Origin of the sequence: Kitasatospora sp. NPDC059327, from assembly GCF_042752535.1 — a bacterium.
Classification (GTDB): Bacteria; Actinomycetota; Actinomycetes; order Streptomycetales; family Streptomycetaceae; genus Kitasatospora.
Genome location: NZ_JBHYYB010000022.1, coordinates 84202 through 127104, shown reverse-complemented (window position 1 = coordinate 127104; position 42903 = coordinate 84202). Strand labels below are relative to the sequence as shown.

The window sequence follows — 42903 nt, the reverse complement described above, 5'->3', positions numbered from 1 at the left end:
GGTGTGTTGGGTGGCTGAGCAGGCAGGATCGGTGCATGCGGCTTTTGGTTCTGGGTGGTACGTGGTTTCTCGGCAGGGCTGTGGTGGATGGGGCGTTGGCCAGGGGATGGTCGGTGAGCACGTTCAGTCGTGGCCGGTCCGGTTCGCCGGCGCCCGGGGCCGAGCATGTCCGTGGGGACCGCACGGTGGCTGCTGACTTGCGTGATCTCGCCAGCCGCGGGCCCTGGGACGCGGTGATCGACACCAGCTCCACCGAACTCTCGCCGCGCGGCGTGCTGTTGAGCGCGCAGGTGCTTCGGCCGCAGGTCCGGCACTGGGTCCATGTGTCGACGGTGTCGGTCTACCAGGGCTGGCCGCACGAGGAGCTGACCGAGGACTGCCCGGTGTTGGAGTGCCCGGTGGACGCCGACGAGACCTTCGGCTACACCGGGCCTGACGGCTCGCCGACCATCTACGGCTTCCAGAAGGCGGGTGGCGAGCGGGCTGTCACTCGCGAGTTCGGCGAGGACGTGACGTTCTTGCGTCCTGGGGTGATCCTCGGGCCCGGGGAGTACGTCGGCCGGCTGCCGTGGTGGCTGGGCAGAGCAGCCCGCGGCGGTCCGATCGTGGCGCCGACGCCGGCTACCCGGCGCATCCAGCCCGTGGACGTGCGAGACGTTGCCCGTTTCGCGCTCGACCGGGCGGCCGCGGCCGCGGGCGGTGCCTTCAACGTCACCCACCCGGTCGGGGTGTCGTTCGCGGACTTCCTGGCGGAGTGCCTGCGGGTAACCGGTGGGACAGGCGTGCCGGTGTGGGTCGACAGCGCGGTGCTCGCCGACCACGGAGTCGCGGAGTGGACCGAGCTGCCGCTGTGGCGCACCCACACGGGGGTGTGGAGCGTCCGGTCGGACAGGGCTGTCGCCGCAGGTGCGCGGTTCCGGCCGATAGAGCAGACGGTCCGGGAGACGTGGGCGTGGCTCCAGGGCGGCGGCCAGTTGGTCAGCCACCCTCGGCGCCACGCCCACGGCATCTCAGAGGAGAAGGAGAGCCTGCTCCTCGCCGCTGTGGGCGCGCTCTGACCTGGGCCCTTCAGGCTATGGCGGGCGGAGTGCCGAGCTGGGCCCGGGCCGGCAGGGCGAGGAACTCCTCGACCCGCTCCGTGAGGTCGGCGCGGGGCCGGTCCGGGGCCTCGATTCCGGGCCGGGCCAGATCCGCGCGCAGACCCTGGGCCCGGGTCGTGATGCCCTCCACCCGCCAGGGGGACGGGATGTCGAGAATCGGGCGGACGGCCTCGTCGGCGCCCTCGAACTCGCCGGCGAGGAGGCGAGCCCGGCCGAGGTCGATGGAGGCCTGCGCGATGTCGGTGTCCTCCTGCGGCGCGAAGCGCGCGCTGTCACGTCCCGCACGCATCAGCTCGATCGCCTCGACAGCGGCCTGGCCCGCGGCTTCGCCGTCGCCCAGGAGGAGGGAGGACGTCGCGTTGCTCATGACGGCCCGACGGCGGGAGAAATCGAAGGCGCCAGCCACGTCGTCGTGGAGATGGTCACGTGCTCCCGTGCCCTCGGCCAACGCCGCGGCGGCCAGCCGGCGGGAGGCCTGCGCATTGCCGACATGGGCGTAGGCCCGGGCCCCGATGGCGGACAGGCGCCGTACCGCCGTGTCGCCCAGGCCGGTCAGCGCCAGTGCTTCCTCGACGAGCCGAACCGCCTGGCCGGGCCGGCCGGACCAGTAGGCGAGGACCGCGAGGTGCCCCAGGGCGTAGGCCCGCAGCGGACCGTCCTCGATCGGCTCGGCGTACATCGCGGCGGACCGGGCGAAGCCAGTGGCCGCGGCGACCGACCCCAGGTCGAACGAGGCGATGGCCAGGACGGCGGATGTCCGTCCGGCCGCGTGGTAGAGGCGGGCCCGCTGGCTGAGGATCTGTGTGCGGTCCAGCATGCCCTGGATCTCGGCGAGCAGCTGGTTTCCCTGGCCGTAGATCAGGAAGGGGGGTTGGTCCTGGTAGGCCCGCGCGAGGGCGGCGAAGTCGTCCTCGATTTGGTCGATCGTCATCGTGGGCATAGTGCTCGATGCGGCCTGGGCCGCGTGTTCGGCGGCCTGTCGTGCGCTCATTACAAGATCGCTTTCGTCGATCGGGGGTGTGCTCGTGGGTAGTGGGATACCGGCCTCGCCGACGGGCGATAACAGCTGCTGCACGGTGAGGGGTTGGAACATCCGTTCCAGGATCTTGGACGCGGGTTCGCGGGGGAGGCTCTTCAGCTTGCCGGTGCGCCACCGGTTGACGGTCATCTCGGCCAGGTAACTCACCTCGAACGCGTAGCGGTCCTCCTTCTTCGCCAGCCTCGCCAGCTCGGCGCTGGTTTCCAGGTAGCGCTTGATGAAGTGCGCCGTGGTCTCTTTGGTGTCGACAAGGATCTGGCCCAAAACCGTTCGCCCGCGCACGTCCGCTCCTTGAAGTCGCGCCCCGCTGTTCGCCCTGGTCTCTAACACCAGTCTCACCGGGAAGGCCTGCGCGCGCGACAAGTGTTAGGGAAGTGTTGATGGAGTGTCATTTCACGGCCTGAGACCAACATCGAGTGATGGTCGTCGTGTTCTGGCCAGCCGTTCGCGCTGTCGGCAGAGTTGATGTCCGCAGCCGACCGGCACCCAGCCTCCCCGCCGGTAGCCGGTCGGCGAATCCCCCCAGCACAGCTCTGAGGTGTGACATGTCCTCTGTACCCGGCAACGCGCGCCGGAACGGCGCGCTCGGCAGATCGGGAACCGAAAGCACGTCGGTTGCCCTCTTCGCCGTCTCTCCCGGCTCCGGCCGGCCCGCCCTGCAGTTCTCGGACTGCAGGGCGGCCGCTGAACGGCACGGTTGGACCGTCGCGCGGGAGTACACGGACTTCCGCCCCGCCGGCTTCGAGCGCCTGGACATGGGCGAGCAGTGGGCGCACATGCTGCGGCTGGTCGAGACCGGCCTGCTCAACGGGATCGTCGTCCACGACCTCGCCACGGTCGCGAGCGACGAGCAGGACTACCTCACCCTGGTGAACTGGGCCACGGACCACGGCGCCTTCGTGCTGTTCCTCGACGGGGCGCGGTACGGCCGGGACCATCTGATCGGCCGCCGGCCCGCGACGCCTACCAGGGCGGCGTGATGCCCACCGAGGCCGAGCGGGCCGCCGCCCGGTTCAAGGCGGCTCTGCTGCTCATCGGCTGCTCCTTGCCGACGGTGGCCGCGTCCGCCTGGCCGGCCGGCCCGGACCAGGTGCCGCTGGTCGATCTCGGGCACGTGCCGGCGACCCTGATCGACCAGCTGTCCGTCTGGATCGAGCGGCACGCCGATCCGGCCCACCGATAGGGACGGGCGCGGTGGTGCAGGTGCAGCTGCTTGTCGTCGCCCACGCCTCCCAGGCGCGGGGCCTGCGCAGGCGAGTCCTTCGTCAGCTGGCCGGCTGGGGCATCGTGCTCGACGCGGAGACGGCGAACAGCACGAGCGTGGTCGTGAGCAACCTCTTCGCGGCCGCGCTGCTGCACGGGGTCCGGGGTCAGACCGTCACGGTGCGGCTGTCCGCGGTCCGTGGGGAGCTCACGGTGGAGGTGATGACCGGCGTCACTGCTTGCCCGCGCGGACGCGCGCCCCACACGGCCCGTTCCGGCCGGCTGCCGGCCGTCCTGGCCGTCTACGCCACGGACAGCGGCGTGGACGACCGCCCGCGCGGCTGCTCCCCGGGCCGCTCGTTCTGGGCCACGGTCCCGGTGCCCGAGCCGTGTGGTGGCCGTAGGGCCGCACGGCTGCGCTGCCGGCTTGGGCTGCCCGCCCGGGTGCCCGTCCGCGGCCGGGCCTGATCCGAACACCCGTTGACCACCCCTGGAAGGACCCTCGTGCACGCCGCTTCGTCCGCCGTCCCGCCCGCCAACGTTCATGGGCTGCGCTGGCTCGCCGGGTTCCACCGCGACCCGCTCGCCTGCCTGGACACCTGGGCAGCCGGGGGTCTGGCGGAGATCCCGCTGGTCCACCTCGCGGCCGTGCAGGTGAGCGCCACGATCGGGATACGGGCGCTGCGGCGGCTGGATCCGATCGGGCCCGTGCTGCACAGCGTCGGCCGCGGCACGGTCGAGTTCCTGGTCGCGCCGACCACGATGCCTGCTGATCGGCCCGGGGTGCGGGTGCTCACGCAGGGGTCGCTGCTGTGCCCGCCGCCCGGGCGGGCCGTGGAGCGGCGCAGGGCGCCGAAGTGGGTGGTCCCGCCGGACGGCGTCGGGCGATTGATGGACGTCCGCCGGGTCCTGGACGCGGTGACCGCGGAGTACGGCTACTTCGCGACGCTCCCGCCGGACGACGGTGCGCCGGCGCCGTCCACCGCCGTTGGCGCGTGGTCGACGACCGCGGCCGCCGCGTTCGTCACCGCCGGTCGAAGAGCCGCCGGCCGGGCGTCCTGAACTCCTGGGGGCCGGGCAGCGGCTCTGCCCGGCCCCCAGGTTCGAGTCCCGCCCGTCACCGGGCGGGCCGCGGAAGAAGCGGTGCGCCCCGCGGGCGCGCCCTCGCTCACCGCGGGCGCCGTCGTCGTCGGGACGACGAGCGCCGGTTCGCCGCCACGCCCGGAGGGTGGGCGCGGCGGCGAACCAGGGTGGCCGGCCGGTGCCGGCCGGCACATCAGGTGGGGCCCGGACACAGGGACGGGCCGGGCCCCGCCACGCGACAGCACACGTATCGAGATCGAGAGGAAGCGCGGGTGGCAGTGGGCGACGAGGCGGCGGTGCCGGTACTCCCGGAGGCCGGGCTGGTACCGGCGGTCGCGGCCGGGCTTCTGCCGCGGGTGAGCGCCGACGAGGCGCGCCGGCTCATCGCCGCGGACCTGCGCCGCTGGGGCGGGGCGGACCTCCTGCACCCGACGACCGACCTGCTCGCCCAGGCCTGCGCCGACCTCGCGCTCACCGGCGTCCACCTGGGCCTGGCCCGCGACGCGCTCACCCTGCTGACCGAGTGCCGGGACTGGCTGGACCACGCCGCCGACCTCGAACTGGCCGGCGCGCACCCCGACGAGCCGCTGGACGCGCTGCGTCGGGTTTGCGGGGCGCTGCGCGCGACGTCGGCACGGCTGGCGACGCGCCCCTGACCGCCGTGCGCGTCCCACCGCGCACGGCACCGGGTGGGGTCCTGCCGGAAGCCGGGACCCCATCCACCCACCCACGTCCGATCGTTTCGGGGCCGTGCCGGCCCCTTCCCTTCCTGCTGGAGACCACGTGACCGAGGCCCGCAGCGCGGCCTACGCCGGCGCCGACCAGGGCGCGGCGCGCCTGTACCGGATCCTGGGCCTGCTCCCGTCCGCCACCACCGCCATCCACCCGGCGATGGCCGGCGCCGCCGCCGGCCTGGACCCCGCCGCGACGACCGCGGCGCTGGACGTCCTCGTCGCCCGCGGGCTGCTCAACCACGACGACGGCGGGCACCGCTTCGCCAGTCTGCCCGCGCGCCGCCACGCCGCTGCCCTCGCCGAGAGCACCGACACCCCTGCCACCCGCGCCCGCGCCATCCGCCGGGCCCTGGACTGGCTCCTGACCGAGGCCACCGCCGCCTCCCGCCGGATCGACCCGACCCGCCGCACGGTCGACCCCCCGGTCTCCTTCCCCCCGGCCCACCGCCTGAGCCTGTTCACCACTACCCAGGCCAGGGCCTTCCTCACCGACCGCGGCCCCCACCTCACCACCACCCTCACCCTCGCCACCACCCACCACCGCGCGGCCGTGCCCTACCTCGTCCACGCCTGCTGGCCCTACTACCTGCGCGCCGGCGACCACAAGGTCACCGTCGCCCACCACACCAAGGCACTCAGCACCGACACCGCCCTACCCCCGCTGGTGCGCCGCGAGCTCCTCGGGGCCCGCGCGACCGCGCTGCGCGCGCGGCACCTCTTCCCCGCCGCGCTGGAGGACGCCCACGAGGCCCTCGCCCTGGCCCGACGTGACCAGGATCAGGTCGGCATCGCGCAGCACCAGCACGACATCGGCGCGACCCTGCACGAGGCCGACGCGTTCGACCTCGCGAACACCTACCTCGCCCGCGCCTACCAGGGCCGCGCCGCCCTCGGGCGCCACCGCGACGCCGCGATCACCCTCCTGACCCAGGGCGTCGTCAACCTCGATCTCGGACTCCACGCCGACGCCGTGAAGCGCCTGCGTACCGCGGAGGAGGTTCTGGCGGCCCACGGCGACCACTACAACGCGGCCCGGGCCCGGGCCTGGCAGGGCCGCGCGGCCGCGCTCGCCGGCGACCACGACCGCGCCACCGCGTTGCTCGCCGGGGCGATGGTCACGTTCCGGACCGAGGGCGGCCGGCTGTGGCAGGCCCGGGTCCTGGCCTGGCAGGCGGAGATCGCCACGGCCCGGGAACACGTCGGCCGGGCCGCCGGCCTCTACCGCCAGTCCGCCGACCTCTACCAGGGCTACAGCCTCACCGACTACGACCAGGTGACCGACGCGCTGAACTCGCTCACGGTGGTGGCTCCGTGAGCGTCCCCACCGCCCGACGGGCGCACGCGCCGGCCGGCAGAAAGGTCACCGGCAACCAGGACCCGCCGGTCCTGTCCGCCGAACACACCGAACCGGACCGGGTGGCGGGCCTGCCATGTCCCACGTGCGGTAACCCCGTGACGCTGTCCGCCGACCAACACGCCATCCTGCTCTACGCCGCCGCCGGGCTGACCTACAGCCACATCGCCTACCACCTCGACTGGACCGATGCCCGGGTCCTGCACCACTACACCGCGCTGCGCAAGACCCTCGGGGCCCAGTCGCTGCCGCACGCCGTCAGCATCGGATGCCGCGCCGGTCTCATCCCGCCGATCCTGCCCGAACGCCCCCTGTCCGTACTCAACGCCGCGCAGCTTCGAGTCTTCACGCTGATCGCGCAGGGCCTCGGCAACGCCGCCATCGCCACCGCCATCGGCAGTTCGGTCACCGCTGTACGCCGCGTGCGCACGCAGGTGTACCAGATCACCGGGCAGCGCGAGGCCACCGCCGTGGTCGCTGTCCTGCACGGCCTCAACGCCCTGCCCGCCAGCCATCCATGCCCCCGCGCGTCCTGCACGGCGGCCAACGACCTGTCGGCCCGTACCGCGGGAGCCGACCACGCCACCATCGCGCGCCGGTGGGCTCAGCGCATGTTCCAGCAGGCCGAGCTCCGGATGCGCCACGCCGCCGCTCACCGGCGCCTCGCCGACCTCACGATGGACCTCGCCCGCAGCACCCGCGACCTGAACGTCGCGCTCCGCGCCACCGACGAGGCTCACCAACAGGTCCTCCAGGCCCTCCACATCACCACGGCGACCCGCGACACCCGGGAGACCGCGGCCGCCGCACTCCGGGCCGCCCAGGCCGCCGACCAGGTGGCGCAGGACGCCCACCGCACCGCCCTCAGGGCGTGGCAGACGGCCGACGCCGCCAACGAGAGGGCTACCCGCGGAGCCGGCCAGGCCATGCGCCTGCGCGCCCTGGTCGCCGGCGCCCAACGGACCTGGACCAGCGCCGAACCGGATCTGCGGCACGCCGCCGAGCAACGGTCCGCCGAACTCGGCCCGGCCCGGGAACCCCTGCCGGCCGACCACCGACCCTGGCGCCGGCCACCGGCCGCCGCCACACCACCAGAACGGACACCATGACTCCGACCTTGATTCCGGCCTTCGCCCTCCACAACCACGCCGACGCCTCCGACGCGCTCGTCGAACGCGTCGAACGCCTCCTGCGCGCGGCCGCGCCCCTCGCCGAACGCCACAGCGGCCTGCCCCTGCCCGACGACATCACCGTGTCCCTGGTCCACCCGGACGCCTTCGTCGACCTGATGGCCGAACACGCCGAAGCCGGCGGCCACCGCGCGGCCGCCGCCTTCGTCGACGACTCCCCCGAACGCGCCGCGCTCCTCACGGGGATCGAGGGCGGCCGCACCGTCATGGGGACCGGCGCCGCCCGGTCGTGGCCAGGCGTCAGGGCAGCGACCGCGCTGCGCTTGGACGGCAGTCTGGAGCTGGTCGTCATGCCCGCCGCGCTCTCCGCAACGCGCGCCACCGACCGCAACCTGACCGGCGCTTTCACCCACGAACTCACCCACCTCGCCCAGCTGCAGGGCTGGCCGACCATGCCGTGGGAGCACCTGATATCCGGCGCCCGCGTCCAGGCCGCCGGCCTGCCGCAGGACCAGACGGCGGCCTCCCAGTACGTCTTCGAGGGCCACGCCCAGTGGGTCCAGCGCAACGCCATGGTCGAGTACTGCGGCCAGGCCGAGGTCGACCGGATCGACGGCGAACCCGAACCGAGCAACCTGCTGCTCCTGGGCCAGGAGCAGCTGCGAGACCGGCGCGGCCCCTACGGCATCGGCGAGGCCTTCGTGGCCGCGCTCCACGACCTCGGCGGCCACGACCTGGTCCTGCGACTGCTGACCCACCCCGACCAGCTGCCGACGATCGCCCAGATCACCGGCACCGACCCGGCGGTCCTCGCCAAGGCCTACGCCGACACCGCGGCCGGCTGACCCGATCCTCTGCCGTCCGGGGAAGAAATGTGCGGCGGCAGACGGCGGCGCGCACCCGGGTCCCGGGTCCTGGGGAGGGCCCGGCCCGGGTGCGCACCGCCACACCGGTAGCGGCCACCCGGCCGTGATCCGGAACGCCTGCTCGGCGGGTGCCCAAGGTCACCGCAACCGCGGGGGCACCGGAGCAGGGGCCCGGGGAGAGCGATCCTCTCCCCGGGCCACCCCCTTCACCGTCCAGCACGCGGCCGCCGGCCGGCCCCGGGTCACGCCCCGGCCGGCCCGCCGGCCGGAGAACGAAAGGAGCGCTCGTTGTTCACCGACCATTCCGACATCGACCCGCGGTTTCCGCCGCGTCGGCTCGTCTACGCCCAGCTCCTGGTCCGCAACGAGTACGGCGACGTCCTGTTGTCGACCGACGACCCGCGCGACGAAAAGGCGTGGGACCTGCTCACCTGTCGGGCCCTCAAGGACGAGGTTCCGCACGAGGTCGCGCGCCGAGCGGGTTTCTGCGAGGTCAGCCTTGATGTCGACACCCTGACGCTCCTGGTCGTCGACGCCGTGAGCGCCGGCGACGACCGCGTCGAAGCGTTGTGGTTCGTCTTCGACGGCAGGACCCGTACCGGGGACGATCTCGACAGCCTGCCCCGGCCGGGCGAGATCGAGGACAACCTGCGGTTCGAACAGCCCGAGGGCATCGAGGTGTGCTGTCCGGACAGTCACCTGCGCATCGCCCGGGCCCTGGACCGCCTCATCGACCCGTTCGCGCCGGTGTACCTGACCAACGGCCACCCACCTGCCTGACCCGGCCCCACCGCCCCTGACCTTCCACGGAGTCCCCTGATGTTCCCCGCCCCGCCGAAGACCGGCCGGCCCTGCCCGCGCTGTGGCGCCGTACCGGCCCTGGACGCCCAGTGTCATCGGGTGCTCGCGCTCCAGGCCCGGGGCCTGACCCACCGGGCGATCGCCGGCCGCCTTGGATGGACGATCGAGACGGTCGGCGCGCTGGCGGGCCAGGCCCGTCGTGAGCTCGGCGCGACGACGGCCGCGCACGCCGTCGACGTCGCCTGCCGCAACGGCCTGCTCGTCCCGCCGCCCGGCGACCTGGCCGTCGCGGCCCGGGTCACCGGCGACCAGCTGACCGCGTTCGAGCCCATCACCCGCGGCCTGAGCGCCGCCGAGGCCGCCCAGGCGCTCCGCATCGGCCGCCAGACCGTGACCGGGCACCTGCGGGTGCTCTACGACCGCGTCGGCGCCCGCACCGCCGCCCACGCCACCTACCTGCTGCACGGACTGCACCGCCTGCCGTCCGGCCACCCGTGCCTGTGCCAGGGCGAGCGCGCCGGCGCCGAACCGCTCGCGACGGTCGGCCGATGACCGCGCCACGGGCGGTGTCCGCCCCGACCCGGTGCCGTGCCAAGGGTGAGCGGACCGGCGTGCGGTCAGGCGGTGGCGAGGACCTTCCCGGCGCGCCGCAGGAAGTCGTCGACCTGGTCCTGCCCGCGCCAGGGGCGCAGCGCGGTGGTGACGTCGCGCAGGTAGCCGTGGGCGCGGGCGGAGCGGACCGGGCCGAGGATCGCCGCCGCTCGTTCGCCGGCGGCCAGGGCGGAGGGCAGGTCGTCGTGCTGCAGGTGGGCGACGGCCAGGACGGTGCACCGGATGCCGGTGGCGCGGGCGAAGTCGGTCGCGGACATGGGGCCGGCCTGTCGTCCCCAGCGCAGGGCGGCCTCGGGCTGGCCGAGGTCCTTGTGGATCTCGGCGGCGTCGGTGCTGATCCGCTGGTGGGTGAGGTAGGCGAGGTGGGCCGGGTCGCGGGTGCCGGGGTGGATGGAGTCGAGGAGGTTCTCGCACGCGACCAGTGCCCGGCCGGCGGCCCGGGAGTCGCCGGCGCGGCCGTGCGCGCGGGCCTCCGCGAGTTTGACGAAGGCCAGCACGCGGGGCGCCGCGGTGCGGTGGGCGCGGTCGTAGGCGCCCTGGGCCATGTCGATCGCCTCCTCGGGGTATCCGCGGAGCATCGCCTGCAGACTCATCGTGGCCAGGGTGTAGGCGCCGGCCTCGGTGTCGCCGGCGGCGCGTGCCAGGCGCAGGGACTGGACGAAGTCGCGCTGGGCTGCGCCGTGGTCGCCCATGTCGAAGGCGGACCAGGCGGAGACGCGGGCGAGTTCGGACACGGCGGTGAGCAGCTCCCGGCCGAGGCGCTCGGTGAACTGGCCCTGGAGCAGGGGAACGGCGCGTTCGCTCAGCAGGCGCGAGACGGCCGGTGCCTTGGCGTTGCCGCCGCCGAAGCGGGAGTCCCAGCGGCGGGCTTCCTCGGAGGCCTCCCACAGCTGGTCCAGGTCGGTGCGTCCGACCCGGCGCCCGTACGGGTCGGGTGTGACGGCCTCGGTGTCGGCGGGGCGGCCGAGCCACCGCACGGTGGGCACCGTGTACGCGCCGATCGCGAAGGTGTTGAGGAGGGCGCGTCGGTTCAACATCGGGGTGCTCCAGTGCTGGATGGCGCCGCGCAGGGCGGTATCGGGGTCGCGGGGGAAATCCAACCCGATGTCGGGGGCCGCCTCGCGCGCCTCGCCCATCCCGATCTCCGCCAGGGTGACCGGGCGCCCGAGGCGTTCTCCCAGCGCAACGGCCACACAGGCGGGCGTGGGGTCGCGCGGCACCATGCCCTTGGTCGTCCACCGGGATACGCCCGTATGGGTGTAGGCGGTGGTGACGCCGCGTTCGGCGGCCAGCTCGTTGACCCTCTTGGCGAGCCATTTGTGGCTGGCGCCGGCGGCTTCGACGAGTTCGGCGAGCGCGGTGTTCGGGCCCTTGGCCCGGGTGGTGGCCACGATGTGATCCCCCTGTTCGTCCGGGCCCGGACCCGTGGTGCGTGGGCCGGTGGTTCGAGCGTAGGGCCGCAGGTCCTCGGTCGGCCCGGGGCCGGGTCGTTTCGTTGTTGTGTGCCCCCCGCGTGTGCCTCCCCAGAGGGTGGGGGCGGGGTGTTCCCTGGACTCCCGGCATGCTCGCGAGGGCCGCCGCTGCACTCATATCACCGTACAGGAACGTTAGTTGACGGTGCGTCAGATTCATTTGATGGGAGGATGGCGGCATGACGAACTCTCCGACTCAGGCGATCATCCTCGCCGGTGGCCAGGCCACCCGGATGCGCCCCTACACCGACGACGCGCCGAAGGCGATGGTGCCGGTCGCGGACGTGCCGATCATCGGTTACCAGCTCGCCTGGCTCTCCCGCCAGGGCGTCACCGACGTCGTGGTCTCGGGCGGCTACAAGCACGAGATGATCCGCGCCTACGCCGGCGACGGCGCGCGCTTCGGCCTGAACCTGACCTACGCCATCGAAGGCGAGCCACTGGGGCGCGGTGGCGCGCTGAAGTTCGCCACCGCCTTTCTGCGCGACCCGGCGGACTGGGCACCTGTCGCCGTCCTCAACGGTGACGTGCTCACCGGCTTCTCCCTGGTCGAGATGGCCGAGCAGCACGAGCACCGGCAGGCGGCGGTGACGATCGCGCTCAGCCAGTACCGCTCGAACTGGGGCGTCGCCGATCTCGACGAGAAGACCGGCCGGGTCTTCGGCTTCACCCAGAGCCCGGTGCTCCCGTACTGGATCAACGCCGGGATCTACCTTCTCGACACCCACACCTTCGCGCTCTTCCCCGACAAGGGAGACCACGAGGACACGACCTTCCCCGACCTCGCCAAGGACGGCCGGCTGTTCGCCTACCGGATCGACGGCTACTGGCGAGGCATCGACACCGTGAAGGACGTCCTCGTGGCCACCGGCGAAGCCGATCGGCTCGGCTTCGCCCTCGGGGAGGAGTTCCGCATCACCTCCTGACCGAAAGGGGATCCGACCGGTGGAACCGCTCAACGCCAACGAGCTCATCGGCAGCCACAACGTCCTGCTCATGACGATCGACTCACTGCGCTACGACGTGGCCCGCGCCACGATGCACGCCGGTCGGACCCCCAACCTGGAGAAGATCCTGCCCGACGGGCTCTGGGAGGAGCGCCGCACCCAGGGCACGTTCACTTACCCGGCACACCAAGCGTTCTTCGCCGGCTTCCTGCCGGTGCCCTCGGGGCCCGTACGGCCGCCGCGGTTGCTGGCCTGCCAGGCGGTGCCCGGCAAGGGACGCACCATCGCGCCGACCACCTACGTGTTCGACGCCCCGAACATCGTGCAGGGCTTCGCCGGCATCGGCTACCGCACGGTGTGCATCGGCGGCGTCGGCTACTTCAACGGCCGCACCAAGCTGGGACGGGTCCTGCCCGGCCTGTTCCAGGAGTCCTACTGGGCGGAGGAGACCAGCCCGGACTGCTACGACTCCACCCGCCACCAGGTCGACCGCGCCCTGGATGTCCTGGCCCAGCAGCCCGCCGACCAGCCGCTGTTCCTGTTCGTGAATGTCGCGGCCACCCACGAGCCGACGGCCGGCTACCTGCCCGGCGAGAACCGCGACAGCTGGGAGTCCCAGTGCGCGGCCCTGTCCTACGCCGACGGCGAGCTGGGCCGGCTCTTCGAGGAGATGCCCCACCACGGTCCGTGGCTGGTGATCGCCTGCGCCGACCACGGCGACGCCTTCGGCGAGGACGGCCACACCGGCCACGGCATCGCCCACCCGTGCGTGTCCTCCGTGCCCTACGCCCAGGCCCTCGTCCCGGCCGCCTGACCCCGCCTTTCCATGCCCCTCGGGGCCGGCCGCGCGCTGGCCCCGAGGCCCCCCTTGCCCGCGCACCCACGCAGGAAGGTCCCCCGTGCCCATCTACACCCCGACCGCGCAGTCCGTGCAGGACCGCATCACCCGCCACGCCGACGCCTTCGAGGCCCGTTTCACCCAGTACTTCGAGCGCCTGCGCCAGGGCTTCGACCACCCCGCGGAAAGCCTGTTCACCCCCCGCGCCCTCGACCTCGTCCAGGACCTGGCACTGGCCGGCGGCAAGCGCCAGCGGGCCACGTTCGTCTACGAGGCCGCCCGCCTCACCGGCTCCGCCACCGAGCCCGCCGCCCACGTCGGCGCCCTCGCCATCGAACTGCTCCAGACCAGCCTCCTCATCCACGACGACCTGGTCGACAACTCCCACACCCGCCGCGGAATCCGCTCCACCCACGGCACCTACCGCGCCGAGCTGCCCCACCACCCCCAGCACGCCATGGGCCTGACCGTCATGGCCGGCGACCTCGCCGGCTACCTCGCCATCGACGTCATCCTGACCTCCGGCCTGCCCGACGCCCTGATCACCCTGCTGGCCCGCACCCTCTCCCTGGCCGCCACCGCCACCTTCTGCGGCCAGATCATCGACCTCGAACGCGACTTCTCCAAGCTCCCCGGACTGGCCTTCCTGGACACCGTCTCCGACTACAAGTCCGGCCGCTACAGCGCCATCGCCCCCATGCGCCTGGGCCTGCTCGCCGCCGGCACCGACCCGATCACCCACCAGGACACGCTGCAGGCCTACTCCCGGGCCATCGGCATCTCCGGCCAGATGCGCGACGACTACATCTCCTTCTTCGGCGACCCGAAGATCACCGGCAAACCCGACAGCGTCGACGTACGCGCCGGACGCATCTCCTACCCCCTGCGCCAGACCCTGGCCGCCGCCACCGCACGCGAACGCGACTTCGTGCGCACCGTCCTGGGCCGCGCCGACGCCACCGACGCCGACGTCGACATGGTCCGCGAGATCGCCACCCACCACCGGGTCGACCAGGCGCTGCGCAAGATGATGCAGGACTGGGGCGAGAAGGCCTGCGCCGAGGCCGCCACCTGGCGCACCCTCGGCTGGGCCGACGACGCCGTCACCTTCTTCGAGCAGATGCCCGTGTGGGGAGTGGAGCGGGTCCTGTGAGACTCCTGCCCCGCCGCCCGGCCCCGCCACCACCGCGCCACGTGGGCCTGATCCTCGACGGCAACCGCCGCTGGGCCCGCCGCCGAGGGCTGCGCCGCGTCACCGACGGCCACCACGTCGGCTTCGCCCGCACCCCCGAGGTCCTCACCTGGTGCGAACACGCCGGCGTCCACCACGTCACCCTGTGGATGCTCTCCACCGAGAACCTCAACCGCGACGCCGCCGAGATCACCGAGGTGATGGACGTCCTGTGCGCCACCGTACGCCGCCTCGCCTTCCAGGACCGCTGGACGATCCGCCACCTCGGCACCACCGACGGCCTGAGCGCCGGCGTACGCGCCATGCTCGAACTCGCCGAACGCGAGACCGCGACCGGCGAACGCACCATGACCGTCGACCTCGCGATCGGCTACGGCGGCCGCCGCGAGATCACCGACGCCGTCCGGACCGTCCTCACCCACGCCGTCCGCGACCACGGACTCAGCCCCCGTCAGGCCGTCGCCGACCTCACCCCCGAACAGATCACCGAACACATCACCGCCGACCACCCCCCACCAGACCTGATCATCCGCACCAGCGGGGAACTGCGCTCCTCCGGCTTCCTGCTCTGGAGCGGCACCGACGCCCACTGGTGGACCACCCCCACCCTGTGGCCCGACTTCCGGCGCCGCGACCTCCACCACGCCCTCACCCACTACCGAAAGGCACAACGCCGATGACCACCACCCCGTCCCCCGCACCCACCCCGCCCCCGGGCCGCGTCGTCACCTTCCTGGGCATCGACGGCTCCGGCAAGGACACCCTCGCCGCCCACCTCGCCACCCGCCTCAACCAGGCCGGCACCCCCACCGACACCCTCAGCCGCCGCGACTACCTCCTCACCAACCCCACCGGCCCCGACGCCACCCTCAACCGCACCCTCTACGACGCCGCCCTGCGCACCTTCTACATCAACGCCCGCACCTGCGAGGGCGACCGCATCGCCGACGACATGCCCGACACCGCCGACCTGCGCGACCCCACGCTCGAACGCCACCTCGCCGGCGCCGAGATCGGCTCCAACAACCCGCGCACCATCCTCGCCGCCGCGCTCACCGAGACCGCCGGCGCCATGACCTACTGGAACACCGTCCTGCTGCCCCGAGCCGCCACCACCGGCCACACCCTCATCGACCCCTGCCACCTGCTGCGCTCGGTCATCAAGAACTGCGTCCTGGTCCAACAGGCCGCAGGCGACGGCACACTCCAACACCGCCAGGCCGAGCAGGCCCTCACCGCGGCCATCACCCTGCTGCGCCCCAACACCAGCACGGTGGTGCCGGTACTGCTGAAGGTCCACCCCGCAACGGCCTACGAACGGCGCATCAAGCAGCACGGCCGGCTCGGCCCGTTCGAGCACTACGGCACCCTGGGCGGCCACACCACCCGCGCCGCCTTCCTCGACCTCCAGCGACGCGTCCAGCAGGTCCTGGAACGCGCGGCCGCCGACTGGCGCGCCGTGGTGGTGGACATGAACCCCGACGGCGACGTGGCGTGGCCGGCCGCGATCGAGACGATCACGGCCGACGACCGGATGCTCAGGTGACCGCGCCCGGCCCCGCGCCGCTACTTGCCGTAGCGGCGCTCACGACCAGCGAAACTGCGCAGCGCCCGCAAGAAGTCCACCCGCCGAAAGTCCGGCCAGCACACGTCCACGAAGTGCATCTCCGCGTACGGGCTCTGCCACAGCAAGAACCCGGACAGGCGCTGCTCCCCGCTGGTGCGGATGATCAGGTCGGTACGGTCGGCGCCGAGCGCGTTGTACAAGTTCGCGCTGATGTGCTCGATGTCGATCGTCTCGCCGAACGCGGCGGGATCGCCGCCGGCGTCGACGTGCTGGTGGAACGCCGAACGCACCGCGTCCACGATCTCCCGGCGCCCGCCGTAGCCCACCGCGACGTCCACCCGCATCCCGCCGCGCTCCAGGGTCTCGGCCGCGGCCTCCTTGAGCGCGGCCGCGTGCTCACCGGGCATCAGGTCCAGGTTGCCGATGATCCGCACCCGCCACGCCCGGCCGGGCGCCGCGAGGCCGGTGACGGTGTCCTGGATGATGCCCAGCAGCGGCACCAGCTCGTGCTCCGGCCGGCCGGTCAGGTTGTCGTCGCTGAGCATGTACAGGCTCACGTGCTCCACGCCCGCGTCCGCGCACCAGCCCAGGAACTGCTCCACCCTCGCGCCACCGACCCGGTAGCCCTCGGCGACGTCGTCGTGCCCGTTCGCCCGCGCCCACCGCCGGTTGCCGTCGAGCATGATCCCGACGTGCCGCGGCCGGGGCAGCCCCTCCAGCCCCCGCACCACCCGACTCTCGTACACCGGCAGTACCAGATCACGCACCCACTGCGGAAGTCGCATTCCTCGCCCTCCAGACAAACCCGGAACAACTGGGACGAAAACCGTACCAGGAATCCATCAACTCCCCTACCACAAGCGGAACTTCAGGGAGAACCATGCAGCCCCTCAACGACGTCCGCGACGTCGACACCGCCCTCGACCACATCGACTGGAACGACCTCCACCACGCCGCACCCACCCTGCGCCACATCCTGCGCGCCATCGCCGACAACCGCCGACTCCTGACCGACCTCGTCGAAGGCTCCCGCACCACCCCCCGCCTCTTCCACCGCGGCGAGCACCACCCCGTGATGTCCCGACTCGTCCTCGCCGAACCGGACGATCGCGCCTGGGCCCTGCGCCTGCACGTCTTCCACGGCGCCGAACGCGACCTGATCCCCCACACCCACAAACGCCCCTTCGGCGCGCACATCCTCGCCGGCGGCTACCTCCACGCCTGGCAGCGCCGCACCGACGGCCAGGACGCCGGCCCCTTCACCTCCCACACCCTCACCCCCGGCATCGTCGCCCTCGAGACCCCCGGCAGCGACTACCTCCTCGGCGACCCCCTCATCCACCAAACGATCATGGAAGCGGGCACCGTCACCCTCTTCGCCTCCGGCCCCGACCGCCAACCCACCTGGTGGGCCGCCACCGACATGGGCGGCGAAGTCGCCCAGATGAAGCAGGACGACATCGCCGGCCGCGACTACTCCATGACCCACGCCGCCCACGCCGCCATCGCCACCACCCTCACCGACCTCGGCCTCATCGAAAGGACCAAGCCGTGAACACCACCCCCGCCCTCCAGCTCCCCGAGCCCGTACGCACGCTCCTCGCCCGCACCGGACACCCCACCGACATCCCCGACACCGGCGCCCCCCTCACCCCCGGCTGGCTGCCCACCCTCACCAACGCGATCCTCGCGCTGCTCACCGACGCGAACCCCGCCGACGCCGCCCGCTCCTACACCGGCCACGGCCACACCGACCTCTACCTCGCCCAGCACGGCGAAGACACCCTCTACCTGCGCACCGGCGCCGACAACCACAGCGCGCCGCGCCAGGCTCCCGACAAGAGCGCCCACCTCACCCTCACCGGCACCGCCACCCTGACCGCCTACACCACCACCGAGCGCGCCGACGCCGACCACCCCCAGTACCTGCGCGAGTTCCGCCCCGAGAGCGCCTACTTCTGCTACCCGGGCACCCTGCACACCACCGAGCTCGCTGACAGCACCGTCCAACTGGTCGTCACCCGCGGACCCCTCACCCCCTACGGCACGGCCCTCACCAGCGACCAGTACCTCGACACCCTCAAGACCGCCAGCGACCTGCTCACCCACACCCTTCAGCCGGCACCCACCACCCACGCACTCGACAACGCACGCTCACACCTACCGACCGGACAGCAACTCACAGAGCGTTGACCTGCCGATTCCCAGCTCCGCTCGGGCGGCGGCCTGCGACCCGAGGTGATCGACGAGCAGCTGGGCGGCGATGCCTCGCTGTGCCCGGACGTGCGCCCCGACGGTGTGGCGCAGCAGTTCGGTGACGGTCGCTGCCGCCCGGGCTCCGGCCCGGGCTCGCTCGGCGTCGGCGGTTCCCGGGGTGGCCAGGGACTCGACCAGTCGGCGGGCGTGGCGGGCGGCGAGCAGCACCGGGGGAAGGCCGTCCTCGCACAGCTGGGGGAGGCGGTAGACGAGTTCGGCGGACGCGAGCTCGGTGAGTTCGGTGAGCTCACCGGACGGGTCCGCGGCCAGGTACCGCCGGCACCGGGTGATGATCAAATCCAGGCCTGGGCCGATCACACGCTGCGCGCCGGCGATGTCGACCACGCGAGCCTGCTGCCAGGCGTGGTGGGGGCCGGTGACGACCTGCAGCTGCCCGCCGGTGGCCGGGCCGGCCAGCCGCCACGAGTCGTTGGCGGCGAGCAGCTCGACGAAGCTGTCGCCGGCGGCGAGTCGCTCGTGAAGGGCCTCCGCGTCGATCGCCACCAGGGCGGTCCGTCGGCCGTCCGGATCACGCACACCAAGCGTCCAGCCCCCGCGTCCCAGGCGCAGGCAGGTGACGGCGGCGAGTTCTGCGGGGGTGTGGGCGAGCTGCCGGAGGTCTGCGGAGGTGAGGGCGAGTCGCACGGGGAAGTCCTGCCGTTGGTACGGTCCGGGGCGCCCCGAACCTAGGCGCGCCCTGCCCCTACGGTCACGCCGGCAGGAGCACCGTCCTCAAGATCGGCCGCCCTGCGAGCGTAGTCGGCGGCGGTGGCCCACAGCTCGCGGCCGCGGCGGCTGACCGTGTCGTCGCCGGCCGCTTCGACGGCCGCGGCCGCGAACCCCCACAGGTCGCGGATGCGGCCGGTGGTGGCGGCCTCGGCGCGGCGCAGTGCGGCGGTCGGGTTGGTGGGGGACGGTTCGGTCGCACGCGGACCGAGAGCGACCGCGATCGTCACGAATGCGGCGGTGGTATGCATGACGGCAGGATGGCACCCGCCACCCACAAGGTCCCGTCGACGCACGGTGGGGCACGGTACTATCGAGGAGTCAGCCGGGAACCTGCTTGGTCTGCTGCCAGACCCCTCCGCCATGTGCGGTCGACGCACCCGGGGACGTGAGCGTGAAAGTCCGGCCACCTTCGGTGGTCGGACTCTTCGCGTCGTGGGGTGGGGCGTAGCGCTCAGCTCTGCAGCTGGGCTTCGACGGACTGGATGAAACCTGCTGTGTCGATGTCGCCCGTCCAGCGGGCGTAGACGAAGTTCTTGCTGCCGCGTTGGGCGAAGTCGCGGGCTTCACTGAGGTCGTGGAGGCCGGGCTCCAGCATGTTGCTGACGATCACGATGGCGTCCGCACGATCGGTGCTGAGGAAGGACGGGTTGAGCATCCGAAGCAGCTTGGTTCCGTCCATCATGCGGTTCGGGTTGCCGAAGGCGATCTCGATGATGGCGGACTTGTCGCCGTTCGTGACCGTGAAGTCGGCCCGGGTGGAGCCGACCGGCGTTTCCGACCTCACACGGTTGCCGAAGTGGCCGATGAGGCGGTCCCTGATCAGGTTGCGGTAGGCGCGGTCCGAGGCGCTCGCGATGTCGGGGTCGTTCTGGACCCTGGGCTGCTCGGCGACCGCCGTACTGACGATCTGTACGACTTCAGCGTCGCTCTCGGCTTGGAGTAGGTCGCTCTTGATCTGCTCGAACGCGAGGGAGCCGTCGGTGAGGCCGATGGAGCTGATCGGCCGCCCCATGACGGCGAGGACCAGTAGGAGGCCGCCGATGGTGACGAGGGCGGTCGGGCCGGCTTCGACCTCCGTCACGAAGATGGCCCGCGCTCCGGTGCCTGCCATGGCGACGCCCGCGATACCGAGGATCGAGCGGGCTGCCAGGGTGAGCCTGCCGGTCTCGGTCAGGCGGGCGGCGCGGGCCGCTCGTCGGGCCCGCCAGCCGGCTATACGGCCGGGTTGGGTGGTGGTCATGGCGTGCAGGGTACGGGATGGGAGTTGAGGAACATCCGCACGAAGACCGGCGCCTGTACGCTCCGTAACGGTCCGCTGCGGATGTTCCTCAGCCCCCGGCAGGGAAGAGGCGGTTCTGCCGTAAGCCGGTCAGGTCTGCTCGGCGAACTTCCGGGCCTGACTGAGGGCGTAAGAGCGGACGGCGGCGGACGACTCGCTCAGGTGCCGGACGGTGCGGAACCGCTCCTCGTCGAAGCCGTCCCGGCCCTTCCAGGGCTCGACACAGCACATCAGCTCGTTCCACTCCTCCTTGAGCTGGTACAGGCCGCCGTGGTCCAGCTCACCGAGGGCGGCCAGGTGCGTCCCTACGTCGAGGCGCCGACCGAGGGAATCGGCGATCCGGACCAGGGCGGCGGCGAGGTCCGCCGAGCGGCTGCCGGGTTCCTCGGATGGTGTCTGCCGGGATACGAAGGCGACGGCGCTCCGCACGTCGTCGCCGGTGATGTCGCAGGCGTACTCAAGCTCGGACATGGCACTCCCCGTAGGTCGGTTGGCGGTGGAACCATGGTTGGACAGGACTGCGCCGGGCCGCGAGCGCCACGCCGGTCGGGGTCGATGCCGCAGATAACGGAGCCGCTTCGCGCACTCTGCGCCGAACGGAATCGCAGCTCACAGTGACTACTGCCGCAGATATCAGGGTGTTATCTGTGGGAAGACTTCACCAGCGTCCCGCTGCCGACGACCCGTCAGCGGCCCACCAGCCGCGATCCGGGCCTAGCGCACGATCCGGCATGGATGTTCCTCAACCCCCATGTACCGGAGTGTCTGGGTTGCCGGTCGGGAGAGGGGGTGTCGTTCGTGTCGGGCTTATCCGAGGAAGGGGTTCGGGGAGCTGGCGAGGCCGTCGGCGGTGAGGGTATCGGCGAGGTGGGTGAGCTGGGTGTGGGTGGAGGCGACGGCGCGCAGGAGGTCGCGGACGCTGGGGGCGGGGTCGAGGCGGCGGCCTCGGCCGCTGGTGAGGAGCGGGCCGGTCTCGGGGGTGCTGTGGGGGGCGGTGGTGCGGCGGTGGGGGAGGTAGTCGTTGATGGCGAGGGCGACGGGCGGTGGGAGTTCCTGGAACTCGGTGCCGCCGCCCTTGAGGGTCACGCGTGCGACGGTTCGGTGTTGCTCGCGGACGATGTCGGTGACGTTCAGGGCGACGGCCTGGTGGGCACGCAGGCCTCGGCCGAGTACGAGGTAGCCGAGGGCGCGGGCGCGTTCGGGCATGAGGCCGTCGTAGCGGTCCAGGGCGCTGACATAGAGGGTGGACTCAGTGCGGGTGAGCGCGGGCCGGCCGGGCGGGAGGGATGCCACGGCGGGGCGCAGGGTCGCGGGGGCCGGGTTGGTGATGCTGGGGTCGATCGTCTGGGCGTGCTGGTAGAAGCCGCCAAGCACGGAGACGAGGAAGGCACGGGTGCGCTCGCTGTTGGCGGCGGCCGTCCACTCCTTGACGTCGCGTGCGCGGGTACTCCAGACCTGGGCGCCGATGTGGTTGATCCACCGGGTGACCTCGCGCCGGTAGTTCAGGCCGGCGCTGTCGCCGAAGGGGTTGGTGTTCAGCCAGTCGTCGAGGACGACGTAGGGGTTGAGGGCGCGGGTCATGCGCCACAGGGTGTCACAGGCTGGGCGGTGTGAGCTGGGCTTCGGCTCCAGGAAGGGGGTGGGTGCCGTGGTACGTTGGCCAGACTCGAAGGGGTACTCGCCTCGGCCACTGCCTCTCTGGGAAGCCCGCACGCCGGATGGCGTGCGGGCTTCTTTGTCCCCCGAACATGACTTCCTATAACAGCCCTACCTCAACCAGCCCCCTTGGTGAGCCTTCCGAACCACCGTTTCCACGTGTACGCGAGGGGCCCGCACCCCGCCGGCAGAGTGGGTGGCTGAGGTCTTGGGCTGTTATAGAAAGTCGATAAAGGGTGGTTCGGGCGGGCCCAGCTGTCCTTCGCGGTGTGCGACGGGCGGCTCTCATCACACGCCCGCCGCACACACCCTGAAGTACGACAACGACCCACGAGGCGTTACGCGCTCGACAACCCCGAACGTCGCCAGGTCCACCCACCCCCGCCGGCGCTGCGGCATGATGCCCGCTGTGCACGCCATCCCCGCCGAACCGGCCGAGGCCCGCAGGCCCAGCACCGGCTACCGGATCGCCATGAACGCTCTCGCCCTCGCCTCGCTCGGCTGGTGGATCGTCTCCGTCCCCCACTTCGCCGCCGCCCTGCGCCCCGAGTACGGCGACTTCGCCTGCTGGCCGGCCGCCCTCGCCTTCCCCACGATCACCTGGGTGCTCGCCGACTACACCCACCGTCTACGCCACCACAGCCTCGGCCTGCGCATCCGGCACGGGCTTGTCGTCACCCTGGTCGGCGTCTACGCCATCGCCCTCACCGCGATGACCTACCCCCTGGACAACCCCGGCCACGCCCCCTGGCCTGTCGTCATCTGGATGGGCGGGATGCACATGATGGTCGGCTACATCGGCCCGCTGATGATCACCGCCGGCCGCCACGGCAACCAGGAGAAGACGACCTGACGAGGCGCCACCCGGTCGGCACGCCGGTCCCCGAACTCGACGTTCACCCGAGCTGCACCGCGAGCAGGCCCGCCTCGGCCTCCTCCTTCTGCAGGGTGGCCTTCCCGCGGTGGCCGACCTCGACCTGGTAGAACTTCGGGCCCTTCGGCACGGCGTGAACCGCCACCGGGAACATGCAGCCGTCCACACCCTTGGGGCTGCCACTGCCCAGCGCACCGGTCGCCAACACCTTGCCGCTCTCGTCGTACACGGTCACCGAGGTGCCCTTGGCGATGTCGTCGTACCCCCGCAGGCCGGCGCAGCCGGACGCGGCGGTACCCGAACTGGCGCCGTTCGCGAGCAGCATCGACCCGGTGAGGGTGAACGTCTCGGCCGTCGGTGCCGCGGTGGTGGTCGAGTCACCGGAGGACAGGGCCCATGCCAGGCCTGTCGCCCCGGCGCCGAGCGAGAAGCCGAGCAGGCCGGCGACGAGCCAGACCGGGACCCTCACGCTCGGCCCGGGCGACTTCTCGGCGGCCGCCTGAAGCGGCTCAACGGTAGGCACGGGCGGCGTGGTGGTGGTCTCGTCCATGGCCAGGAGCATCCCAGCCGCCAGGCCGCGACGCGGGCGACGGAACCGAATCGTGATCACGCTCCTTCCCGGCCAGGGAATCGGGGCTTCGCCGTGTTCAGACGGACAGGGCCCGGCCACGCGACCGAGCGAACCGCTCGGCCTCCAGCCGGTGCACCAGGAATCGACCCCCCTTGGGCCCCACGCGCACCGGGTTCGGTCCGTCCGGCCGAGCGAGCAACCCATAGAGCGTCGCCAACGGCGTCCCCGTGGCCTCGGCCAACTGCTGCACGCTGAACCACTCCACCCCGTCGGCCGTCGGCACGCCGGTCTCCCGCCGCGGCGCCGGCACCCCCTCCCGGCTCCGCTCCACCAGTTCGGTCAGGAAGTCGCTCACCGAGGTCCCCCGCTCCAGGGCCGTGCCGAGAAGCCACTCCGCGGCCGACGCCGGCAGCTCGTGCGTCAGCTGCACCAGCGTGTCCCCACCCGTGCCCGCGTCCAGGCCATGCCGGCGCAACAGGGCGTTCTTCGAATCCAGGAGCTGGCGCAGCACCTCCAGGTGCTCGTCGGTGACGCTGTTCGCGGAGAGTGTGGTGAGAGCCATGATCGATCCTTCGCCGTCGTGGAGCTGTACCCCGATGTACGGCGAGCCGCGCGAAACCGTTACACCCTGCCTCCGCGGTCCTGCCGGGAACGCAGCTCTTCTCGGGGCGCGCGTGCGACGTCCTACGCCCCTTGTGCGCTGCTGCGCCCCCTATCGTGCGGGGGACGTGGCGGCCAGGATGGGCGGGTTGTTGTTCTGCGTGCGAAGGGGGATTCCTGGTGGGGAAGCGGGAGAAGGACCAGCCGTTGGACAAGGGGAAGGAACCGCCGGGCAACGCGGACGGGAAGGTCGACAAGCCGGATCCGGGCAGTGATGGGAAGCACCGGAAGCCGAAGAAGGACTGAGCGTGGACCTCGTGAAGTGGCGGGCCGGCCTCGATGAGGCGATGGAGGCGCGTGGGGCCTGGCCCGAGCGGGCTCCGTGGCTGCGCGAGGCCGTCGCCGCGTTGCCTCGGGACCGGTTCGCGCCGGAGCGGCTGTGGCGGTGGGACGGGCACGCGTACGTGGCGGTGGACCGGTCGGTCGATCCGGAGGGCTGGGCCAGCGAGCTGTACGGGGACCAGTCCGTGGGGGCGATCACCCAGGTGCGTGGCGGGCTGCCGTCGTCGAGCCTGTCCGCTCAGGGGGTGGTGGTGGACATGCTGGACTCGTTGCTGCTGGAGCCCGGGCACCGGGTGTGGGACATCGGCGGTGGGCAGGGGTGGAACGCCGCGCTCGCCGCGAGGCGGGCCGGCCCGGGCCGGGTGGTGTCCACCGAGATCGACCCGGGGCTGGCCGAGTTCGCGCGCGCCCGGTTGGCGGCCGCCGGTCTGGACGTCGAGGTTGTGGTCGCCGATGCCTCCCGTACGGCGCCCGGTGGTGACCGGTTCGACCGGGTGATCGCCACCTACGCCGTCGAACGGGTGCCGTGGACGTGGGTGGAGGCGACCCGCCCGGGTGGGCGGATCGTCTACCCGTGGGGGCGGCTGGGCCACGTCGCCCTCACGGTCGCCGGCGACGGCGGCGGCGCGTCCGGGTGGGTGCAGGGCTTGGGGCAGTTCATGGCGGACCGGGCCGGCGCGACGCCGCCGGTGGCCGGGTTCACCGGGTACGCGGCGGTTCGTGGCGACGGTCGGGCCGAGACGGAGCGGGTGGTGGAGCGGGACCTGTTCGCTCTGGAGGGGAACTGGGACCTCCTGTTCGCTCTGCGGGTGGCGGTGCCGGACGCGGTGATCACCACCGGACGCGACGAGGACGGTGTGAACGCCTGGGTCCACGACGGCGTCGCCTCGTGGGCGACGTTCTCCGCGGTGGGCGACGGCACGACGGTGCTGCACCAGGGTGGCGTGCGGCGCATCGGTGACGAGCTGCTGGCCGCCTGGGCGGAGTGGGAGGGCCTGGGCCGGCCGGAACCGTGCGACTACGGCATCACGGTGGGCCCGCACCGCCAGTTCGCGTGGCTGAACGACTCGGTGGACGGCCCGCGGTGGCCCGCTCGGCGGCCGGGCTGAGCGGTTGGGCACTGCCGGGGCCGCCACTTTCCCGGGGGCGCCCTACGACGTTCGCCGCGCCTTGCGCCCCTACCGTCCATGTGGCGTGCCGGTGGGTGGTGCCGGCTCGTTGAGCTGGGTGTGAGCGGCGTGCGTGCTGGTGGTGGTCTGGGCCGTGGTCTTGATCTGCGGGTGTCGGCGCGGTTGGCCGGGTCGCGTAGTCCTCGGCGGGGGCCAGCGGAGCGTCTGGCTGAGGTGGTGCCGCCGACGCTGGGGCAAGCGCTGGTGCGAGCGCGGCGGCGGCGGCTCGGTGGTCGGCTGGACGACTGGCTGTGGCACGACGGGCCGGGAGCGGGGTGCTAGTGGTCTTCGGGCCTGATCGGAGGTCGCGCGTCCGCGCACCAGTTGGTCGCCGGGATCGGAGTCGGCGGTGGCGGAAGCGGTCGGGCTGGTGAACGCCGGGCGGCCAGCGGTGATCCGCACGAGGCGGAGCTGGCGATGTACGCGGCGGGTGGGCGCTGACACGGACCGACGTGCCGGCCGGCACGGGCCGGGTCAGGCCGTGGCTGCGTCGAGCACGGGAACATCCTGCTCGGCGGTGGGGGTGAGAGGTTGGGCGGTGCCGTCGGGGCCGGGCAGGAGCAGGGTGCGTGAGCGGGTGCGGACGCCGGCGCGGCCGCGGCCGGTGGAGTACACGGTGACGGTGCGGGAGGTGATCTGCCCCCAGCCGTCTCCCAGGCCGGCGAACCGCTGCTCGTCGCTGGTGAGGGTGAGGGCGGCGCCGGGCCAGGGTGTGGTGACGAGCAGGGTGGTGCCGGACTCACGAAGGCGGGCCGCGAGGCGCTGGCGGTCGCGGGGCTGCACCGGGGTGGTGGGCTCCAGCAGGATCACGCCGAACGCGCCCTCGCGCGCGAGCGCGGCCGTGACCTCTGCCCAGTGGGGGCCCGGGTCGTCGGCGACGGCGAGGCGGGCGTAGGAGATCCCGAGGGCGTGCATCGCGGCGAGCCCGAGGTCGGCGATTCCCACCGCGGCCACGAACACGTCCGAGCGCTGGGCGGCGCCGGCCGCGAGCGCCCCCAGAAGATAGCGGTCCCCGATGACCTCGACGGCGCAGCCGCGGGGCAGGCGGCCGTCGGGCAGTAGGGGGGCGAGGGCGTCGAGGGCGGGCCAGGTGGTGGCGTCGACGCGGGCGCGGCGGGCCTCGGGGGAGGTTTGTTCGAGGAGGTCGGTGAGTCGGTCGCTTTGGTCGCTGGGCAGCGCGGTGAGGGTCACCGAGTTCTCCCGGCGTCCGGGGCCGGCGGTGCGGCGGGGTGGGCGGGGCGCAGGGTGTGCGGTGTGCTGATGATCCACTCGGCGGTGAGGGGTGGGCCCCACAGGACGTGGGCGGCCCACCGGCCGCCGTCCAGGGGGCGCCAGGCGGTGACGACGGCGGGGACGAGGGTGCCGCCCATGGCGAGGAGCGCGTGGGTGAAGACGTCGCGTTCGCGGTCGGCGGCGTGCTCGACCTCGGCGGCGGGCGCGCGGCGGGCGTCGCGCCAGGACCCGGTGGCGCCCTCGGGCGCCGGTCGGTGGGGGTGGTAGGTCGACACACCCCGAGAATCGTACAAGTGTTCGAGCTGGTCAAACGTCAGATGCCACCCTGCGCGATCGATCGATGACATAGGGTTGCCACATGCTGACCTTCCCCCGCTCCCGGGTGCTGCGGCTGGCGGCCGGCGCGCTCACCGTGGCCTCGCTGCTCGGCGCGCAGGCCGCCGGAGCGCGGCCGCGCGGTCCGGACGACACCCGACCTCTCATCACCGCGCTCACCCCCGGGCAGCGGGCGGACCTGCAGCACGCGGTCGACGATCAGCTCGCCGGCGGCCGCGGCGGGCGCCAGAGCGCGGCGAACGAGGTCACCTACCCGGACGGCGCGGTGGTGGTGTTGCCGCTGCCCGGCCAGGCCCAGGCGCCGGCCTGGAGCGGGGACACCCTGCGGCGCGGCGCCGCCGCAGACGCGGACTGGAAGCAGTGCCCGCACGACCCGGCCTACTACTGCTTCTACCAGGACATCAACTGGGGCGGCCGGCGCCTGCAGTTCGCCGCGGTGTATGAGCAGACGCCGGTCAGCTTCACCGACTACGGCTTCCAGGACCAGACCTCGTCGTGGGTCAACACGACCCGGAACCTGTCGGTCATCGTGGACATGTACGAGGGCGCCGACAGGTGGCGAATGCTGTGGAAGGAGGCGCCGGGCTCGCTGTCGGCATCCGTTCAGGAGCACGACCAGGCGGACCGGTTCTGGGCCGTGCGCGAGTGACCCGGGCGCGCCCGGACTGTCACGGGGTCGGCGTCGCCGGGCTCGCGCCGGCGGTGGGCGGCAGCGTCGCGGCGGGGCTCGGGGGCACGGTGATGTAGGTGGGGACGGGGGCGCTCTCCCGGCTGTCGCGCAGGTAGTAGCCGCCGGCGCCGGCGAGCAGGGCGATCAGGATGGCGGCCAGGACCATGGTGACGTGCAGCAGCTTCATGGGTGACAGCGTAGAGTGCTTGACCAACCGCGAAACGTAGCCGCCCGGATTCCCGGGGCGAACCAGCCGCGCTTCTCGGCGACTTCACTGCCCGGCCGGATCACGCCTCAGGAGTTGCTCCGCCTCCTTCCGCGCCGACCTGTCCTTCCACCAGCGCGGTATCGAGCGGTGCGGCTCCCACCATCGGGGGCGGTAACGCAGTTCGACTCGGCACAGCAGGAGGTAGGCGTCCATGGTGTCCACGAACGTCTTGTGCAGAGCCTCTCGCTTCGGCGCTCCCAGAACGGCGTCACCATTGCCCAGAGCCATGGTGGCGTCCCCAAGTTCGCGGGCTTGACGCTGTACCTCCGGGCTGGCGGACATGCGCACGGCCACATGGGCCAGCGACATCATGCTCGCCGCGGCGGCCAGGCTCGTTATCGCCGTGTCGGCCAGCTTCCACTGGTTCTTCGGGTCGCTCGCTCCCAGCTCGTGCATCCACCCCACGGCCAGGACGTAGTGGGTGCAGGCCTGCCCGTAGTCGAGGTAGACGGCGCGCAGGTCTTCCCGGCTGCCGACCGACGCGACGCCGATGCGCTTGCCCGAGGTCAGCACGCCGGCGAGAGCCTTCGTCCCGGCTCCGACGATGGTGGTGGCGATGTCCATGGGCGGCATCCAACCATCTCGGCATCCACCGCGGTGCTCGGACGGTGACATCGTTCCCGGGCGGGCCTACAGTGGCGTCCCTGATCATCTGCACTCGGGAGGCCACCGTGACCGCTCGCTCCGCCCGCACCGGCCGCCGCGACTCCGTGTGGGGTCTCGCCTCCGACTCGACGTGGGGCGCAGTGCCCGACACGATCTGGGGAACGGCCTGGGATAGCAGTTGGGGCACGACGCCGCGGCGACGCCGGCCCCGGTGACCGTGGGCCGGCGGTTGTCCGGTGTGAGGTCCCTTCCGTGTCTTCGAAGGCCGGATGGTCGTTGACGAGGTATGCCCGCGAAGCAGCGCCGTAGCAGTCCGGCCGGTTCCGACTACCTGCTGAAGGAGGCGCAGGCCCTCGCCCGCCGCTACCGGCTGCGGGTCGGTGACGCTCCCCAGCTCGCGCGGATCCTGGGCCACGTCCGCGAACGGGACGCGTTCGTGATCCACCCCGACAAACGCCTGGCGCATCTACCGCTCGTCATCGCCTCCGACCAGCTCGGTTTCCACCACCGCGAGACGCAGCGATGCGGCGACGACCTGTGGGTGTCCGGCAGTACCACCGCCGAGGCCGGGCCACCCAACCTCATCGGCATCAGCGTCGTCGACGCGCTCGCCGATCACTGCTGCTACCGGTTCCGTGGACCGGTCCTCATTCACCAGTGCGGCATGAGTGACGGCCTGCACGAGAAGCTGAGCTACGCCAACTACCTGCGCGTGCAGGAGGCGCACCGCGACGCTCAGGCGGCCGTCGGCGCCCGCCCGCGTCCCGTCTGACAGGCGACCTGCCGCACCAACACCCTGGCCTCGCCACGGCCGCGTCCCGGGGGGAGGGCGTGCAGGGGGTGCCCGCGCGCCGGGTGGTTTGCCCCGCACGCCCGGTTGAACCGTCGTCGGCCGGTCGGGCAGGCTGATCGTCGAGCAGCCACGGAACCCGAGCCAGAGCCACCAAGCGAGTTCCGAGTACGGCAGCCGCCTCACGCCACAAGGCCGGTGCTCCCCGTCGCGGCACCGTGCCGTCGCCGGGGGACTGGTTCAGGCGGAGGCGAAGGCAATGGACGACGATTCGAACCTGCAGTTCCTGGAGTTGCTGGCGCGCTACGCCCTGGAGCGCTCGGTGCCCCCGGCAGCCGGCTGGGCAAGGGCCCGAGTCCGGGCCGCTGCCGGCCGCTTGCGAAACCGGCTCCCGGGCCGCACCCCGAGGTCTACGCTGGAAGACGTGACCATCTCCTCCTCCGCGGTCCGGACCGGGTCGTCGGCCGTGGCGCAGGCCGCGTGCCTGGCCGCGCTGGCCGAACTCGCCGCCGCCCACGACGTCGCCGGCGCCCACGTGGCCGAACTCGGCGAGGCCCTGGCCGCCGCCTGGTGGACAGGCGTACGCGACCTCGAGGTACTCGCCCGCGCCGCCGGGTGCACGGCCGGGCACGCCCGGGAGCGGCTGGCGGCGCACGGCGTCGACGCCTCGCGCGCGGCGCTGAACGGGCCGCCCGGGCCGCGGTTCGCGCCGCTGCGCGCCGAGGACGTCCACCAGCTCGCGCAGGTCGCCGACGCGGTGTGCGGTCCTGCGGTGCTCGTCGAGCAGCCCGGGCCGGCGGCGGAGGCGCTGTGGCAGCTGAGTATCGGACTGGAGCGTCTCGCCACGGCGATCGATCCCGCGTCCGAGAGCGGGCACGCGGCGGAGATGGCCGACGACCTGATCTTCCGGCTCCGGGAGGCGCTCGCCCACGCCCAGGCCCTGGTGGCCGGGCGGTACTCGCGCGAGGAGCTCGCGGCGAAGGCCCGGCAGGAGGACGTCGACCTGTTCGGTGACGGCGGCCAAGCCGTCGCCGACGGCGCCACCGTCACCCTGAGCGTGCCGGCCGCGTACTCGATCACGGTGAAGGTCGCTCCGGCGCCGGACGGGCGTCCGGATGCCGGCCACCTCACCCTCGGGGGTGCGTTCCCGCTGCTGAACACCGCCGTGACGGGGGCCGAGCACCTGCAGCTGCGGGCCGCGCTGGACACGATCGCGCAGGTGGTCTCGCGGCACCTTCACCCCGAGGCCTTCGAGGAGGGCTGAGCGTCCGGCCCGAGCGGTGCTCGGGCCCTCGGCCGCGTCGTGCTGGCTTGTTGCCCAGGGTTGACGCTATTGTGCCGTCCGTACCTGTAGGGGTATGGGCTAGCGCGCCGAGCCCGAGTCCCGCCGATCCTGCCCGCGACGGGCGGCACAGCGGTCAAGGTGGTAGGAGCCGAAGTGCTCCCGCACCGCGCGAGGTTGAACGTCCGTCAGGTCCACCCTCTGCCTTGCGCTGATGCTGCGCGCGGGCCCGGGTCGCGGGACCGAGCACCGCGCCGAGAGGCATCACGTGCCCAAGAAGAACCGCTCCCAGAAGAAGTCCGCCCGCGCGAAGCAGCGGGCCACCGGAGCCCCGTACACCGCGGCCGCCGGCGGCTCCGCGCACCGGCACCCGGCGCCCGACTTCGGGGTGATGGACTCCCGTCTGTACGGGGTCACTCGACAGGTGAGTCTCGCCCCGGCGGCCGCGCTGGTCGGCGCCGCCCGCGCCGGGTGCCGGCCGTGCCAGGACTCCGCGATCCCCGCGCTGGTGGCCGGCGACCGGCTCGTGGTGGCCAACCTGGCCGGGCTGCCGTTCAGCCTGCTGCCCTCGCCCGGCTTCATGGCGCCCGCCTCGGTGCGGGTGTGGACGGTGGCCCGCCAGATGCTGGCGGCCGGCCTGGACGGTCCGGCGCCGGCCGCGCCGATGCTCGCCGTGCTGGAGGAGCTGAGCGCCGCCGAGGTGCGCGACGTGGTCGAGGACGCCCTTGACCTGTGGGCCGCGCTCGGCGCCACCCCGGGCGAGTTCGCCGCCGCGGCCACACCGCCCACCTCTCAGGACGATCCGCAGGAGGACGCGGAGGATGACCTGCCGGAGGCCACCGAGGCGCCGGAGAACCCCTTCACCGCCGACGGGATGGTGTTCCTGACCGCCGAGCAGCTGGCGGACGGGATCCCGCTGCCGATGCTGGTGCAGTCCGCGCTGGCCGGCACCGTCGACGACGAGACCGGCGAGCACGCCCTCGACCTCTTCGAGGGCCTGGCCGAGCGCGGCCCGGCCGCCGGCCGCGAAGCCGCGCTTCTCCTGGCCCAGTACACGCTCTCCACCGGGTACTACGGCACCGGCATGGACGCGGCCGTGCGCTACTACCGCCAGCAGCCGCCGCCGATGGCACAGGCCCCGGCGCTGACCACCCTGCACCTGCTGGTGTCGGCGTTCATCGCCACCGGCCGGCCCGGCGCGGAACGGATCCTGGACGACGAACTGAGCGACGCCGAACTCGACGGCGTCGTGCGCTACCTGTTCTGCATCGCCGCCGGCATGTCCGGCTTCCCCCGCGACCGCCAGCAGGCCCTCATCGAGGAGCTGTGCGCCGATGTCCGTTGACCAGGCCACCACGGCGGCCGCGCAGACCAGCACCGACCCGGCCGACACCGCCCACCTGCGCGCCGGCCGGCGCGTCACCTTGGAGGAGATCACCCTCCACCTGTCCGGCGCCGCGGTGCTGCTCGCCCAGCTCGCGCACGCCGCCGAGACCCCCGCCCAGCCCGTCGAACTCGCCGACCTGATCGAGCAGCTGCGCCGCCAGGCCGCCGAACTCACCGCCGGAGCCGCCCTGGCGCAGCGGCTGACCGCGATCACGGCCGGGGATGTCCCGCTCGCCGCGACGTTGCCCGACGGCGCGCGCTGGGGCGCGGCCGCCCGCCAGGAGGAGCGTCGGGAGTCCTACGGCGGGCCGGCGGTCGTGCCGACGATGCGCCAGTTGGAGCTGCTGGCCGACCGGGTCGCCCCGAGTGATCCGAGCGCTCCGGCGTGGCGCCGGGAGCGCTTCGGCCAGGAGCGGGCCGTCACGACGTTCCCGGCGGCGATGGCCGGGGTGGTCTTCGTGGAGTCGAGGGCGGCCCGTGCCCGGCGTACGGCCGAGCGGGAGAAGGCGATCCGGGTGGAACTGCTGCTCACGGACTGCTCGTCGCCGAGGTGCGGGGCCGGGCGGGGCGAGCACTGCCGCACGTCCACCGGCCGGATCTCCGAGCAGCCGCACAAGGGGCGCCTGGACGAGGCGAGGGCCACGGTGGACGCCCGGCTGGGGTTCGACTTGAACCCGGTGGCGGTGCCGGGTGTCTGATGACGTGCGGTCCGCGCTACCGGCCTGCTGGTGGTCCACCCGTCTGTGGACCGCGGCCGACGTGCTGGAGTCGAGGCCCGGGCGAACGGTGGAGCTGCTGGCGACCGTCCACGGCCCGTACCGACCCGGTGTCCCCTACCGGTGCGCGGTGTGCGGGAACGAGGACGTGCGCGCCATGGCGGCCAAGCGTGCGAATCTGCCGGCCGGTCGCGTCTCGCACTGGTGGTGCCCGGACGGCTGCACCGCCGGCCTGGCGGACATCACCGCCCCCCTGACGCACCCCGCCGACGTGGAGCCCGCCCGCGAGGCCGCCGAGCGCTACGCCGCCCATGCCGCCGCCGACGCCGCCGTGCGGCGGGAGCGGACGCGCGAGGAGGCAGAGCGCCGGCAGCGGGCGAGCGAGCCGGTCGTCGACCTCACGGTGGCGGCCGACTGGGCGCCGCTCGGCGCCGGGCCGGCACGCCTGCACGTGATGGTGCTGCGCCACCGCTGTGACGGGCGGCTCGGTGAGCGTGGCTGGTGCTTGGAGATCGACGGCGTCGGCGCCGAGGCGGAGGTGCTGCGGCCACCGCTACGGGGCCTCGCGCCGAGCAACGCGCGGGACTGGGCGGTGCGGGTCCTCGCCGGCCGGGGCTGGGAGCCGTCCGCGCCGCTCGCTCTGCCCGCACCCGCCGGGGACCGGGCGGAGCAGCTGCTCGTCATCCCGGTGCGGCGGACCGGGCCCGGACGGATGTTGGACGCGCAACGGGCGGCCTGCGGCCGCAGGCGCCGGCCGCCGAGCGACCTGCGGCCGGCCGGCACGAGCACGTAGGGAGCCGGTGGGGCTCACCCGAGAACAGCGCCAACCAGTCAGCGAACGGCTCTCAGCCATCGGATGCAGCGGGACCGGCCGGCTTCACCGGCTTAGACCAGTCCCACCGCGTAAGGCTCTGCTGCGGGTCGGTGTCGATAAGGAGGCCGCTCTCGGAAACGCTGAGGCCAAGGGCGGTGCCCATGAATGCCTCCCACTCACGGTCATTCAGCTCTGTACTCATGAAGTCAGCCTTGCATAACAGGGGTTCGGAAACAGGTATACCCGCCGAGTAGGACGTGCCGCCCCGGGCGGGGCCCTCGGGGGCCCGCCCGGGTACGGGGTGCCTGTCAGGGGCGGCAGTTCGCCGTGGAGAGCAGCCAGTTCCGCAGCTGCTCGACGGCCGCGTCGCTGTGGCCGACGGTGGCGCCGGGCTGTAGCGGCTCGTCGGCGACGGCGGACCAGCCGCCCGCCGCGTCGGCGACCTGGCCGAAGAGGTGAGCGAGGTTCCCGGCGACCTCGGTGTAGCGGCCCTGGACCTCGGTCCAGCCCTCCAACACCTCGACCAGCTCGTCCACAGCGGCCGCAGCGAACCGGGCCGGGTTGTCGGCGAGGTCTGCACCCAGGTCCCAGGCCAGGGTCCGCATCGCCGCGGTCTCCCAGCTGCCCTCCCGACCGGCGTAGAGGGTGGCGCCCGGCGCGCCCTGCTCGCGCGCCTCCTCGGCCTGCCGGGCGGCCACCCGGTGGACGGCGACCAGCAGAGTGCCGGCCGCCAGCCGCCCGACGCCGCCGAGGATCTCGCGAACCTGCTCGGCCTCGTAGACCTCGGGCGGCACCACGAAGTCGAGCGGACCCCGGCCGGCGGCGAGTTCGTCGAAGGCCAGCCGCGCTAGCCCCCGGTCGTAGCCGAAGTCGGCGTTGTAGCGGCCCTGGCCGGTGTGGTGCCAGCCCTGGCAGTGCGCGTCCACCACCCGGTGCGGGAAGCCGCCGTAGAAGGTGTCGTAGCCGCCCGCGCGGTCGGGCAGCAGCGACGGGTGGACGTCGTGGCGGACCACCGCGTTGATCGTCAGCCGATCCCGCAGGCCGCCCGCCATCTCGGCCGAGGTGACCGGAACCCACGCGGGTTCGAAGCCGGCCGGCGCCGGGACCTGATCGGCCAGCCGCGCAGCGATCGCGGCGAACGCGTCGTGCATCAACTCGGCCGGGCTCTCGTCCGCGGGCCGGCGGGCGAAGACGGACACCAGCAGGGTCACGGTGGTCCAGCCCTCGGGCGTGGGCGTGTCGGTGGCGCGGGGCATCGTCAGCTCGGCGGGCAGGGGGCCGAACACGTCGGCGTGCGCCCGGTACCACCGGTTGTCGCGGACGAGGAACCGGCAGCCGGCCTGAACCGCGGTGGCGACCATCCTCGTTCCCCAGTCGTCGAACTGGCGCCGCGGAAGCGTGACCGTCAACAGGAACGGCACGGCGAAGGCGCCGTGGCCCTCCCCGTACGGGTTGTCGGCCGGCCGGGTGCCGGCGGGCGGGGTGAACGGGGTACCCGTGCTGCTCCACTCCTGCGGCACCCACCGGCCCTTCGGCCGCTCCCACACCACCCGGCCCGGCACCCGGTCCCCGGCGCCCCACCGGCCGCTGTCGGTCCCGATCTCGGACAGCAGCGCCGGATCGACGCCGCGGGTGGCGACGTACGACTCAACCTCGGAGACCGTGATGACGTCCCAGCGTCCCCGGCTGATCTCCCCCACCACGGTGGGGCCGGCCGGCGAGGCCGGCCAGGCGGCGGTCGCGGCGGCGGCGATGGCCTGCCGCACATCCTCCATCGTGGCGGCGGCGGCGCCCGGGTCGGACCAGTCGCGCAGTGCCTCGACCGCGATCGACAGTTGCAGGAAGCCGCCGCGAGCCTGCCACGGCACGGCAGCGACGACGACCGCGGCGGCCGCCGGGTAGCGGTGCCCGCCCGGGCCGGTCAGGTGAGCCAGGGCATCGGCGATGACCTGCGCGGAGGCCTGGCGTTCCTCGGGGCTCGCGCACGGCGCGAGGACGGCCACCCCCACCCACACCGGCAACGCCTCGACCACCGGGTCCGGCCGGCCCGAACTGAGCAGCTCGGTGTAGGGGGCGGTCGCGCCGGCTGCCTGCTTCGCGCGGGCCCGGCCAGCGGCGTAGGAGCGGTTCTTCTTCGGCGACATGATGGTGCGCTCGCATCCTGGCGGGCCTGCCCACGCGCTCCCCGCCCGGTACAAGGGCACGGCAACGAAACCACGGGCGTCCAGGGCGTGACCCCCGATGACCCCTTCGTCGTCGGCGCCCGGCGTCCCTGCGTGGGCGGGGAACGGGCAGCGACTCGGCAGTGCGTGTCCGGCCACCGGGCAGCCTACCGGCCGACAGGTCCTCCCCGCGGCCGTTCCGAAGAAACACCGTCCATGCCGGCCCGTCGGACGCGGGTGGCGTCGGTGCGGCCGCTCCAGGGCCGGGAGAGGAGGTGTCAGCGGCCCCGGGTGTGGCGGGCGGTGAGCGCGCCGAGGTCGGTGCGCTCGTACGCGGTGCGGATGTCCTCGTAGGCGTCGGAGCGGTGCGTACCGACGAACCCGGCGCCGGTGGCGGTGAGGTCGTGGGGCAGGTACTGGGTGAGGGTGGCGAGGTAGGTGGCGGTCAGCGCGTCGACGTCGTAGCCGTCGGGGTCCAGGCCGCTGGCGCCGAGGTAGAGGAGAACGTGGTCGCGGGGGGAGCCGGCGCCGCTGTCACGCACGACGGTCCACGGGTAGGTGGTGGTGCCGCCGTAGTGGACGGGGCCCACGGGAAGCTCCCGGTCGACGGGGTCGGTGCCCCAGGTACCGCCCAGGCCCCGGGTGCGGAGCCAGAACCGGGCCCCGGCGCGATCGCCGTCGGTCAGCGCGGTGCGCACCGCCGCCAGGGCCTGGTCCGGGCACGGCCAGAAGTAGGGGCGGCCGTCGTCCTCGCTCCCGGTGTCAGGGGGACAGAGGGCGGAGATCGACGCGAGCAGCAGCGGGTCGTGGCAGGTGGCGAACGAGCCCAGCATCCAGCTGTAGCGCAGCGTGCGCCGGTCGCACACCACCCCCACCTCCAGGGCCGCCCGAAGCCGGTGGTCACGGATGCTCCTGGCCCATCGCACGTGCCCGGGCGCCCCGGTCATCGCCGGCAGGCCCGCGACCAACGCGGCGCCCGCCCGGCGGAACTCGGCGTGCAGCCGGGCCGCCTCGCGGTAGCGCAGGTCCTGGGCGCGGGTGCGGGCGGCCCGGGCCTCGGCGGGGCTGATGTCCAGCTCGCCGTCCGGGGTGGGCGTCGCGACCAGGGTGCCCTCCTGGTACCAGGTGAGCAGCTGGGCCTCGGTGACGCGGGCGCGGTGGGCGGCGGCGGACAGGTCCACGGGCGGACTCCTCTGCGACGGTGGCGGGTCGAGACGACGGTGGCCGGCCGTTCGGCCGGCCACCGGGGTGCCGCGGTGCGGCGCGGCCCCACAGCGGATGGGGAGCGGAGGCGAGCTCGGATCGTTCAGCGACGCCCGGGGCGGGCCCGGTTCGCGGGGTGCGCGCGCTCCAGGTCCCGCTGGTCCCTCTGCCCGGCCGGGGCGGTCCACAGCCGCTCCTCGGTCGTGCGGTGGATGACGGGGTGCCCGTCCTCGGCGCCGGCGTGGCTCCACCCGGTGAAGGTGCCGGAGCGGCAGTAGGCGAGGTAGCGCGTCATCTCGGGGGCGAGGTCGGCGCGCAGCGCCATCTTCGCCGCCCGCACCGTCTCGACGTCCGCGCTCCGCAGGGCGGGGTCGCGCTCCAGCAGCAGCTGGTGAAGGGCGTTGTCCACGTACCGGGAGGCGGTGGTGTCGTCCCACCAGCCCCTGCTGATCTCCAACTCGAACCGGTGATCCTTGGCGTGCTCCAGCCGGTTGTAGTCGTCGTTCGCCGTCTCGATGGCGCGGCGGAACACGGTCGTCAGGTCGTCGGTGGTCATGGTCTGCTCCTGGTGATCGGTGCGCCGAACCGGGACGGTCGGCGTGGCCCCACAGGGGTGGGGAGCAGGAGGCGAGTGTCGGGGCGGGCGACCCGGGCCGGTCAGATGGTGCCGTCGCGCAGTGCCTCGAAGCGGGCATCGGCGTGGAGCAACAGATCTCGCGAGTCGCCGGCGTCGTAGAGGGCCTGAATCTCGCGGGTGGCGGCGGCCGGGTCGGCCGGGTGGGAGTTCTGACGGACGATGGCCTGGCGCAGGACGTCGGCGAACTCGGGACTGGGGACGGTGATGCGCTGGGCCCGGAGGATGCCGGTGTCGGCGTCAACCAGGAGCAGGTGGAGGGGGAAACCGTCGTCGGGCAGGGTGGCCGAAGTCCCGGCAGCGACCTGGCGGTGGTACTCCCATGGGGCGTCCGACCACGGCAGTCCGTTCTTGGGGTCGCTGTCGTGCGGGTCAGTGAAGGCGTAGAGCAGCAGCATGACGTGGTCACGGTTGATGACCGCGAACTCGGCGTTGCCGGTGAACGCCTGGATCTCGTGGGGCTTGGGCCGGGCGTAGAAGAGAACGAAGTCGGCGCCGGCGGGGGTGAGGCGCAGCTCGCCTCGGCCGTCGGGCCAGCGGGTCACCTTGGGGTTGTAGAGTTCGCCGACGCTGTAGCGGTGCAGGGCGGCCTGCTGGGCGACGGAGGCCGGGGAGTTGTCGGCGTACTCGTCGTCGTCGGGGTCGGTGACCAGGCCGAGTACCGGATCGTAGGTGAGGTCGCTGACGATCAGGCCGGTAGCGGTGTCGGTGCGCCAACCGGCCTTGAGGACGGCCTTCACCGGCGCCGGGGTCAGTTCCTCCTCGCTTAGGGCGCGACCGGGTTCGGGGACGGCGACGAGGATGCTGTGCCCTCCGTCGTGGGTGTAGCAGTACCAGGGCGCCAGGTCGTCGGGCAGCGGGGAGTGGTAGCGGTGGCCGGGCACGAGGTAGCCGGCGAGGGCGCGGGTGATGACGGCGGCCGGGTCGGGGGTGGTCAACGGGTGTGGTTCCTCTCAGGGCATGGTGCGGGTCCGTTCACCGTGTTCGGAGGGCGTCGGGGCTGGGTCCGCCCGCCGGGGGGATGGACCTGCGGCGCCGTGATTCCCGCACGCGGGCGAATGTGACAGCTCGCATCGGCTGACCCCGCGTCAGCGGGGAAGTGTTCGACCGGCATCCTCCCACATCCCCCTTGTGGCACAATCCGGCGTCTAGGAGCCTCACGCAGCCAACCGCTCCCGCATGCCCCCCGGGGGCCTCTCCGCGCCAGCGGAGCCAGGCTGCGGCACCACGCTCTCCGCGCCGGCGGAGGTCGCCGGCGGTCTCGGACACGGATTCCGGACCGCGGGCCGCCTTTACCCGCACCGCGAAGGAGCGCCATGCCCGTCACCGAGCAGCACCCCGCCGAACTCTTCTCCGCCCACCTCGCCGACCCCGACCTGACCGGTCCCGGCTCCCCGGCCGGCGGCTGGGAACCCGCCGCCGCCTGGGCCCGTCCCTCGGCCTACAGCGCCGACCGCTCCGCCCGTCGCGCCTACCTGCTGACCGCGGCCCACCACCCCGATTTCCCAGCCCGGGCCGGACGCACGGCGCTCCGCCTGGGCCGGCGTCTGGGAGCGCCCACCGACGACCGGGCCGTCGCCGTCGGCCTCGCCCACCTGGCCACGCACATCGCCGCCCTCGACCTCGCGGCCCGCCTCGCCGCCTTCCCCGACGACGCCACGCTGCCCGGTCTCCTCGACGACACGATCCGGTGCCTGTGGCCGGAGCCCGGTCGCGCCGCCCGGCCCGGGCACCAGGCCCACGACGCCGGCCACCGGCTGCGCGCACACCTCGAGGCCCTCGGCTACCTCACGGGCAGCGGGCTACTGACGCGCACCGCCGACCAACTGACGGGCCTGGCCGGCTGCCAGGGCCACGGTGCCCCGGCCTGGGCGGGGGCACTGGTCGGTGGGATGCTGCAGCACTGGACGGAGGAGTGCCCCGGCATCCCGGTGCCCGAGCGCACCGACCTGATCCACCGCGCGGCCGTACCCGCCCTGCTGCCGTAGGACGGCGGCGCAGTGCTCACGGCAGTGGCCGCTCGCCCCCGGTCCTCCAGAGCAGACGGCGGGTCCTGACGCGTCGCCCGGCCGCTATGCTGCGGTCTGAAGTCGCTTTGCTCATCAGCCCTGCGAGGGACCCCGGTGCGAACCGGGTGCCGCGTGAACGCGGCGTTCCCGAATGCCCAGGAGGTAGGTTCGAGCCGATCCCGGTCGGGACTGTGGTCAGGCGTACTCGCTCAGGTCGACGGACGGGGCAGTGAACCGGGCCGTCCGGTTGTACAGCTCCCAGCCTGCCGCGGTGAGTCGGCCGATCTGGTCCGGGCCGTGCACGACCAGGGCGGCCAGTACGTAGTCCCGGACCGGGGTGGTGTGCGGGAGCGGGCCGCCCGGGCGGCTGTCGTCGTGCCAGCGGCCACCGGCCAGGCGCACGCTGCCGCGGGCCAGGGCGGCGAGGAGTCGACGGTCTTCTGGCTCAATCAACCGGGTGCCGGTGATCCGGACGCCGACGTTCTTGCAGGCCGGGGCGTCGATCTGCTTCGTCTCGTAGCCGGTGCGGTCCAGAATCCGGCGGATCCGGTCGTGGTACTGGCCCTCGGTCACCTCGTCGCCCTCGTAGTGAACGTAGCGGCAGCGCACGCTGAGCGGGTCGCCGACGTCCCAGAGGACGAACCCGGAGCTGCGCGTCTTGCATCCCTCGTCCCACCCGGGTGCCTGGTGAGGGAACACCGCGTGCGAGGCGAGGAGCTTGGACACCTTGGCCCGCTGCGGCCGGTAGCGAATCACTGCCCGATCTACTTCGACCACGCCAAGCACCTCTCCGGCCGGCCCGCTGACTGTGACGGTCAGTGCGCGCAGGCACTCACCGCTCCTGCGGAGCGTATGGGCACGATGAGACGCCGGGGCAGAGCCAACGGGAGACGTTCACCCGATCGGGTGATTCCCGGGGCGCAGCGGTTCTCGCTGCGCCCCGGAGCGGCGAACGGTAGCCCTCCAGGGCCAGCTTCTCCAGCTGCGCCGCACTGGCCACTCACATCCGCGCTGAGAGTCTTCCTACCGCTTGGTGGTCGTTGCGTCGTCGCCTGCATGTCCCCGGCTCAGGTGACGAGGTGTTCGCCGCAGGCGGTGTAGAGGTTGACGTGGGAGTAGAAGCGGACGTCGACGTAGTCCTGCGTGAGGGTGTCGTCGCCGCGCCAGTTGTAGGCCGCGCTGATCGCCGCCAGGGCGTCGACCAGGCCCGCGCAGGGTTCGGAGAGGCGCCGACGGGTGCGGCCTGGCCCAACCTCTTCCGTACCGTCGACGGCCCAATCCAGCGGAACACCGCGGATGGTGACGTCGATCGCGGAGTTGCCGGTGAACTGCCGGTGCCGGACGGTGATACGGGTGCCCTTGGGGGCGTCGCGAATCGGGTCGCGGGCGGCCACCGGCCCGTCCTGGCGGCGCGCGCGAGGCAGAGGCGCGCGGGCGGCCTTGATCTCGTCCTTGATCAGACTGGCAATCTCCCGACTGGACAGGCCCAGGGTGGCCAGCGCGCTCGGACCGTAGGTACGACGGTCGTTGGGCGCCAGCCGATCGGCGGCCGGCGCGTCGAGCGGCCCGTATCTTGCCTCCATGCGGGACAACTGCTCGCGGGCGGAGGCACGTTCACCCTCGGTCGCCGCAGGGTCGTCACGCAGGCGGCGGACTGCGGCGGCGCGGGCGGCGGCGGGCAGGGAGAACATCGGCGGCCTCGGGGGGATCGGTCGGGCAACGGGTACCGCCCCTCATGATGGCTCACGGCTACGACAGGTCGGGCCGCCCGGGCATGCCACGCGGTAGCAAAATGCGTCATCGCAGGTCAACGGATGGCAAGCCAGAGAATGCATATCGAAACGATATGCGCATTCGGACTGAATTTGTTATCGGCCGGATGATGGCCCTAGGATCAGCATCGGCACTGCATTCAGGAGTTCCTGCCCCTCCCCCGTTGACGCGTGAAGGTGCGCGCCTCGGACCAGCCGGCCCGAGTGTTTGAAACTCGGAGGGGAGCAGCGTTCCATGACGGTTCGAACGAAGCCGGGAGACGACAACGAGTCGGACTCCGGCCCGGATGACCAGGGACGCCGCTGGCAGTGGCGCATGATCGCCATTGAGGCCTTGAGGGCGCTGGTGGAGCTGTTGCGCCGCCTGCCCTGAGGCCGGGCGCGGCCGGGGGGATACGAGCCCTCGGCCGCGCCTTAGGTGATTTCGCCGCGTAGCGGTTGCCGGCCGTCCGGTGTGCACTCTGAGCGGTGAGACCGGACGGCATCACCATGCTTCCCGACAGATTGACGTCGGAAATCTTCGAACCCAGAAGCAAACTAATCTGATCGAAGTTAGTTAAGTTTCGATTCAGATTACTTACGACTTGGGCAATAGTCGCAAGTGGCACAAACAAGTGCGTTCTTTCATTGCTGGTGGCGTCAGCAAAAAGGCCTTTTCAATGACGTAAGTCTATACCGGAGGCTTCACGAGAACCAAACCAGAGTACAACAACCTGAAGACTCAGAAGTTCCGTACTTCTCCGTTCGCCGTAGTGACCGTCACGTATGTGACAGTCACTACGCTCCGTCCCCACTTTCACGATCCGGTCACGGCTTCCCACAGGGGGTGCGGGCGACGTGGGCGGTGCCGAGAGAGCCGCGGGCTGGCTGGTGCAGTGCCAGCCCGGGCGGGGCGGGCGGTGGGCGAGGACGACCCAGCCCTCGGCACGCAGGCTCGCACCGGTCTCGCCGACCTGGGTTTAGGTGATCAGACGGGGATAGCCGAGGACCTTCGCCGCCCGCCAACTCGCGCCGCACAGAGGGCTGTTCGTGTTCCTGGCGCCGTCAGTGGCGGTACGGGTGACCTCGAGGGTCTGACAGTTGTCGAGGCGGCGGGCGACGATGGTGGCTTCCCGGCCGGCTGGCGCCGGATGAGATGCGGGGACCGGTGAATCACGTGACACGCTGCCCTTCCTCAACCATGCCGCTCTACACCCGTTCGGGTGCTTCTCGGCGAATCGCGCCCGGGTCGGGCGGGCCGCCGCCCTACGGTCGGGCCCATGACGACGAACACGAATTCAGAGGACGGCCCTCGAGTGCCGGGCGCGGAGCAAGCCGTGATCTGGCTGATCGCGGTGGTCGCGCTACCGCTGACCACGTGGGTGATGGGCGATCTGGCGCCCGAGCGCGGGTCACTGACCCGGCGGCTGCGCCGGGTGGCGGATGCGATCGACCAACTGGAGAAGGACGAGGAGCGCAGGAAGCGGGAGAGGCGCAAGCGCTGACCCCGGGGATGGGGGGGGGGGGGGGGGGCCGGCCCGCCCCCCCCCCCCACCCCCCCGGGGGGGGGGGGGGGGGGGTTGGGCGGTTTGGGGGGGGTTTTTAAAAAAAACACACCCCCCCAACACC

Annotated in this window: 51 protein-coding genes; 30 read left to right on the top strand and 21 right to left on the bottom strand. The window is 72.7% G+C overall.

Going from position 1 to position 42903, the window contains the following annotated elements; all coding sequences use genetic code 11:
- The first annotated feature begins 35 nt into the window (after positions 1-35).
- On the top strand, positions 36-1058 hold the full coding sequence (locus tag ACFXHB_RS16360) for an NAD-dependent epimerase/dehydratase family protein (RefSeq protein ID WP_380574884.1): 1023 nt from the start codon (positions 36-38) through the stop codon (positions 1056-1058).
- 10 nt (positions 1059-1068) lie between these two features.
- Here ACFXHB_RS16360 and ACFXHB_RS16355 read toward each other — a convergent pair whose 3' ends face one another.
- Positions 1069-2421: a hypothetical protein gene (locus ACFXHB_RS16355; protein WP_380574883.1), complete on the bottom strand. Its 1353-nt coding sequence runs from the start codon at positions 2419-2421 to the stop codon at positions 1069-1071.
- 263 nt (positions 2422-2684) lie between these two features.
- Between ACFXHB_RS16355 and ACFXHB_RS16350 the strand changes: the two genes are divergently transcribed.
- The 10 genes from ACFXHB_RS16350 (at position 2685) to ACFXHB_RS16305 (ending at position 9862) form a co-directional block, all read left to right on the top strand.
- Positions 2685-3119 (top strand): recombinase family protein, encoded by a 435-nt coding sequence (locus ACFXHB_RS16350; RefSeq protein WP_380574882.1) that lies wholly within the window; start codon positions 2685-2687, stop codon positions 3117-3119.
- Positions 3116-3322: a hypothetical protein gene (locus ACFXHB_RS16345; protein WP_380574881.1), complete on the top strand. Its 207-nt coding sequence runs from the start codon at positions 3116-3118 to the stop codon at positions 3320-3322. Before ACFXHB_RS16350 ends, ACFXHB_RS16345 begins: the two co-directional genes overlap by 4 nt.
- 20 nt (positions 3323-3342) lie before the next feature.
- Positions 3343-3810 (top strand): hypothetical protein, encoded by a 468-nt coding sequence (locus ACFXHB_RS16340; protein WP_380574879.1) that lies wholly within the window; start codon positions 3343-3345, stop codon positions 3808-3810.
- Between the two features lie 36 nt (positions 3811-3846).
- A complete protein-coding gene (locus ACFXHB_RS16335; RefSeq protein ID WP_380574878.1) occupies positions 3847-4404 on the top strand; it encodes a hypothetical protein in 558 nt (185 codons plus the stop codon).
- A gap of 293 nt (positions 4405-4697) precedes the next feature.
- Positions 4698-5081 (top strand): hypothetical protein, encoded by a 384-nt coding sequence (locus tag ACFXHB_RS16330; protein WP_380574877.1) that lies wholly within the window; start codon positions 4698-4700, stop codon positions 5079-5081.
- Between the two features lie 127 nt (positions 5082-5208).
- Positions 5209-6474 carry a hypothetical protein gene (locus ACFXHB_RS16325; RefSeq protein ID WP_380574876.1) on the top strand — a complete coding sequence of 422 codons (1266 nt, stop codon included), beginning with the start codon at positions 5209-5211 and terminating at the stop codon, positions 6472-6474.
- Positions 6471-7622, top strand: a complete 1152-nt coding sequence (locus tag ACFXHB_RS16320) for a hypothetical protein (protein WP_380574874.1) — start codon at positions 6471-6473, stop codon at positions 7620-7622. The genes ACFXHB_RS16325 and ACFXHB_RS16320 overlap by 4 nt, the downstream gene beginning before the upstream one ends.
- Positions 7619-8488 carry a hypothetical protein gene (locus ACFXHB_RS16315; protein ID WP_380574873.1) on the top strand — a complete coding sequence of 290 codons (870 nt, stop codon included), beginning with the start codon at positions 7619-7621 and terminating at the stop codon, positions 8486-8488. The genes ACFXHB_RS16320 and ACFXHB_RS16315 overlap by 4 nt, the downstream gene beginning before the upstream one ends.
- A 309-nt stretch (positions 8489-8797) precedes the next feature.
- Positions 8798-9289 (top strand): hypothetical protein, encoded by a 492-nt coding sequence (locus ACFXHB_RS16310; protein WP_380574872.1) that lies wholly within the window; start codon positions 8798-8800, stop codon positions 9287-9289.
- A 39-nt stretch (positions 9290-9328) separates the two neighbouring features.
- Positions 9329-9862, top strand: coding sequence for a hypothetical protein (locus ACFXHB_RS16305; RefSeq protein ID WP_380574871.1), 534 nt, complete (start codon positions 9329-9331; stop codon positions 9860-9862).
- A gap of 65 nt (positions 9863-9927) precedes the next feature.
- Here ACFXHB_RS16305 and ACFXHB_RS16300 read toward each other — a convergent pair whose 3' ends face one another.
- On the bottom strand, positions 9928-11313 hold the full coding sequence (locus tag ACFXHB_RS16300; RefSeq protein ID WP_380574870.1) for a sporulation protein: 1386 nt from the start codon (positions 11311-11313) through the stop codon (positions 9928-9930).
- Between the two features lie 260 nt (positions 11314-11573).
- Here ACFXHB_RS16300 and ACFXHB_RS16295 point away from each other — a divergent pair, with 260 nt between their 5' ends.
- The 5 genes from ACFXHB_RS16295 to ACFXHB_RS16275 all read left to right on the top strand — a co-directional run bounded on the left by ACFXHB_RS16295 (position 11574) and on the right by ACFXHB_RS16275 (position 15917).
- Positions 11574-12320 (top strand): NDP-sugar synthase, encoded by a 747-nt coding sequence (locus tag ACFXHB_RS16295; RefSeq protein WP_380574869.1) that lies wholly within the window; start codon positions 11574-11576, stop codon positions 12318-12320.
- A gap of 19 nt (positions 12321-12339) precedes the next feature.
- On the top strand, positions 12340-13155 hold the full coding sequence (locus ACFXHB_RS16290; RefSeq protein ID WP_380574868.1) for an STM4013/SEN3800 family hydrolase: 816 nt from the start codon (positions 12340-12342) through the stop codon (positions 13153-13155).
- A gap of 85 nt (positions 13156-13240) precedes the next feature.
- The gene (locus ACFXHB_RS16285) at positions 13241-14332 is read left to right on the top strand and encodes a polyprenyl synthetase family protein (RefSeq protein WP_380574867.1); all 1092 of its coding nucleotides are present in this window, start codon (positions 13241-13243) and stop codon (positions 14330-14332) included.
- Positions 14329-15051: a polyprenyl diphosphate synthase gene (uppS, locus tag ACFXHB_RS16280; protein ID WP_380574866.1), complete on the top strand. Its 723-nt coding sequence runs from the start codon at positions 14329-14331 to the stop codon at positions 15049-15051. The genes ACFXHB_RS16285 and uppS overlap by 4 nt, the downstream gene beginning before the upstream one ends.
- Positions 15048-15917: a hypothetical protein gene (locus ACFXHB_RS16275; RefSeq protein ID WP_380574865.1), complete on the top strand. Its 870-nt coding sequence runs from the start codon at positions 15048-15050 to the stop codon at positions 15915-15917. The genes uppS and ACFXHB_RS16275 overlap by 4 nt, the downstream gene beginning before the upstream one ends.
- A 20-nt stretch (positions 15918-15937) precedes the next feature.
- Here the strand turns inward: ACFXHB_RS16275 and ACFXHB_RS16270 are convergent, their stop codons facing one another.
- Positions 15938-16723 carry an isoprenyl transferase gene (locus ACFXHB_RS16270; RefSeq protein ID WP_380574864.1) on the bottom strand — a complete coding sequence of 262 codons (786 nt, stop codon included), beginning with the start codon at positions 16721-16723 and terminating at the stop codon, positions 15938-15940.
- A gap of 95 nt (positions 16724-16818) precedes the next feature.
- Here ACFXHB_RS16270 and ACFXHB_RS16265 point away from each other — a divergent pair, with 95 nt between their 5' ends.
- Together ACFXHB_RS16265 and ACFXHB_RS16260 are read left to right on the top strand one after the other, a co-directional pair.
- The gene (locus ACFXHB_RS16265) at positions 16819-17493 is read left to right on the top strand and encodes a hypothetical protein (protein WP_380574863.1); all 675 of its coding nucleotides are present in this window, start codon (positions 16819-16821) and stop codon (positions 17491-17493) included.
- Positions 17490-18131 (top strand): hypothetical protein, encoded by a 642-nt coding sequence (locus tag ACFXHB_RS16260; RefSeq protein ID WP_380574862.1) that lies wholly within the window; start codon positions 17490-17492, stop codon positions 18129-18131. The genes ACFXHB_RS16265 and ACFXHB_RS16260 overlap by 4 nt, the downstream gene beginning before the upstream one ends.
- Here ACFXHB_RS16260 and ACFXHB_RS16255 read toward each other — a convergent pair.
- From ACFXHB_RS16255 to ACFXHB_RS16235, 5 genes are all read right to left on the bottom strand, one after another.
- Complete coding sequence (locus ACFXHB_RS16255; RefSeq protein WP_380574861.1) at positions 18099-18839, bottom strand: hypothetical protein; 741 nt, start codon at positions 18837-18839, stop codon at positions 18099-18101. The genes ACFXHB_RS16260 and ACFXHB_RS16255 overlap by 33 nt on opposite strands.
- Before the next feature lie 41 nt (positions 18840-18880).
- Complete coding sequence (locus ACFXHB_RS16250; protein ID WP_380574860.1) at positions 18881-19171, bottom strand: hypothetical protein; 291 nt, start codon at positions 19169-19171, stop codon at positions 18881-18883.
- 203 nt (positions 19172-19374) lie between these two features.
- Positions 19375-20163: a hypothetical protein gene (locus ACFXHB_RS16245; RefSeq protein WP_380574859.1), complete on the bottom strand. Its 789-nt coding sequence runs from the start codon at positions 20161-20163 to the stop codon at positions 19375-19377.
- A 129-nt stretch (positions 20164-20292) separates the two neighbouring features.
- Positions 20293-20673 carry a hypothetical protein gene (locus ACFXHB_RS16240; RefSeq protein ID WP_380574858.1) on the bottom strand — a complete coding sequence of 127 codons (381 nt, stop codon included), beginning with the start codon at positions 20671-20673 and terminating at the stop codon, positions 20293-20295.
- 336 nt (positions 20674-21009) lie between these two features.
- Positions 21010-21783 carry a hypothetical protein gene (locus ACFXHB_RS16235; protein ID WP_380574857.1) on the bottom strand — a complete coding sequence of 258 codons (774 nt, stop codon included), beginning with the start codon at positions 21781-21783 and terminating at the stop codon, positions 21010-21012.
- Between the two features lie 484 nt (positions 21784-22267).
- Here ACFXHB_RS16235 and ACFXHB_RS16230 point away from each other — a divergent pair, with 484 nt between their 5' ends.
- Positions 22268-22711 carry a hypothetical protein gene (locus ACFXHB_RS16230; RefSeq protein ID WP_380574855.1) on the top strand — a complete coding sequence of 148 codons (444 nt, stop codon included), beginning with the start codon at positions 22268-22270 and terminating at the stop codon, positions 22709-22711.
- A 43-nt stretch (positions 22712-22754) separates the two neighbouring features.
- Here the strand turns inward: ACFXHB_RS16230 and ACFXHB_RS16225 are convergent, their stop codons facing one another.
- Both ACFXHB_RS16225 and ACFXHB_RS16220 read right to left on the bottom strand, forming a co-directional pair.
- Positions 22755-23282, bottom strand: a complete 528-nt coding sequence (locus ACFXHB_RS16225) for a hypothetical protein (protein WP_380574853.1) — start codon at positions 23280-23282, stop codon at positions 22755-22757.
- 97 nt (positions 23283-23379) lie between these two features.
- Positions 23380-23865, bottom strand: coding sequence for a helix-turn-helix transcriptional regulator (locus ACFXHB_RS16220; RefSeq protein WP_380574851.1), 486 nt, complete (start codon positions 23863-23865; stop codon positions 23380-23382).
- A gap of 218 nt (positions 23866-24083) precedes the next feature.
- Between ACFXHB_RS16220 and ACFXHB_RS16215 the strand changes: the two genes are divergently transcribed.
- The gene (locus ACFXHB_RS16215) at positions 24084-24209 is read left to right on the top strand and encodes a hypothetical protein (protein ID WP_380574850.1); all 126 of its coding nucleotides are present in this window, start codon (positions 24084-24086) and stop codon (positions 24207-24209) included.
- Positions 24210-24211: 2 nt separating this feature from the next.
- Positions 24212-25354, top strand: coding sequence for a methyltransferase domain-containing protein (locus tag ACFXHB_RS16210; protein ID WP_380574849.1), 1143 nt, complete (start codon positions 24212-24214; stop codon positions 25352-25354).
- 534 nt (positions 25355-25888) lie between these two features.
- Here the strand turns inward: ACFXHB_RS16210 and ACFXHB_RS16205 are convergent.
- Positions 25889-26605 carry a hypothetical protein gene (locus ACFXHB_RS16205; RefSeq protein WP_380574848.1) on the bottom strand — a complete coding sequence of 239 codons (717 nt, stop codon included), beginning with the start codon at positions 26603-26605 and terminating at the stop codon, positions 25889-25891.
- Positions 26602-26922 (bottom strand): hypothetical protein, encoded by a 321-nt coding sequence (locus ACFXHB_RS16200; RefSeq protein ID WP_380574847.1) that lies wholly within the window; start codon positions 26920-26922, stop codon positions 26602-26604. The genes ACFXHB_RS16205 and ACFXHB_RS16200 overlap by 4 nt, the downstream gene beginning before the upstream one ends.
- 83 nt (positions 26923-27005) lie before the next feature.
- On the opposite strand from ACFXHB_RS16200, the gene ACFXHB_RS16195 reads away from it, so the two are divergent.
- Positions 27006-27632 carry a peptidase inhibitor family I36 protein gene (locus tag ACFXHB_RS16195; protein WP_380574845.1) on the top strand — a complete coding sequence of 209 codons (627 nt, stop codon included), beginning with the start codon at positions 27006-27008 and terminating at the stop codon, positions 27630-27632.
- Positions 27633-27651: 19 nt separating this feature from the next.
- Here the strand turns inward: ACFXHB_RS16195 and ACFXHB_RS16190 are convergent, their stop codons facing one another.
- Together ACFXHB_RS16190 and ACFXHB_RS16185 are read right to left on the bottom strand one after the other, a co-directional pair.
- Positions 27652-27840 (bottom strand): hypothetical protein, encoded by a 189-nt coding sequence (locus ACFXHB_RS16190; protein WP_380574844.1) that lies wholly within the window; start codon positions 27838-27840, stop codon positions 27652-27654.
- 84 nt (positions 27841-27924) lie between these two features.
- The gene (locus ACFXHB_RS16185; protein ID WP_380574843.1) at positions 27925-28494 is read right to left on the bottom strand and encodes a hypothetical protein; all 570 of its coding nucleotides are present in this window, start codon (positions 28492-28494) and stop codon (positions 27925-27927) included.
- 319 nt (positions 28495-28813) lie between these two features.
- Here ACFXHB_RS16185 and ACFXHB_RS16180 point away from each other — a divergent pair, with 319 nt between their 5' ends.
- The 5 genes from ACFXHB_RS16180 to ACFXHB_RS16160 all read left to right on the top strand — a co-directional run bounded on the left by ACFXHB_RS16180 (position 28814) and on the right by ACFXHB_RS16160 (position 33494).
- The gene (locus tag ACFXHB_RS16180) at positions 28814-29299 is read left to right on the top strand and encodes a hypothetical protein (protein ID WP_380574841.1); all 486 of its coding nucleotides are present in this window, start codon (positions 28814-28816) and stop codon (positions 29297-29299) included.
- Positions 29300-29741: 442 nt separating this feature from the next.
- Positions 29742-30581, top strand: coding sequence for a hypothetical protein (locus tag ACFXHB_RS16175; protein ID WP_380574840.1), 840 nt, complete (start codon positions 29742-29744; stop codon positions 30579-30581).
- Positions 30582-30867: 286 nt separating this feature from the next.
- Entirely contained in the window at positions 30868-31944 is a 1077-nt protein-coding gene (locus ACFXHB_RS16170) for a hypothetical protein (RefSeq protein ID WP_380574838.1), read from the top strand.
- Positions 31934-32683, top strand: a complete 750-nt coding sequence (locus tag ACFXHB_RS16165) for a hypothetical protein (RefSeq protein ID WP_380574837.1) — start codon at positions 31934-31936, stop codon at positions 32681-32683. The genes ACFXHB_RS16170 and ACFXHB_RS16165 overlap by 11 nt, the downstream gene beginning before the upstream one ends.
- Positions 32676-33494, top strand: a complete 819-nt coding sequence (locus ACFXHB_RS16160) for a hypothetical protein (RefSeq protein WP_380574836.1) — start codon at positions 32676-32678, stop codon at positions 33492-33494. Before ACFXHB_RS16165 ends, ACFXHB_RS16160 begins: the two co-directional genes overlap by 8 nt.
- 329 nt (positions 33495-33823) lie before the next feature.
- Here ACFXHB_RS16160 and ACFXHB_RS16155 read toward each other — a convergent pair whose 3' ends face one another.
- The 4 genes from ACFXHB_RS16155 to ACFXHB_RS16140 all read right to left on the bottom strand — a co-directional run bounded on the left by ACFXHB_RS16155 (position 33824) and on the right by ACFXHB_RS16140 (position 38452).
- On the bottom strand, positions 33824-35659 hold the full coding sequence (locus ACFXHB_RS16155) for a hypothetical protein (protein WP_380574835.1): 1836 nt from the start codon (positions 35657-35659) through the stop codon (positions 33824-33826).
- Positions 35660-35955: 296 nt separating this feature from the next.
- A complete protein-coding gene (locus ACFXHB_RS16150) occupies positions 35956-36858 on the bottom strand; it encodes a hypothetical protein (protein WP_380574834.1) in 903 nt (300 codons plus the stop codon).
- Positions 36859-36983: 125 nt separating this feature from the next.
- Positions 36984-37436: a hypothetical protein gene (locus ACFXHB_RS16145; RefSeq protein ID WP_380574833.1), complete on the bottom strand. Its 453-nt coding sequence runs from the start codon at positions 37434-37436 to the stop codon at positions 36984-36986.
- 101 nt (positions 37437-37537) lie between these two features.
- Complete coding sequence (locus tag ACFXHB_RS16140) at positions 37538-38452, bottom strand: hypothetical protein (RefSeq protein WP_380574832.1); 915 nt, start codon at positions 38450-38452, stop codon at positions 37538-37540.
- Positions 38453-38830: 378 nt separating this feature from the next.
- On the opposite strand from ACFXHB_RS16140, the gene ACFXHB_RS16135 reads away from it, so the two are divergent.
- A complete protein-coding gene (locus ACFXHB_RS16135; RefSeq protein ID WP_380574830.1) occupies positions 38831-39502 on the top strand; it encodes a hypothetical protein in 672 nt (223 codons plus the stop codon).
- Between the two features lie 216 nt (positions 39503-39718).
- Here the strand turns inward: ACFXHB_RS16135 and ACFXHB_RS16130 are convergent, their stop codons facing one another.
- Together ACFXHB_RS16130 and ACFXHB_RS16125 are read right to left on the bottom strand one after the other, a co-directional pair.
- Complete coding sequence (locus ACFXHB_RS16130) at positions 39719-40279, bottom strand: hypothetical protein (RefSeq protein ID WP_380574829.1); 561 nt, start codon at positions 40277-40279, stop codon at positions 39719-39721.
- A 311-nt stretch (positions 40280-40590) separates the two neighbouring features.
- Positions 40591-41214, bottom strand: coding sequence for a hypothetical protein (locus tag ACFXHB_RS16125; RefSeq protein WP_380574828.1), 624 nt, complete (start codon positions 41212-41214; stop codon positions 40591-40593).
- Positions 41215-41530: 316 nt separating this feature from the next.
- Here ACFXHB_RS16125 and ACFXHB_RS16120 point away from each other — a divergent pair, with 316 nt between their 5' ends.
- Positions 41531-41668: a hypothetical protein gene (locus ACFXHB_RS16120; protein WP_380574827.1), complete on the top strand. Its 138-nt coding sequence runs from the start codon at positions 41531-41533 to the stop codon at positions 41666-41668.
- Between the two features lie 586 nt (positions 41669-42254).
- On the opposite strand, the gene ACFXHB_RS16115 is transcribed toward ACFXHB_RS16120, so the two are convergent.
- A complete protein-coding gene (locus ACFXHB_RS16115) occupies positions 42255-42458 on the bottom strand; it encodes an XF1762 family protein (RefSeq protein ID WP_380574826.1) in 204 nt (67 codons plus the stop codon).
- Positions 42459-42554: 96 nt separating this feature from the next.
- On the opposite strand from ACFXHB_RS16115, the gene ACFXHB_RS16110 reads away from it, so the two are divergent.
- The gene (locus tag ACFXHB_RS16110) at positions 42555-42779 is read left to right on the top strand and encodes a hypothetical protein (RefSeq protein ID WP_380574824.1); all 225 of its coding nucleotides are present in this window, start codon (positions 42555-42557) and stop codon (positions 42777-42779) included.
- Positions 42780-42903 lie beyond the last annotated feature (124 nt).

What these genes read in the sequence shown, in the direction of transcription:
- ACFXHB_RS16360 (WP_380574884.1), top strand. Translation starts at nt 36, where the DNA reads ATGCGGCTTTTGGTTCTGGGTGGTACGTGGTTTCTCGGCAGGGCTGTG.
- ACFXHB_RS16350 (WP_380574882.1), top strand. Translation starts at nt 2,685, where the DNA reads ATGTCCTCTGTACCCGGCAACGCGCGCCGGAACGGCGCGCTCGGCAGA.
- ACFXHB_RS16315 (WP_380574873.1), top strand. Translation starts at nt 7,619, where the DNA reads ATGACTCCGACCTTGATTCCGGCCTTCGCCCTCCACAACCACGCCGAC.
- ACFXHB_RS16305 (WP_380574871.1), top strand. Translation starts at nt 9,329, where the DNA reads ATGTTCCCCGCCCCGCCGAAGACCGGCCGGCCCTGCCCGCGCTGTGGC.
- ACFXHB_RS16295 (WP_380574869.1), top strand. Translation starts at nt 11,574, where the DNA reads ATGACGAACTCTCCGACTCAGGCGATCATCCTCGCCGGTGGCCAGGCC.
- ACFXHB_RS16275 (WP_380574865.1), top strand. Translation starts at nt 15,048, where the DNA reads ATGACCACCACCCCGTCCCCCGCACCCACCCCGCCCCCGGGCCGCGTC.
- ACFXHB_RS16270 (WP_380574864.1), bottom strand. Translation starts at nt 16,723, where the DNA reads ATGCGACTTCCGCAGTGGGTGCGTGATCTGGTACTGCCGGTGTACGAG.
- ACFXHB_RS16265 (WP_380574863.1), top strand. Translation starts at nt 16,819, where the DNA reads ATGCAGCCCCTCAACGACGTCCGCGACGTCGACACCGCCCTCGACCAC.
- ACFXHB_RS16250 (WP_380574860.1), bottom strand. Translation starts at nt 19,171, where the DNA reads ATGCATACCACCGCCGCATTCGTGACGATCGCGGTCGCTCTCGGTCCG.
- ACFXHB_RS16245 (WP_380574859.1), bottom strand. Translation starts at nt 20,163, where the DNA reads ATGACCACCACCCAACCCGGCCGTATAGCCGGCTGGCGGGCCCGACGA.
- ACFXHB_RS16240 (WP_380574858.1), bottom strand. Translation starts at nt 20,673, where the DNA reads ATGTCCGAGCTTGAGTACGCCTGCGACATCACCGGCGACGACGTGCGG.
- ACFXHB_RS16235 (WP_380574857.1), bottom strand. Translation starts at nt 21,783, where the DNA reads ATGACCCGCGCCCTCAACCCCTACGTCGTCCTCGACGACTGGCTGAAC.
- ACFXHB_RS16225 (WP_380574853.1), bottom strand. Translation starts at nt 23,282, where the DNA reads ATGGACGAGACCACCACCACGCCGCCCGTGCCTACCGTTGAGCCGCTT.
- ACFXHB_RS16220 (WP_380574851.1), bottom strand. Translation starts at nt 23,865, where the DNA reads ATGGCTCTCACCACACTCTCCGCGAACAGCGTCACCGACGAGCACCTG.
- ACFXHB_RS16195 (WP_380574845.1), top strand. Translation starts at nt 27,006, where the DNA reads ATGCTGACCTTCCCCCGCTCCCGGGTGCTGCGGCTGGCGGCCGGCGCG.
- ACFXHB_RS16190 (WP_380574844.1), bottom strand. Translation starts at nt 27,840, where the DNA reads ATGAAGCTGCTGCACGTCACCATGGTCCTGGCCGCCATCCTGATCGCC.
- ACFXHB_RS16185 (WP_380574843.1), bottom strand. Translation starts at nt 28,494, where the DNA reads ATGCCGCCCATGGACATCGCCACCACCATCGTCGGAGCCGGGACGAAG.
- ACFXHB_RS16180 (WP_380574841.1), top strand. Translation starts at nt 28,814, where the DNA reads ATGCCCGCGAAGCAGCGCCGTAGCAGTCCGGCCGGTTCCGACTACCTG.
- ACFXHB_RS16165 (WP_380574837.1), top strand. Translation starts at nt 31,934, where the DNA reads ATGTCCGTTGACCAGGCCACCACGGCGGCCGCGCAGACCAGCACCGAC.
- ACFXHB_RS16155 (WP_380574835.1), bottom strand. Translation starts at nt 35,659, where the DNA reads ATGTCGCCGAAGAAGAACCGCTCCTACGCCGCTGGCCGGGCCCGCGCG.
- ACFXHB_RS16145 (WP_380574833.1), bottom strand. Translation starts at nt 37,436, where the DNA reads ATGACCACCGACGACCTGACGACCGTGTTCCGCCGCGCCATCGAGACG.
- ACFXHB_RS16135 (WP_380574830.1), top strand. Translation starts at nt 38,831, where the DNA reads ATGCCCGTCACCGAGCAGCACCCCGCCGAACTCTTCTCCGCCCACCTC.
- ACFXHB_RS16125 (WP_380574828.1), bottom strand. Translation starts at nt 41,214, where the DNA reads ATGTTCTCCCTGCCCGCCGCCGCCCGCGCCGCCGCAGTCCGCCGCCTG.
- ACFXHB_RS16120 (WP_380574827.1), top strand. Translation starts at nt 41,531, where the DNA reads ATGACGGTTCGAACGAAGCCGGGAGACGACAACGAGTCGGACTCCGGC.
- ACFXHB_RS16110 (WP_380574824.1), top strand. Translation starts at nt 42,555, where the DNA reads ATGACGACGAACACGAATTCAGAGGACGGCCCTCGAGTGCCGGGCGCG.